This is a genomic window from Paracoccus chinensis (assembly GCF_900102885.1).
Classification (GTDB): domain Bacteria; phylum Pseudomonadota; class Alphaproteobacteria; order Rhodobacterales; family Rhodobacteraceae; genus Paracoccus; species Paracoccus chinensis.
Map to the genome: position 1 here is coordinate 109,549 of NZ_FNGE01000007.1, position 55,721 is coordinate 165,269.

General features: G+C 70.2%; 50 protein-coding genes, 1 tRNA gene and 1 riboswitch (2 of these 52 only partly in view). Of the genes, 16 read left to right on the forward strand and 35 right to left on the reverse strand.

Features of this window, described 5'->3' with window-relative positions:
• Nucleotides 1–459, reverse strand: the beginning of a protein-coding gene (locus BLQ03_RS09090; protein WP_090755071.1) for an NAD(P)H-dependent glycerol-3-phosphate dehydrogenase. Its footprint begins 474 nt before the window's first position; only the first 459 of its 933 coding nucleotides appear in the window; the start codon lies at nt 457–459; its stop codon lies beyond the left edge, outside the window.
• The gene (tsaD, locus tag BLQ03_RS09095) at nt 456–1,520 is read right to left on the reverse strand and encodes a tRNA (adenosine(37)-N6)-threonylcarbamoyltransferase complex transferase subunit TsaD (RefSeq protein ID WP_090755073.1); all 1,065 of its coding nucleotides are present in this window, start codon (nt 1,518–1,520) and stop codon (nt 456–458) included. Before tsaD ends, BLQ03_RS09090 begins: the two co-directional genes overlap by 4 nt.
• A gap of 61 nt (nt 1,521–1,581) precedes the next feature.
• Between tsaD and BLQ03_RS09100 the strand changes: the two genes are divergently transcribed.
• The 4 genes from BLQ03_RS09100 to BLQ03_RS09115 all read left to right on the forward strand — a co-directional run bounded on the left by BLQ03_RS09100 (nt 1,582) and on the right by BLQ03_RS09115 (nt 6,257).
• Nucleotides 1,582–2,286, forward strand: coding sequence for a uroporphyrinogen-III synthase (locus tag BLQ03_RS09100; RefSeq protein WP_090755075.1), 705 nt, complete (start codon nt 1,582–1,584; stop codon nt 2,284–2,286).
• Between the two features lie 124 nt (nt 2,287–2,410).
• On the forward strand, nt 2,411–4,315 hold the full coding sequence (locus tag BLQ03_RS09105) for a COG4223 family protein (protein WP_090755077.1): 1,905 nt from the start codon (nt 2,411–2,413) through the stop codon (nt 4,313–4,315).
• An 11-nt stretch (nt 4,316–4,326) separates the two neighbouring features.
• Nucleotides 4,327–6,138, forward strand: coding sequence for a heme biosynthesis protein HemY (locus tag BLQ03_RS09110; RefSeq protein ID WP_090755078.1), 1,812 nt, complete (start codon nt 4,327–4,329; stop codon nt 6,136–6,138).
• 43 nt (nt 6,139–6,181) lie between these two features.
• Nucleotides 6,182–6,257, forward strand: a tRNA-Thr gene (locus BLQ03_RS09115).
• A gap of 64 nt (nt 6,258–6,321) precedes the next feature.
• Here the strand turns inward: BLQ03_RS09115 and BLQ03_RS09120 are convergent.
• A complete protein-coding gene (locus BLQ03_RS09120; RefSeq protein ID WP_090755080.1) occupies nt 6,322–6,837 on the reverse strand; it encodes a CAP domain-containing protein in 516 nt (171 codons plus the stop codon).
• Between the two features lie 208 nt (nt 6,838–7,045).
• Here BLQ03_RS09120 and BLQ03_RS09125 point away from each other — a divergent pair, with 208 nt between their 5' ends.
• Nucleotides 7,046–8,926, forward strand: a complete 1,881-nt coding sequence (locus BLQ03_RS09125) for an acyl-CoA synthetase (RefSeq protein ID WP_090755082.1) — start codon at nt 7,046–7,048, stop codon at nt 8,924–8,926.
• 38 nt (nt 8,927–8,964) lie between these two features.
• On the opposite strand, the gene BLQ03_RS18575 is transcribed toward BLQ03_RS09125, so the two are convergent.
• Nucleotides 8,965–9,147: a hypothetical protein gene (locus BLQ03_RS18575; RefSeq protein WP_217629689.1), complete on the reverse strand. Its 183-nt coding sequence runs from the start codon at nt 9,145–9,147 to the stop codon at nt 8,965–8,967.
• Between the two features lie 237 nt (nt 9,148–9,384).
• Nucleotides 9,385–9,579: riboswitch (cobalamin riboswitch) on the forward strand.
• A 125-nt stretch (nt 9,580–9,704) separates the two neighbouring features.
• Here BLQ03_RS18575 and BLQ03_RS09135 point away from each other — a divergent pair.
• From BLQ03_RS09135 to BLQ03_RS09150, 4 genes are read left to right on the forward strand one after another with little or no spacing between them, the layout of a single operon-like run.
• Nucleotides 9,705–11,573 carry a TonB-dependent receptor plug domain-containing protein gene (locus BLQ03_RS09135; RefSeq protein WP_090755085.1) on the forward strand — a complete coding sequence of 623 codons (1,869 nt, stop codon included), beginning with the start codon at nt 9,705–9,707 and terminating at the stop codon, nt 11,571–11,573.
• Nucleotides 11,567–12,388 carry an ABC transporter substrate-binding protein gene (locus BLQ03_RS09140; protein ID WP_245688784.1) on the forward strand — a complete coding sequence of 274 codons (822 nt, stop codon included), beginning with the start codon at nt 11,567–11,569 and terminating at the stop codon, nt 12,386–12,388. Before BLQ03_RS09135 ends, BLQ03_RS09140 begins: the two co-directional genes overlap by 7 nt.
• The gene (locus BLQ03_RS09145; protein WP_090755087.1) at nt 12,385–13,368 is read left to right on the forward strand and encodes a FecCD family ABC transporter permease; all 984 of its coding nucleotides are present in this window, start codon (nt 12,385–12,387) and stop codon (nt 13,366–13,368) included. Before BLQ03_RS09140 ends, BLQ03_RS09145 begins: the two co-directional genes overlap by 4 nt.
• Entirely contained in the window at nt 13,365–14,135 is a 771-nt protein-coding gene (locus BLQ03_RS09150; protein WP_090755089.1) for an ABC transporter ATP-binding protein, read from the forward strand. Before BLQ03_RS09145 ends, BLQ03_RS09150 begins: the two co-directional genes overlap by 4 nt.
• Here BLQ03_RS09150 and BLQ03_RS09155 read toward each other — a convergent pair.
• Nucleotides 14,083–14,715 (reverse strand): DsbA family protein, encoded by a 633-nt coding sequence (locus tag BLQ03_RS09155; protein WP_090755091.1) that lies wholly within the window; start codon nt 14,713–14,715, stop codon nt 14,083–14,085. The two genes, BLQ03_RS09150 and BLQ03_RS09155, sit on opposite strands and share 53 nt — an antisense overlap.
• A gap of 96 nt (nt 14,716–14,811) precedes the next feature.
• Here BLQ03_RS09155 and BLQ03_RS09160 point away from each other — a divergent pair, with 96 nt between their 5' ends.
• Together BLQ03_RS09160 and BLQ03_RS09165 are read left to right on the forward strand one after the other, a co-directional pair.
• Nucleotides 14,812–15,126: an HNH endonuclease family protein gene (locus BLQ03_RS09160; protein ID WP_090755094.1), complete on the forward strand. Its 315-nt coding sequence runs from the start codon at nt 14,812–14,814 to the stop codon at nt 15,124–15,126.
• A gap of 229 nt (nt 15,127–15,355) precedes the next feature.
• Nucleotides 15,356–15,547 (forward strand): hypothetical protein, encoded by a 192-nt coding sequence (locus tag BLQ03_RS09165; RefSeq protein WP_090755096.1) that lies wholly within the window; start codon nt 15,356–15,358, stop codon nt 15,545–15,547.
• A 94-nt stretch (nt 15,548–15,641) separates the two neighbouring features.
• Here the strand turns inward: BLQ03_RS09165 and BLQ03_RS09170 are convergent, their stop codons facing one another.
• The 4 genes from BLQ03_RS09170 to rimO form a co-directional block, all read right to left on the reverse strand.
• On the reverse strand, nt 15,642–16,871 hold the full coding sequence (locus BLQ03_RS09170; RefSeq protein WP_090755098.1) for a DUF2254 domain-containing protein: 1,230 nt from the start codon (nt 16,869–16,871) through the stop codon (nt 15,642–15,644).
• A 10-nt stretch (nt 16,872–16,881) separates the two neighbouring features.
• Entirely contained in the window at nt 16,882–18,537 is a 1,656-nt protein-coding gene (gene ettA / locus BLQ03_RS09175; protein WP_090755100.1) for an energy-dependent translational throttle protein EttA, read from the reverse strand.
• A gap of 72 nt (nt 18,538–18,609) precedes the next feature.
• Entirely contained in the window at nt 18,610–19,479 is an 870-nt protein-coding gene (locus BLQ03_RS09180) for a sulfotransferase family protein (RefSeq protein WP_245688786.1), read from the reverse strand.
• Nucleotides 19,476–20,876: a 30S ribosomal protein S12 methylthiotransferase RimO gene (gene rimO, locus BLQ03_RS09185; RefSeq protein ID WP_090755102.1), complete on the reverse strand. Its 1,401-nt coding sequence runs from the start codon at nt 20,874–20,876 to the stop codon at nt 19,476–19,478. Before rimO ends, BLQ03_RS09180 begins: the two co-directional genes overlap by 4 nt.
• A gap of 193 nt (nt 20,877–21,069) precedes the next feature.
• On the opposite strand from rimO, the gene BLQ03_RS09190 reads away from it, so the two are divergent.
• On the forward strand, nt 21,070–21,549 hold the full coding sequence (locus BLQ03_RS09190) for a hypothetical protein (protein WP_090755104.1): 480 nt from the start codon (nt 21,070–21,072) through the stop codon (nt 21,547–21,549).
• 3 nt (nt 21,550–21,552) lie between these two features.
• Here BLQ03_RS09190 and BLQ03_RS09195 read toward each other — a convergent pair whose 3' ends face one another.
• The 6 genes from BLQ03_RS09195 to BLQ03_RS09220 form a co-directional block, all read right to left on the reverse strand.
• The gene (locus BLQ03_RS09195; RefSeq protein ID WP_090755106.1) at nt 21,553–22,638 is read right to left on the reverse strand and encodes a Hint domain-containing protein; all 1,086 of its coding nucleotides are present in this window, start codon (nt 22,636–22,638) and stop codon (nt 21,553–21,555) included.
• 74 nt (nt 22,639–22,712) lie between these two features.
• A complete protein-coding gene (locus tag BLQ03_RS09200; protein ID WP_090755109.1) occupies nt 22,713–23,474 on the reverse strand; it encodes an ABC transporter permease in 762 nt (253 codons plus the stop codon).
• Nucleotides 23,471–24,409 carry an ABC transporter ATP-binding protein gene (locus tag BLQ03_RS09205; RefSeq protein WP_090755111.1) on the reverse strand — a complete coding sequence of 313 codons (939 nt, stop codon included), beginning with the start codon at nt 24,407–24,409 and terminating at the stop codon, nt 23,471–23,473. The genes BLQ03_RS09200 and BLQ03_RS09205 overlap by 4 nt, the downstream gene beginning before the upstream one ends.
• Before the next feature lie 66 nt (nt 24,410–24,475).
• Nucleotides 24,476–25,372, reverse strand: a complete 897-nt coding sequence (locus tag BLQ03_RS09210; protein ID WP_245688788.1) for a lysophospholipid acyltransferase family protein — start codon at nt 25,370–25,372, stop codon at nt 24,476–24,478.
• Complete coding sequence (locus tag BLQ03_RS09215) at nt 25,372–26,325, reverse strand: cell division protein FtsX (RefSeq protein ID WP_090755114.1); 954 nt, start codon at nt 26,323–26,325, stop codon at nt 25,372–25,374. Before BLQ03_RS09215 ends, BLQ03_RS09210 begins: the two co-directional genes overlap by 1 nt.
• A gap of 35 nt (nt 26,326–26,360) precedes the next feature.
• Complete coding sequence (locus BLQ03_RS09220; protein WP_090755117.1) at nt 26,361–27,035, reverse strand: cell division ATP-binding protein FtsE; 675 nt, start codon at nt 27,033–27,035, stop codon at nt 26,361–26,363.
• Nucleotides 27,036–27,140: 105 nt separating this feature from the next.
• Between BLQ03_RS09220 and BLQ03_RS09225 the strand changes: the two genes are divergently transcribed.
• Nucleotides 27,141–27,962 carry a zinc-ribbon domain-containing protein gene (locus BLQ03_RS09225; protein WP_175558820.1) on the forward strand — a complete coding sequence of 274 codons (822 nt, stop codon included), beginning with the start codon at nt 27,141–27,143 and terminating at the stop codon, nt 27,960–27,962.
• A gap of 134 nt (nt 27,963–28,096) precedes the next feature.
• Here the strand turns inward: BLQ03_RS09225 and BLQ03_RS09230 are convergent, their stop codons facing one another.
• The 5 genes from BLQ03_RS09230 to argH all read right to left on the reverse strand — a co-directional run bounded on the left by BLQ03_RS09230 (nt 28,097) and on the right by argH (nt 33,972).
• The gene (locus tag BLQ03_RS09230) at nt 28,097–30,715 is read right to left on the reverse strand and encodes a DUF4175 domain-containing protein (protein WP_245688789.1); all 2,619 of its coding nucleotides are present in this window, start codon (nt 30,713–30,715) and stop codon (nt 28,097–28,099) included.
• Nucleotides 30,712–31,980, reverse strand: coding sequence for a diaminopimelate decarboxylase (gene lysA, locus BLQ03_RS09235; RefSeq protein WP_090755120.1), 1,269 nt, complete (start codon nt 31,978–31,980; stop codon nt 30,712–30,714). Before lysA ends, BLQ03_RS09230 begins: the two co-directional genes overlap by 4 nt.
• A 128-nt stretch (nt 31,981–32,108) precedes the next feature.
• Nucleotides 32,109–32,300, reverse strand: coding sequence for a hypothetical protein (locus BLQ03_RS17915; RefSeq protein WP_139166677.1), 192 nt, complete (start codon nt 32,298–32,300; stop codon nt 32,109–32,111).
• A 125-nt stretch (nt 32,301–32,425) separates the two neighbouring features.
• The gene (locus tag BLQ03_RS18295; RefSeq protein ID WP_217629690.1) at nt 32,426–32,569 is read right to left on the reverse strand and encodes a hypothetical protein; all 144 of its coding nucleotides are present in this window, start codon (nt 32,567–32,569) and stop codon (nt 32,426–32,428) included.
• A complete protein-coding gene (gene argH, locus BLQ03_RS09240) occupies nt 32,563–33,972 on the reverse strand; it encodes an argininosuccinate lyase (protein WP_090755122.1) in 1,410 nt (469 codons plus the stop codon). Before argH ends, BLQ03_RS18295 begins: the two co-directional genes overlap by 7 nt.
• 24 nt (nt 33,973–33,996) lie before the next feature.
• Between argH and BLQ03_RS09245 the strand changes: the two genes are divergently transcribed.
• From BLQ03_RS09245 to phbB, 3 genes are all read left to right on the forward strand, one after another.
• A complete protein-coding gene (locus BLQ03_RS09245) occupies nt 33,997–34,542 on the forward strand; it encodes a TlpA disulfide reductase family protein (RefSeq protein WP_090755124.1) in 546 nt (181 codons plus the stop codon).
• Between the two features lie 89 nt (nt 34,543–34,631).
• Nucleotides 34,632–35,459, forward strand: a complete 828-nt coding sequence (locus BLQ03_RS09250; protein ID WP_090755126.1) for an EAL domain-containing protein — start codon at nt 34,632–34,634, stop codon at nt 35,457–35,459.
• 102 nt (nt 35,460–35,561) lie between these two features.
• Complete coding sequence (phbB, locus tag BLQ03_RS09255) at nt 35,562–36,287, forward strand: acetoacetyl-CoA reductase (RefSeq protein ID WP_090755240.1); 726 nt, start codon at nt 35,562–35,564, stop codon at nt 36,285–36,287.
• Nucleotides 36,288–36,709: 422 nt separating this feature from the next.
• Here the strand turns inward: phbB and BLQ03_RS09260 are convergent, their stop codons facing one another.
• From BLQ03_RS09260 to BLQ03_RS09330, 15 genes are all read right to left on the reverse strand, one after another.
• Entirely contained in the window at nt 36,710–37,000 is a 291-nt protein-coding gene (locus BLQ03_RS09260) for a DUF2218 domain-containing protein (protein ID WP_090755128.1), read from the reverse strand.
• 8 nt (nt 37,001–37,008) lie between these two features.
• Nucleotides 37,009–37,830 (reverse strand): iron ABC transporter ATP-binding protein, encoded by an 822-nt coding sequence (locus BLQ03_RS09265; RefSeq protein ID WP_090755130.1) that lies wholly within the window; start codon nt 37,828–37,830, stop codon nt 37,009–37,011.
• The gene (locus tag BLQ03_RS09270; protein ID WP_175558821.1) at nt 37,827–38,783 is read right to left on the reverse strand and encodes an iron chelate uptake ABC transporter family permease subunit; all 957 of its coding nucleotides are present in this window, start codon (nt 38,781–38,783) and stop codon (nt 37,827–37,829) included. Before BLQ03_RS09270 ends, BLQ03_RS09265 begins: the two co-directional genes overlap by 4 nt.
• Nucleotides 38,776–39,732: an ABC transporter permease gene (locus BLQ03_RS09275; protein WP_090755132.1), complete on the reverse strand. Its 957-nt coding sequence runs from the start codon at nt 39,730–39,732 to the stop codon at nt 38,776–38,778. The genes BLQ03_RS09270 and BLQ03_RS09275 overlap by 8 nt, the downstream gene beginning before the upstream one ends.
• A complete protein-coding gene (locus tag BLQ03_RS09280; RefSeq protein WP_090755134.1) occupies nt 39,729–40,622 on the reverse strand; it encodes a siderophore ABC transporter substrate-binding protein in 894 nt (297 codons plus the stop codon). The genes BLQ03_RS09275 and BLQ03_RS09280 overlap by 4 nt, the downstream gene beginning before the upstream one ends.
• A 136-nt stretch (nt 40,623–40,758) precedes the next feature.
• Entirely contained in the window at nt 40,759–41,496 is a 738-nt protein-coding gene (locus BLQ03_RS09285; RefSeq protein ID WP_090755136.1) for a DUF4336 domain-containing protein, read from the reverse strand.
• The gene (locus tag BLQ03_RS09290) at nt 41,493–42,497 is read right to left on the reverse strand and encodes an SDR family oxidoreductase (RefSeq protein WP_090755138.1); all 1,005 of its coding nucleotides are present in this window, start codon (nt 42,495–42,497) and stop codon (nt 41,493–41,495) included. Before BLQ03_RS09290 ends, BLQ03_RS09285 begins: the two co-directional genes overlap by 4 nt.
• Before the next feature lie 119 nt (nt 42,498–42,616).
• Nucleotides 42,617–43,990 (reverse strand): erythromycin esterase family protein, encoded by a 1,374-nt coding sequence (locus tag BLQ03_RS09295; protein WP_090755140.1) that lies wholly within the window; start codon nt 43,988–43,990, stop codon nt 42,617–42,619.
• Between the two features lie 255 nt (nt 43,991–44,245).
• Complete coding sequence (locus BLQ03_RS09300) at nt 44,246–44,518, reverse strand: hypothetical protein (RefSeq protein WP_090755142.1); 273 nt, start codon at nt 44,516–44,518, stop codon at nt 44,246–44,248.
• Nucleotides 44,519–44,541: 23 nt separating this feature from the next.
• The gene (locus tag BLQ03_RS09305; protein ID WP_090755144.1) at nt 44,542–47,901 is read right to left on the reverse strand and encodes a right-handed parallel beta-helix repeat-containing protein; all 3,360 of its coding nucleotides are present in this window, start codon (nt 47,899–47,901) and stop codon (nt 44,542–44,544) included.
• 21 nt (nt 47,902–47,922) lie between these two features.
• Nucleotides 47,923–49,932, reverse strand: coding sequence for a hypothetical protein (locus BLQ03_RS09310; protein ID WP_090755146.1), 2,010 nt, complete (start codon nt 49,930–49,932; stop codon nt 47,923–47,925).
• Entirely contained in the window at nt 49,929–52,649 is a 2,721-nt protein-coding gene (locus tag BLQ03_RS09315) for a putative baseplate assembly protein (protein ID WP_090755148.1), read from the reverse strand. The genes BLQ03_RS09310 and BLQ03_RS09315 overlap by 4 nt, the downstream gene beginning before the upstream one ends.
• A 7-nt stretch (nt 52,650–52,656) precedes the next feature.
• Nucleotides 52,657–55,140, reverse strand: a complete 2,484-nt coding sequence (locus BLQ03_RS09320) for a putative baseplate assembly protein (protein ID WP_090755150.1) — start codon at nt 55,138–55,140, stop codon at nt 52,657–52,659.
• On the reverse strand, nt 55,137–55,499 hold the full coding sequence (locus BLQ03_RS09325; RefSeq protein ID WP_090755153.1) for a GPW/gp25 family protein: 363 nt from the start codon (nt 55,497–55,499) through the stop codon (nt 55,137–55,139). The genes BLQ03_RS09320 and BLQ03_RS09325 overlap by 4 nt, the downstream gene beginning before the upstream one ends.
• A gap of 3 nt (nt 55,500–55,502) precedes the next feature.
• Nucleotides 55,503–55,721: the 3' portion of a hypothetical protein gene (locus BLQ03_RS09330; RefSeq protein ID WP_217629691.1), read on the reverse strand. The gene runs 108 nt beyond the window's last position; only the last 219 of its 327 coding nucleotides appear in the window; the start codon falls outside the window, past its right edge; it ends in the stop codon at nt 55,503–55,505.

Genomic DNA, 55,721 nt, shown 5'->3' on the forward strand with positions numbered 1-55,721 from the left:
GGAGAGCGCGTGCTGCAGCCGGTGCCCCGCCTCCGCATCCGCGCAGGCGAGCGTCAGCGCGGTGGGCAGCCCCCGCGCAATATCAGCGGCGAAGCTGGGGCCGGTCAGGACCGCCACGGTTGCGTTGGGGCACGCCTCGGCCAGCATCCGCGCGGGCGAGCGGCCGGTGGCGAGGTCGATGCCCTTGGCGCAGCTGACCAGCGCGCGCTGGTCGAGGGCCGGCGCGTGGTCCGAGAGGAAACCGCCCATGGCCTGCGCCGGGACGGCGACCAGCAGGATGTCGGCGTCGGGTAGGTTTTCGGTCACGCTCACGCCCCCGGGCAGTACGACGCCCGGCAGCAGAGGGTTCTGCCCCTGCCACTCGATCCGCCGCCCCCACAGCGTCACCGGCCCCTTGGCCGACAGCGCCACGGCCAGGGCCGTGCCGAAGGCCCCTGCCCCAAGAACGGCGACGCTCATGCCTTGGCCCCGCGCTTGCCCGCGCCCAGCATGGGCGCGGCGCTCTGGTCCAGGGGCCAGCGCGGGCGGGCGGCGAGGTCCATGCCGTCGCGATGGCCCAAGCGGAACCGCTCGATCCCCGCCCAGGCGATCATCGCCGCGTTGTCCGTGCAGAGCGCGAGCGGCGGGGCGAGAAAGCGCGCGCCTGCGTCCGAGGCCACCCGCTCCAGCGCCGCACGGATGGTGCGGTTGGCCGCGACCCCTCCGGCAACGGCGACCACCGGCACATCGGCCTGCGCCAGGGCACGGCGGGTCTTCTCGGCCAGCACCTCGGCCACGGCCGCCTGGAAGGACGCGCAGATGTCGGCGCGCAGGCTTTCGCGCAGGCCGCCCTCGGCCGCGACTGCCTGATCGCGGACGCGCAGCACGGCGGTCTTGAGGCCCGAAAAGCTCATGTCGCAGCCAGGGCGGTCCAGCAGAGGGCGCGGCAGGGAAACGGCGTCAGGGTCACCCTTCGCCGCCTCGGCTTCCACCGCAGGACCGCCCGGCTGGGGCAGGCCCAGCAGCTTCGCCACCTTGTCGAAGGCCTCGCCCGGCGCGTCGTCGATGGTGCCGCCCAGGCGCGTGAACGCTTCGGGGCCCGAGACGCGCAGGAACTGGCAATGCCCGCCCGAGACGAGCAGCATCAGATAGGGGAAGCCGATCCCGTCCGTCAGGCGGGGCGTCAGCGCGTGCCCGGCAAGATGGTTGACCCCGACCAGCGGCAGCCCCGTTCCGGCGGCCAGCCCCTTGGCCAGCATCACCCCTGCCATGACGCCCCCGATCAGACCCGGCCCTGCCGTCACGGCGATGGCGTCGAGGTCGCGCAGGGTGACGCCTGCCTGTTCCAGCGCCGCCTCGACGCAGAGGTCCAGCCGCTCGGCATGGGCGCGCGCGGCGATCTCTGGGACCACGCCGCCGAAATCCGCGTGCAGCGCCGTCTGCCCCGAGACGACCGAGGACAGCACGCGCCCGTCGTCGGTCACCACGGCGGCGGCGGTGTCGTCGCAACTGCTTTCAATGCCAAGGACGGTCAGGGGCATGGTTGAATTCGCGGGAAGGCTGCGGCTTATCGGGGGTTAGCACCGGCCCGAAGGAAACGCCATGCGAGAGCCCGCCCCCCTGCCGCCCGCGGTCCTGATCACGCGGCCCGAACCTGCCGGACGCCGCTTTGCCGCGCAGATCGCCGGGCTGGGCCTGCGCTGCGTCGTCGCACCCCTGCAGCGGATCGTGCCCGTGCCCCATGACGCGCAGGCTCTGGACCGGGCGAAGGGGCTGGTCTTCACCTCGGAAAACGCGGTGCCCTTTGCCGGTCCCGGCGCGGGACGCCCCGCCTTCTGCGTGGGCCCCCGGACGGCCGAGCGCGCGCGGGCGGCGGGATTCGACGTGACCGAGGGGCCGGGCGACGCGGCCGGGCTGATGCCGATGCTGCAGGACCTCGGGCCGGGCTGGGTGCATCCGCATGGCGCGCATCTGGCGGCGCGGCTGCCGATGCCGGGCGTCGTCGTCTATGACCAGCAGGCCCTGCCCCTGCCACCCGAGGGCGCGGCCCTGCTGCAGGGGGCCGCGCCGGTCATCCTGCCGCTGTTCTCGCCCCGCTCGGCCAAGCTGGCGGCAGAGGCGGCGCGGGACGCAACCGCGCCGCTGTGGATCGTGCCGATCAGCCCCGCGGCCGAGGCCGCCTGGGCCGGGGCCTGGATGCGCGGCCCCCTGCGGTCCGAGGTCGCGGACAAGCCTGACGCGGAAGGGATTGTTCATGCCATTCACCGCCTGCTGGATGCGGAACGCGCGCCCCTCGGCGCGGGTTGAGCAGGCCGGCGCGCCCGTCTAGGGTTGGCGCCACCGCGCCGCCTTCAGCGGCGTGTCTTCTGCCAGGGTTTTCGACGCACCGGGGGCTGGGTTGCCACCGGGAACTTCAAGGGATCGCCGCGCCATGACCGACCGCCCCGACGACGCCGCACCGCACCGCCGCCCCGAGCCGGCGGCCCCCGGCACGGCCCTGCCCTCGCACGAGGCGTCGGCACCCGATTCCGCAAGCGCCGAGGTGCCGCCCGCGCCGCCCATCGAGTCGGCGCTGGTGGGCGAGAACGGCGACCGTCCGGCCATGTCCCGGCGGCCCATGGACGAGGACAGTCCCGAACGGCCGGTCACGATCGACATGCCTGATGGCGGCAAGGTGGATGCGGGTGCGGGGTCGGAGGCCCGGATCGAGGCGACGGAAACCCGCTCGGCCATTCCGGCAGTGACGCGGCCCGCTCCCCCGAGCACGGCGTCCAACGACGCCGGCAGCACCCGGACGCCTGCCCCCAGGCGTCGGGGCGGCTTCATGCCCCTGTTCCTCGGCGGCGTCATCGCGGCAGCGCTGGGCGCCGGGGCGGCGTGGTGGGCCGTCCCGCGCCTGCCCCCCGCATGGCAGCCTGCCCCCGTCGCGAACAGCGCCGGCACCGAGGCCCTGCGCGCCGAGATGGAGCGGCAGGCGGCCGAGATTGAGGCTCGCGCCGTCGAAGCCGCCCGGCAGGCCGCCTCGGAGGCCGCGACCCAGGCCGCAGGTGCCAGCCTTGCGGACCAGGGCGGCCCCCTGGTCGAACAGGCCCGCCAGGCGGGTGCCGATGCCGCCGCCAAGCTGCTGGCCGAGGCACCCGCCGCGCCGGGTGCAGACCCCTCGGTCGCGACCACGCTCGCCGCCCAGGCACAGCAACTTGCCACGCTGGACGAGGCCGTGACCGCCCTGCGGAGCGCGCCCGCCGAGACCGTGGACCTTGCCCCTCTGCAGTCGGCAACCGAGGAACAGGCCGCGCGGCTCACCGCGCTGGAGCAGACAGTCGCCACCCTGCGCGACACGCCCCCGGTTGATCTGGCCCCTCTCCAGCAGCAGTTCGAAGCCCAAGCGGCCCAGATTGACGAACTGGCGCAGCGCCCCGTGGTCGATGCCGCGGCAGTCGAGCGGCTGAACGCGCTCGCCGCCGAGGCCGACACCCTGTCCCAGCGCCTCTCCACCGCCGCCGACGAGGCTCAGGCGCGGCTGGCCGAGGCGGAATCGCGCGCCACCGCGCTGGCGCAGTCGGCCGAGGACGCTGCCCGCCGCGCCCAGGCCGCCTCGGCCGCGCTGGCGATCGGCGAGGCGCTGCAGACCGGCGACTCGCCCTCGGCCGCGCTGGCGCAGCTTGAGGACGCTGGCGTGACGCCGCCCCCTGCCCTGACAGCCCAGGTGCCGACGCTGGACGCGCTTGTCGCCGCCTTCCCGCCTGCCGCGCGCGCCGCTGTGCGCGCCTCGCTGCAGGCCGAGGCGGCCGAGGGACAGGGCAGCATCATCGGGAACTTCCTGCGCGCCCAGACCGGCGCCCGCTCGGTCGCGCCGCGCGAGGGCTCGGACGCCGATGCGGTCCTGTCGCGCGCAGGCGCGGCGGTCGAGCGCGGCCAGATCCAGGCGGCTCTGGACGAACTGGACGCCCTGCCCGAAGCCGCACGCCCTGCCATGGCCGACTGGACCGCGCAGGCGCAGGCCTATGTCGCGGCGCAATCCGCCCTGGGCGCGCTGGTCGCCCCGGCAGCCCCCGCAACGGAAGACGCGGCCCCTGACGCAACCGCCACGCCGTCCGAGGCGGCCGCCCAGCCTGCCTCGGCCGCCGATGCCGCGGCCGCCGAAGCGCCCCCTGAACCCGAGCCCGAGGCGGGGACCGCCGAAGCGCCCGCCACCTCCGAACCTTCCGCCCCGGCCGCCGAACCGGCACCCACGGGCGCGGCACTCCGCCCCACGCCGCCGGTCATCACGGCCACCGTGCCCCTGCACCAACCCGACACGCCGCCGGCCGACGCCGCCGCAGCCCCGTCCAACTGAGGTTCCCGCCGATGCTGCTTACGCTTCTCAAGGTCACCTTCTTCTTCGCCGTCGTGCTGGCGGCGGCGCTGGGGGCGATGTACCTGGCCGAACATGGCGAGCCTCTGCTGGTCCAGTTCAACGGGGTCGAATACACGCTGGGACCCGTGCAGGCCGCAATCGCCGCCGTCGTGGCGCTGTTCCTCGCCTGGCTGGCCGTGCAGGTCCTGCGGCTGGTCTTGGCCTTCCTGCGCTTCCTCGCGGGCGACCGCACCGCGATCCACCGTTACTTCGACCGCACCCGTGAACGCCGCGGCTACCAGGCGCTGGCCGAGGGGATGCTGGCCGTCGCCTCGGGCGAGGGCCGGCTGGCGCAGGACCATGCCAAGCGCGCCGCCAAGTACCTTGATCAGCCGCACCTGACCAACCTGCTGGCCGCCCAGGCCGCCGAGACGGCGGGCGACGCCACCCATGCCGAGCAGGTCTACCGCGCGATGCTGGCCGACAACCGTACCCGCTTTGTTGGCATCCGCGGTCTGATGCAGCAGCGCCTGGTGATGGGCGACACAGAAACCGCGCTGCGGCTGGCCGAAAAGGCCTATGCGATCAAGCCCACCAACGCAGGGCTTCAGGACACGCTGCTGACGCTGCAGACCCGCGCCCATGACTGGAAGGGCGCGCGCTCGACGCTGAAGGACAAGCGGAAGCAGGGCGCGCTGCCCAAGGACGTGGCGATCCGCCGCGACGCCGTGCTGGCCCTGCAGGAGGCCTCCGAGGTGCTGGCCCACGGCAATTCCATCAGCGCGCGCGAGGCCGCGATCAGCGCCAACAAGGCCTCGCCCGACCTGGTGCCGGCCGCCGTGCTGGCGGCGCGCAGCTATCTGGCGCAGAAGGACACCCGCAACGCCAGCCGCCTGCTGCAGAAGGCCTGGGGGGCGCAGCCCCATCCCTCGCTGGCAGCCGCCTATGCTGAGATCGTACCCGACGAGACGCCTGCCCAGCGGATGCGCCGCTTCGAGGACCTGATCCGCCAGAACCCCGACCACGAGGAATCGCGCCTGCTGCGGGCCGAGTTGGCGCTGGCGGCCGAAGACTTCCCTGCCGCGCGCCGCGCGTTGGGCGACATCGCGGATACCCATCCGACCGTGCGGTCCATCGCGATCATGGCAGCGGTGGAACGCGGCTCGGGCGCGGATGACAGCGTGGTGCGCGGCTGGCTCGCGCGCGCGATGAACGCGAGCCGCGGCCCGCAGTGGGTCTGCGACAACTGCCACAACATCATGGCCGAATGGTCGCCCGTCTGCGACAGCTGCCACGGCTTCGACACGCTGACCTGGCGCGAGCCACCGGTGGATTCGCGCATGGCGATGGCGGGCAACGGGGTCGAGATGCTGCCCCTGATCGTCGGCCGTCCCCGGCACGCGCCGGACACTGCCGGAGCCCACGAGGACCAGACCCTGGCCGAGGTTTCGCCGTCCCTGCCCGCGCCCAAGCCGCAGCGCCCCGCACCCCGCCCCGTCCGGCCCGGCATGGTCGAGCGTGATTCGGACTACGAGCCTTCCTCGACCGTGACCCACCGCGAGAAGCCTGCGGACAGGAAACCGCGGCGCGAGGTGGCACGGGCCGAGCCCTCGGCCCCCGGGATGACCGGCCCAGAACGGCAGGCACCGGACGCCCAGGCAGCCGCGGCAGGGGCAGTTCCGCAGCCCTCCGTTGACCCGGCGCCCGCGGCGGCCGAGGCGCCGACCGTTGTCACCGTCGAGGTGATCAATCCGGCTGCGGGCGAGCCCCCGGTGCGGCCCGATGTCGAGCCTTTGACGTCACCGGGGCAGGAAATGCGCTGACCCCCTTTTCCTGCGCGCGGGATGGTGCTAATCCGCCCCGCACGCCGCAGTAGCTCAGCTGGTAGAGCACGTCATTCGTAATGATGGGGTCGGGGGTTCGAGTCCCTTCTGCGGCACCAGTTCCCATTCACTCGCCTGCCACGCCGCCCCTGCCGGGCGGCGCTGCCTTTTCGGGGATGCGCCTCAGCCCCGGGGGGCGGCGTAGACGGCGGCCCAGAAGACGGTCTTGCCGTCCGACCCGACCGCCCGGCCGATGCCGAAGTCGGCCACGGGCGGCAGCATGATGTTCTGCGCGTGACCCGAGGACCGGCTCCATGCCGTCAGCACCTGTCCGAGGTCGAAGGGACCGGCGGCAATGTTCTCGGCCGTCACGGTGGGGCGATAGCCCACGCCCTTGACCCGCTGCGCAGGACCCTGCGTGCGGCTGCCCTGATGGGCCATGACCCCGCGGCGGGCCATGTCGCAGGCGTGCTTTGCCGCCGCTTGGGCAAGGCGCGCATTGGCGCGGACCGGGGGCAGGTTGGCGGCCGCGCGCTGCTGGCTGGTCACGCGGGCAGCGGCTTCGTTCTCGCCCCGGCTGGTCGCCAGGCAACTTGCGGCGCCGGGTGCGGATGCCTGCACGCGCAGCGGCTCGGACAGAACCGCTCCCGGCAGGATCAGGGTAAGAGCCGCGGCGGCGAGCGAAAGCTTTGTTTTCATCTTGGCCTCTGATCTGGCTGGCAATCCGCCCTCTGGCGCACACGCGTCAGCTGATACGATGCCCGTTTACGATCAACCAAAGATTGTGTTGCATTCGCCTGATCCAAGGCTTGACGCCGCGTTCCGGCGGCTGTCCGTCGTCGGCAACTTGCCCCTTCGGCAGGTTTCGGCCCATCTTCCCCTTGCGGGAATTGCGGAGGGGGAGCCGATGTCGCGCTTTGTCAGCATCGCGGATCGTGACCGGATCGAGGCCGAGATGCCTTATGCCGACCGGCCGCTGCCCAGGACGATCTATGGCTTCCTGTCGGCTGCCCGCGACCGATCTCCGCAGCGCCCGGCACTGGCCTTCCAGCTGTTGGCCGACCCGCGCAGCCGTGCCTGCACGATGAACTGGACGGAGTTCCACGAGCGGGTGACCGAAACGGCGAACCTGTTCCGCAGCCTCGGCGTGGGCCCGACGGATACCGTGGCCTACCTGCTGCCGAACTGCCTGGAAACGCCGGTCGTGCTGCTGGGAGGAGCGACGGCGGGGATCGTAAACCCGATCAACCCCCTGCTTGAGCCGGAGCAGATCGCCAGCATCCTGCGCGAAACCAACGCCAAGGTGCTGGTCACGCTGAAATCCATGCCCAAGTCGGACGTGGCGCAGAAGGCCGCCGCCGCGCTGGAACTGGCGCCCAACGTCGAGACCCTGCTGGAGGTTGACCTGGCGCGGTACCTCAGCCGCTTCAAGCGGCTGGTCGTGCGCTTCCTGCGCCCGCGCGTCGTGGCCAGGCACAAGGCGCGGGTGCTGGACTTCGAGGCCGCGGCCTCGGCCCAGCCCCATGACCGGCTGGCCTTCGAGGACGTGCAGGCCGACCGTGTCGCCGCCTATTTCCACACGGGCGGCACCACGGGGATGCCCAAGATCGCCCAGCACAAGTATTCGGGGATGATCTACAACGGTTTCCTGGGCGGCTCGCTGCTGTTTCAGGAAAACGACGTGCTGATGTGCCCGCTGCCCTTGTTCCACGTCTTCGCGGCCTATCCGATCCTGATGTCCTGCATCCAGTCGGGCGCGATGATGGTGATGCCGACGCCGGCCGGATACCGGGGCGAGGGCGTGATGGACAATTTCTGGAAGCTGGTGGAGCGCTGGCAGGCGAGTTTCCTGATCACCGTGCCGACCGCCATCGCCGCGCTGATGCAGCGTCCGGTCAACGCTGACGTCTCCAGCCTGCGCACGGCGATTTCAGGTTCGGCCGCACTGCCGGTCGAGCTTTACAACCGCTTCAAGCAGGCGACCGGCGTCGAGATCGCCGAGGGCTACGGCCTGACCGAGGCGACCTGCCTTGTCAGCTGCAACCCGGTGGACGGGCTGAAGAAGGTGGGCTCGGTCGGCATCCCCCTGCCCTATACCCATGTCCGCATCCTGCGGCGCACGCCCGAGGGCTTCAAGGACTGCGGCACCGACGAGGTGGGCGAGATCTGCGTGGCCAATCCCGGCGTCTTCGAGGGCTCGACCTACACCGAGACGGACAAGAACCACGACCTGTTCGCCGAGGACCGCTTCCTGCGGACGGGCGACCTCGGGCGGATCGACGCGGACGGTTACCTGTGGATCACGGGCCGGGCCAAGGACCTGATCATCCGGGGCGGCCACAACATCGACCCGGCCGAGATCGAGGAAGGGATGCTGTCGCATCCCGATGTGGTCGGCGCCGCTGCGATCGGCCAGCCCGACAGCTTCGCGGGCGAACTCCCCTGCGTTTATGTCCAGCTGCGCGACGGGGCCTCGGTGCCGACCGAGGCACTGGCCGGACATGCCCGCGCGCATATCCATGAACGCGCGGCCGTCCCCAAGCACATCGAGATCATGCCCGAGCTGCCGACGACCGCCGTGGGCAAGGTCTTCAAGCCCGCCCTGCGCAAGCTGGCCATTGCTCGTGTCCTGTCGGCGGCGCTGGAGGGCACGGGCGCCTCGGTCGCCGAGGTGGTCGAGCATCGCCGGAACGGCCTGACCGCCCGCGTCACCCGGGCTCCGGGCACGGACGAGGCCGAGGTGACCCGCCGGCTGGGCGAGTTCACTGTCCCTTGGGAATGGGCCTGAGGAGCTGAGTCCCCGCGCCCCGGCCCAGCCCCTTGGGATCAGCCCTGCCCGGCAAGGGCCATGACTGATCCCGCGACGGCGCCCAGCAGGACGATGATCCAGGGCGGCGCCCTCCACACCGCCAGCGCGACGAACAGCACTGCCGCCAGCGCGAAATCCGCGCGGCCGTGGATGGCGCTGGTGAAGACGGGATCGTGAAGCGCAGCAGCGAGGATACCCACACGGCTGCATTGGCGCCTTGCATGGCCGACTGCGCCCATGGCCGGCTGCGCAGCAGGTTCCAGAAGGGAAGCGCCGCGACCCGCAGCAGGAAGCCCGGCAGGAACAGCGCCCCAAGGGCGAGGGCCGCGTCATGGGCTGGCCTTTCGCGGCATCTGGCGGGCCGGGCATGGCACGCGCGGGCGGGACAGGCAACGACGGGGCCCGCCCGGCCATTGACGCGGCCCCGACCCTGCGCGTATCTGCCGCTGTCCGAGTTCCGGCCCTGCCGGATTGAAAGGGAACACGGGACGGCCCCAAAGGGCTGAGGCCGTGGCTGCCCCCGCAACTGTGCGCGGAGAGCGGCGCCGACATGCCACTGGGGCTTGCCCCGGGAAGGCCGGCCGCCGTGATGACCCGCAAGCCAGGAGACCTGCTCGGCGACACCCTTTCGATGGTGCGGGGCGCGCCAGCGAAGCGGCATGCCGCAGCGGTGATCCGTCAACCGTCTGCGGGGCCGATCTGTCCCCCGGACCCACGCCAACCTTGCGGGCGCTGCCCCGCCATCCCGGGACCGATCATGTCCATCCGCACCCTTCGCCTGACCACCGCACCCCTTGCCGTCACGCTGATCCTTTCCGCCCCTGCCCTGGCGCAGGAGCGTGTGACGCTCGACCCCGTGATCCTGTCGGCCGGCTTCTCGCCCGTCGAGGCCGGCGCCTATGGCCGGGCGGCGACCGTCCTGGACGCCGAGGACCTGCGCCGCCGCGGCGTGTCCAGCCTGCAGGACGCGCTGCGCGCCCTGCCGGGCGTCTCGGTCGGCAGCACCGGCACCTCGAACACTGCCGTCCGCATCCGGGGCGGCGAAACGCGGCACACGCTTGTCCTGATCGACGGCGTCAGCGCGGCGGCGGGCGACCAGCCCTATTTCCTGTCCGGCCTCGACCTGGCCGATGTCGAACGCATCGAGGTGCTGCGCGGCCCGCAGACGGTCTATTACGGGTCCAACGCCGCCTCGGGCGTGGTCAACATCATCACCCGCAGGGCCGAGGCGACGGGGGGCTATGCGCGCGCCGAGATCGGCAACGGCGAGGCGCTTGCGCTGGGACAATCGCTGGTGGGCGACCGCTGGCGCCTGCAGGGCGACTGGTCCTGGCGCGACGACAAGGGCCATGACGTGTCGGCCGGCGACGGGGGCGACGACGACGGCATTCGCCGCGGCACGCTGGCGCTGTCGGGCGAATACGAGGCGACCGAGACGCTGCGCTTCGGCTTCTCGGCGCGCCGCTCGGACGAACGCTACGAGTTCGACGGCACCAACTGGTTTGCCTCGGACAAGGACAACTACCTGATCGACAGCGACGACGAAGCCAGGCGCGACGAGCGGATCGGCACGGTCTGGGCCAGCAGGACCTCGCTGGACGGGCGGCTCGAACAGCGGCTCGCCTGGCAAGACACCCGCCACCGGCTGGAACAGGACGACGGCGCGACCTCGCGCGCGCGGACACGGGCGCTGAAATACCGCGCCACCTTCGGTTTGGACGGGTCCGTCGCCGAAGCGGACCAGACCCTTGCGCTGGCGCAGGACTGGATCACCGACGAGGCCACGGGCGTGGCCGACAACCGGCGCGAGACGCGTTCGACGGCACTGGAATACCGGGGCGCCCATGCCAACGGACTCGATCTGCAGCTGGGCCTGCGCCACGACGACAGCTCGGACTTCGAGTCCAAGACCACCTGGAACGCGGGCCTGTCCTGGCGGATCGAGGGCACGCCCCTGCGCCTGCACGCCTCGGCCGGGACGGGCGTCAGTAACCCGCAGTATTTCGAGATCCTCGGCGGCTATGGCTATGTCGGCAACCCGAACCTCAAGCCCGAGGAGAACCGCAGCATCGATCTCGGGGTCGAATACGGCCTGCCGGACGGGCGGGGCGTCATCGACGTGACCTGGTTCAAGGAGCGGCTGGAGGACGAGATCACCTTCAGCGGCCTGCTGCTGCCGAATGGCACAAACTACTACAACCAGAACGGCACCAGCCGCCGCGAGGGGATTGAGCTCACCTACCGTCAGGACGTCACCGATACGCTGACGATCGGCGCGGCCTATACCTATCTGGACGCAAGGAACTCGGACGGCGCAGTCGAGATCCGCCGCCCCCGGCACGAACTGACCGTGAACGCAAGCCTGCAGACCTTCGGCGGGCGCGGCTGGGTGGCGGCCGACCTGCGTCATGTCCGCGACCTGCCCGACACGCAGTATTGGGGCAGCTACGCGACCGAGGACCTGCCGGATTTCACCACCGTCAACCTCGCCGCCAGCTATGACCTGACCGACCAGGCCCGCCTGTCCGCCCGCGTCACCAACCTGTTCGACGAGGATTATTCCGAAACCTGGGGCTATGCCGCGCCCGGCCGCGCAGCCTGGCTGGGGATCGAAACGCGGTGGTAAGCCTGCGCGCCCTGGCGGTGCTGGCGCTGGCGGCGGGTCTTGCGGCACCCGCCGGGGCCGAGCCGCCCAAGCGGGTCGTGTCGATGAACCTCTGCACCGACCAGCTGGCGATGGCGCTGGCCGCTCCGGGGCAGCTTGTCTCGGTGTCCTATCTTGCCCTCGATCCCCGTTCCTCGGCCATGGTGGAAGAGGCCATGGCCTATCCCACCAACCGGGGCCGGGCCGAGGAGATCTATCTGCTGAAGCCCGACCTGGTGCTGGCGGGCAGCTTCGGCGGCCCCGCCGTCGCCATGCTGCACCGGCTGGGCGTTCCGGTGGTCGAGGTCGCACCGCCCACCTCGCTGGCCGAGGCGCGGGACGCCATCGCCCAGGTCGGCGCGGCCCTGGGCCGCAGCGAGACGGCCGAGGCGATGATCGCCGACTTCGACCGCGAGGTGGCAAGGCTTGCACGCCCCGCAGGGCCGGATGCGCCGACCGCCGCGACCTGGGGCGCGAACGGCTATTCGATCGCGGGGGACACGCTGGCCGGGGACATCCTGCGCCGGGCAGGATTCGCGCTGGTGACGGACCGGCTGGGCATGGAGACCTCGGGCTATGTCCCGCTCGAGGTGCTGGTCATGGCCCAGCCCGACCTGATCGTGACCGGCAGCCCCTATCCCGGCGCCTCGCGCGCCGAGGAGGTGCTGGACCATCCCGCGCTGGAGAGGCTGGAGGGCCATGTCCTGCGCGTGCCGGATGCGCTGTGGACCTGCGCCCTGCCCCGCTCGCTGGAAGCCTTGGCCATGCTCTCGGCCGAAGCCGAGGCGCTGCGGTGAGACGGGACGCGCGCCTTCTGGGCAGCCTCGCCGCGCTGGTGGCGGCGCTGGCGCTCGCCTCGCTGCTGACCGGACCCGCGGATGCCGGGCTCCGCGCAGGGATTGAGGCGCTGTGGACCGGCGAGGGGCCGCTGGGCATCGTCTTGCGCGAGATCCGGGCCCCGCGCACCGTGCTGGCCATCATGGTCGGCGCGAGCCTCGGGCTGTCCGGTGCGGCGCTGCAGGGCTACCTGCGCAATCCCCTGGCTGAGCCGGGGCTGATCGGCATCTCCGCCTCGGCCGCGCTGGGGGCGGTGGTCGCGATCCAGGCGGGGGTTTCGGCACTGGCGCTGGGCGTGCCCTTCGCGGCCCTGGGCGGCGCGCTGGGGGGCGTCGCGCTGATCCTGGGACTGGCGGGACGCCGGGCCGGGGGCCTGGGCCTGATCCTCGGCGGCATCGCCGTTTCGGCACTGGCGGGGGCGCTGACAGCGCTGGTGCTGAACCTCTCGCCCAATCCCTTCGCCGCCTACGACATCATGTTCTGGACCATGGGCTCGCTTGCGGACCGCAGCTGGGGCCATGTGCTGACCGCAGCCCCGCTGATGCTGGCGGGATGGGTCGCGCTGGCGCGGGCGGGCCGTGACCTCGACGCGCTGTCGCTGGGCGAGGAAGCCGCAGCCTCCATGGGCGTGAACCTTGCGCGGCTGCGGCTGCTTGTGGTGCTGGGCGCCGCCGCCGCCGTCGGGGCCGCGACGGCCGTTGCCGGGGCGATTGGCTTCGTCGGGCTGGTCGTGCCGCATCTGCTGCGAGGCGCCGTCGGGGCGATGCCCTCGCGCCTGCTGCCCGCCGCAGCCCTGGGGGGCGCGGCGCTGGTGCTGGCGGCGGATGTGGCGGTGCGGCTGATCCTGCCGGAACGCGACCTCAAGCTGGGGGTGATGATGGCGCTGGTGGGGGCCCCAGTTTTCCTGCACCTCATCTGGCGCACGCAGGCTGGACGATGAGCCTGTCCCTGCAGGACCTGACGGTGCGGCGCGACGGATGCCCGACCGTCGATCATGTGACGCTGGAGGTGCCGGCGGGTAGCTTCGTCGGCCTGATCGGCCCCAATGGCGCGGGCAAGACCACGCTGATGCAGGCCGCGCTGGGGCTGATCCCGGCCGAGGGGCAGTCGGACCTTACAGCCCTCTCCCCTGCCCGCCGCGCCCGCCGTGCCGCCTGGCTGCCGCAGGCGCGCGAGATCGCCTGGCCCATCCCGGTCGAGGCGCTGGTGCGCCTGGGCCGCCGCGCCGATCCCGACCGTCGCGCCGACGCGGCCGCCGTGGCCGAGGCGATGGCGGCGCTGGACGTCACCCATCTGGCAAGCCGTCGCGCGACCGAGCTTTCCGGCGGAGAGTTGGCCCGCGTCCTGATCGCCCGGCTGCTTGCTCAACGCACGCCGCTGATCCTGGCCGACGAGCCGGTGGCGGGGCTCGACCCCTCGCACCAGTTCGCGGTGATGGAGCTGTTCGCCCGCTTCGCGCGGCAGGGGCGCACGGTGATCGCCTCGATCCACGACCTCGCGCTGGCCGCGCGCTTCTGCCATCGGCTGGTGCTGATGGACCGGGGGCGCCTTGTCGCCGACGGCCGCCCGTCCGAGGTTCTGACGCCTGCGCGGCTGGAACAGGTCTTCGGCGTCTCGGGCGCCTTCGTGCCGACGCCCGCGGGGCCGGTCTTCGTCACCCTGCCGCCACCCCCAGGGTCTTCCGTGCCCGTGCCACCAGAGCCGTGAGATCGTCGAAGCTCTGCTCGCCGAACAGGGCTTCGTCGCCGGCGATGAAGGTGGGGGTGCCGATCAGGCTCATGTGCTCGGCCAGCATGAAGGAGCGGGCGATGTGATCCTCGACCGGGTCGGACTGCATCGCCGCGCGCAGCTTCGCCTCGTCCAGCCCCAGCCGGCGGATGACGCGCATCACGGACGGCTCGGCGGCGCGGTCCTTCATCGCCATCAGTCCCGCGTGGACCTGCCAGTATTTCCCCTGCTCGCGCGCGGCCAGTGCCGCCCGCGCCGCGAAGTCCGAGCCCTCGCCGAAGACCGGCCATTCGCGGAAGACGACGCGCAGTTGCGGATCCGCGCCGATCAGGCGCTGCACCGCGGGCACCAGCTTCTTGCAGAAGGGGCAGTTGTAATCGAAGAACTCGGTCAGCGTGACATTGCCGTCCGGGTTGCCCAGCACGATGCCGTTGCGGTCCCGTTCCAATGCCTCGCGCAGTTCCCCGGGCATCGGGTTCGGCCGGTCGGCCGTCTGGCCTAGCGCGGGCGAGGCCGCCGCGGCGGCGAGAAGGGCAAGCGTGGCGCGGCGGCTGGGCATGGGCGTCCTTTCGGTGATCCGGGGGCAGGCTAGAAACGTTGGGGGCCAGAGGGAAATCACGAAGCCTCCAGCCGGGGGCCCCGCCCCGGAGGACAGATGCCGCGCCGATCCGCCGCCCCGCCGATCCGGGAACCCGAGACGGAACCCACCTGCCCCCTCTGTCTGCGCCCGATCCCGCCGGGCGTGCCGCAGAGCCGCCATCACCTTGTGCCGAAACTGCGCGGCGGCAAGGGCGGCGAGACGGTGCTGCTGCACCAGGTCTGCCATTCCACGATCCACCGCACCCTGAGCGAGACGGAACTGGCGCGGAACTACGCGACGGTCGAAGCCCTGCGCGGGCATCCCGAGTTGCGGCGCTTCTTCGACTGGGTGGCGAAGCGCCCGCCCGGGTGGAAGGGGAAGGTGCGGTGAAAAGGTGCGTGTTCGCAGGCACCATCCCGCCCTTGCCGGATGCCTTCTTGTCTGGCGCGTGATCACACGACACCGTGGCCATCAGCCCGCACCTGATGCGGCCCAATCATCAGCACGCCCCGTCCGCCTCATCACAGCCTCGTCATCTGGCCGGTCTGCGTAGCTCAGCGTTTGGAGAATGCGTGATTCGGGTACACCATCGGACCTCTCCTCCCGGAAAGGAACCGCCATGCCCCGCCTGACGATCATCAGCCTCGCCTCGGCCTGCGTCCTCGCCACCTCGCCAGTCCTGGCCCAATCCGCCGCAACCACGACGCCCGCGCCCCAGCCGGTGGTGACAACCCCGGATCAAGGGGCGACGCCCGCGAAGCCTGCTGGCGGCCACAATTGCGGGGGAAAAGCGCGGCAGGTCATGTCGTGATGCCTTCCCCGGGAAGGCGCTGCCTTCCCCTCGACAGGATACACTCTGCTCTCAGCCACGAAGGCGAGAGCAGTTTGGATCCACACGGCCCGCGTTATTGAAGCATCCGGCGCTCCCAGTTGCGCTTCAGGACATCAACGGCGCGGACACGGACCTCGTGGGCAATACGGCGCGTCAGCGCCTTGTCGCCATCACCCTGACCCAAGGCCTCGACGCTGTCGAGCAGCGCCTGAATGACCTCGGGCTCTGCTGCGCCATGCCGGACGATGGGGCTGAAGAACTCACGATACAGTTCCCGCACCTCGAGTTCCGGAACGTGGATGCGGTCATGGCGGACCGCCTGATGCGTCTCGTCGGCGGGCCGATGGTACTCGGCCAGAACGCGGCCGCCCGCGCGGATCACGTCGATCGCGGTCCCGGGATCGTTGATCGCAGCCGACAGGGCCCGGCTTGCGACCTCGCTCAGCACGATCATGCCATAGCGGATATCCTGATCGAAGCTGCGGCGAAGACCAAGGGTGAAAGCATCACGCAGCCGGTCAGCCCCGGCTTGATCAAGGTCGCGCGACACGGCCATAAGGGGTTCGTGCCGATGAACGTACTTCCCGGGCATGCGGAGGACTTCAACCCGGATGTCCAGCTTCTCGGCGGCGTCCTGCAAGGCTGGAATGTCGATGAAGCGGACAAAGCCCGCGTCTTTCGGAAGAACATGGCAGGCATCCCCCGCCAGCCCCGACGGCAACGGCCGGGCACCCAGCCGCGGATTGTCGCGGTAAAGGCAAGCGGCATTCGTCGCCGCCGTCTCGATCCGGCCGATGATGTCGGTCATGCGGCCGAACCGGTTCAGATGATCGACCCACCGCAGCAGCGTCCAGACGATCAGAAGAATGTTCAGAAGCGTCGCCGCAAACAGCAGCACCCGCCCCTGCGCCGCGTAGAAACCGGCCGAAAGCCCGATGATGCCGACGATGCTGAACAGGAACGAGCCGATGAACACCGACACGGCGTTCTGCGCGACCGTGTCCATCGCCAGCAGTTCGGTCGCCCTTGGCGTCGCGCTGTTCGTGGCGCTGCCATAGGCGCCGATTATGATCGACATCGAGAAGGTCGTCACCGCCAGCATCGACGACGCGATGATATTCAGCAGCGAGCTGACCGAGCCCGAGGCAAGCTCGATTTCAGGGATATAGGGCAGATAGGGCCCGATCCACTGGGCCAGCAGCGCCAGGGCGACGCCGCCCAGGCTGAACAGCGTGACCCTGAACCACATCTGCCGCGAGATTTCCCGCAGCCGCTGGATCCAGGCGCTGTCCTGCCAGCCCATCCCCGCCGCCTTACCGCGCGAACTTCTTGTACTTCACCCGCTTCGGCTCGATCGAATCCGGCCCCAGCCGCCGCACCTTGTCTTCCTCATAGGCCTCGAAGTTCCCCTCGAACCATTCCACATGCGCGTCGCCTTCAAAGGCGAGGATATGCGTGCAGAGGCGGTCCAGGAAGAAGCGGTCGTGCGAGATGATGACTGCGCAGCCGGCGAAGTCTTCCAGCGCCGCTTCCAGCGCCTGCAGGGTCTCGACATCCAGGTCGTTGGTCGGCTCGTCCAGCAGCAGGACGTTGCCGCCGGATTTCAGCAGCTTCGCCATGTGGACGCGGTTGCGCTCGCCGCCCGAGAGCAGGCCCACCTTCTTCTGCTGGTCGCCGCCCTTGAAGTTGAAGGCGGAAGCATAGGCGCGGCTGTTCATCTGCGCGTCGCCCAGGTCGATCTGCTCGGCGCCGCCCGAGATTTCCTCCCACACGGTCTTGTTGGGGTCCAGCGCGTCGCGGCTCTGGTCCACGTAGGACAGCTGCACGGTGTCGCCGAAGGTGATCTCGCCCGCGTCGGGCTGCTCCTGCCCGGTCAGCATGCGGAACAGGGTGGATTTCCCCGCGCCGTTCGGGCCGATCACGCCGACGATGCCGCCCGGCGGCAGGCTGAAGTCGAGGTTCTCGATCAGGAGCTTGTCGCCGAAGGCCTTGGACAGGCCCTTCACCTCGATCACGCGGCCGCCAAGGCGCGGGCCGTTCGGGACGATGATCTGGGCGTTGGCAATCTTCTCGCGCTCGGATTTCGACGCCATCTCGTTATAGGCGTTGATCCGCGCCTTCTGCTTGGCCTGCCGCGCCTTTGCGCCGGCGCGGATCCAGTCAAGCTCGCGTTCCAGCTGCTTCTGCTTGGCCTTGTCCTCGCGGGCCTCCTGCTCCAGCCGCTTGGCCTTCTGTTCCAGCCAGGCGGAATAGTTGCCCTCGTAGGGGATGCCCCGGCCGCGGTCGAGTTCCAGGATCCAGCTCGTGATGTCGTCCAGGAAATAGCGGTCGTGGGTGACGGTCAGGATCGTGCCGGGATATTCGATCAGGTGCTTCTGCAGCCAGGCGATGGTCTCGGCGTCCAAGTGGTTGGTCGGTTCGTCCAGCAGCAGCATGTCGGGCGCCTCAAGCAGCAGCTTGCACAGCGCCACGCGGCGGCGCTCGCCCCCGGAAAGCGTTTCCACGTCGGCGTCGTCAGGCGGGCAGCGCAGGGCTTCCATCGCGACGTCCACCTGGGAATCCAGGTCCCACAGGTTCTCGGCGTCGATCTCGTCCTGCAGCTTGGCCATCTCCTCGGCGGTTTCGTCCGAGTAGTTCATGGCAAGCTCGTTGTAGCGGTCGAGCTTGGCCTGCTTGGCCTTGACGCCCTCCATCACGTTGCCGCGCACGTTGAGCTGGGGGTCCAACTGGGGCTCCTGCGGCAGGTAGCCCACGGTCGCGCCCTTGGCGGCCCAGGCCTCGCCGGAAAAGTCCTTGTCGATCCCGGCCATGATCCGCAGCAGCGTGGATTTCCCTGCGCCGTTGACGCCGACGACGCCGATCTTGACGCCCGGCAGGAAGTTCAGGCGGATGTTCTCGAAGGTCTTCTTGCCGCCGGGATAGGTCTTGGACACGCCGTCCATGTGATAGACATACTGATACGAGGCCATGATCCGCTCCTGTCGATTTGACAGGTCATGTAGGCCATCGCCTGCCCGAGGTGAAGCAGCGTATCGGGAAGGTCACCTGATCAGGCGGTTGAACTCGGCGTCAAAGGTGGCTTCCAGAAAGGCGAACTGCGGCTCGAGCCGTTCGCGGATCTTCGCGCGAGCTTCAGGGGGCACGGACAGCTCGGCATTGGCGGCGAAGACCTTGGCGTTCAGGCCGCGATAGGCGTGCGGGGTCAGGCCGCAGAAGGCTTCCACCCGGCGCATGACGCCCGCAGGGTCCTTGGCGATCATGCCGAAGGGCAGGATCAGCAGCCGGTCCGCAGGCAGGCGCGAGGTCCAGCGCGGCACATAGGTCGCGTAGTCGCCCCGGTCGTACAGCACCGGGTCGTCGATCTCGGCCAGCCAGGCCTCGACTCCGCGCGGGGCCTTCTTCTTGCGCGTCAGGTTCATCTTGAGCTGGCTGATCGCGCGGTCGACCGGGTGGCGGATGATGTAGATGAAGCGCGCCTGCGGCAGGAAGTCCGTGACGAACTCGACCCCCTCGTCCGGCAGGGTCGAGTATTCCGGGGTGATGTCGCAGGGCATGGTGCCCTCGGGGGCGGGGGCGAAGACCTGCTTGTACCAGTGGTTGGTGAACATCTCGCCCCGGGTGATCCGGTCGAGCCAGGCGTCCAGCGCGGGCGGCATCGCCTCGCCCTTCGCGGCATAGCGCTTTTCCTGGGTCTGGCGAGCGCGCTTGAAATGCCAGGGCAGCCATTGCCGGTGTTCCGGCAGGAAGCGGTGGTTGAAGAACTGCACTTCCTTGAAGGGCGGCAGCCAGACCTGCGGGTGCTGCGAGATCATCTGCCCCAGCCAGGTGGTCCCGGCCTTCTGCGCCCCGATGCCGACGATCTGCGGCTTCTTCGGCGCGCCCTCGGGGTCCCACTTGGGCAGGTCGGTCACAGCGTTCCCCACAGGTCGTAGTCCGAGGCCTCGTCCACCGTGACCGTCACGATGTCGCCGGGCGTCAGGGCCTCGAAGCCCTCGTCGATGAACAGGTTGCCGTCGATCTCGGGCGCGTCGGCCATCGTGCGGCAGGTGGCGCCATCCGCGTCGATGCTGTCCACGATGACCTTCTGGCGGGTGCCGACCCTGGCAGCGAGCTTGGCGGCGGAAATCGCCTGTGCCTTCTGCATGAAGCGGTCCCAGCGGTCCTGCTTGATCTCGTCGGGCAGGTGGTCGGGCAGGTCGTTGGCCCGCGCCCCGCGCACGTTTTCATACTGGAAGCAGCCGACGCGATCCAGTTGCGCCTCGTCCAGCCAGTCGAGCAGGTACTGGAACTCGGCCTCGGTCTCGCCGGGATAGCCGACGATGAAGGTGGAACGCAGCGTGATCCCCGGCGCGGCGGCGCGCCAGGCGACGATCTCGTCCAAGGTCTTCGCGCTCGCCGCGGGCCGGGCCATGCGCTTCAGCACGTCGGGGTGGGCGTGCTGGAAGGGAATGTCGAGGTAGGGCAGCACGCCCGTTCCCGTCGCCGCCGTCTCGGCCATCAGCGGGATCAGGTTGCGGACATGGGGATAGGGATAGACATAGTGCAGCCGCACCCATGCCCCCAGCGAGCCGAGGTCGCGGGCAAGATCCGTGATATGGGCGCGGTGGCCCCGCTCCTCGGCATAGCGCAGGTCGAGGCCGTAGGCCGAGGTGTCCTGCGAAATGACGAGCAGTTCGCGCACGCCGCTGGCGACCAGCTTTTCCGCCTCGCGCACGACAGCATGGGCCGGGCGGCTGACGAGGCGACCGCGCAGGTCGGGGATGATGCAGAACTTGCAGGCGTGGTTGCAGCCCTCGGAAATCTTCAGATAGGCGTAGTGACGCGGGGTCAGCCGCACCTCGGACGCGGGCAGCAGGTCGATGAACGGGTCCGGCGCGGGCGGCACGGCCAGGTGCACGGCATCCAGCACCTGTTCGTACTGGTGCGGGCCCGTGACGGCCAGCACACGTGGATGGACGCCGGTGATGTATTCGGGCTCGGCCCCGAGGCAGCCCGTGACGATCACCCGGCCATTTTCCGACAGGGCCTCGCCGATGGCTTCCAGGCTTTCGGCCTTGGCGCTGTCGAGGAAGCCGCAGGTGTTCACGATCACCGCGTCGGCGCCCTGGTACTGCGGGCTGATCGCATAGCCCTCGGCCCGCAGGCGGGTCAGGATTCGCTCGCTGTCCACCAGCGCCTTGGGGCAGCCTAGGGACACCATGCCGATGGTGGGCTGTGCGCCGCGACCCGCAGCCGCACGCGCAGGCGCGTCGTCAAGGCGAAGGGCGGGGGCGAGATCCGGGCGAAGGCTGGGAGGGTTCAGGCTCATGGCCCGGCATATAGCGACGGGCGGGCCGAAGGCAAAGCGCGCGACGTGGCGTTTATGGCACGATGATGCGCGAAGGCCGCGCCTTTCGCGGGATCGCGACCCCCCATCGGCTGGCGCGGTCGTGATGGGCGCGCAGGCCCAAGGCGGCGGGCGGCGGATTTCCATTCCGGTCGCAGGCCGCCATGATGCGCCCATGCACATTCTTGCCCATCTTGCCCGCCGCGCCGCGCTTCTGGCGCTGATCGCCCTGCCCGCCTGCGCCGCGCCCCCGTCGGGCGGCATCGCCGCGACCCAGGTGGCCGCCGGACCCGAGCCCATCGTCATCCATGACAACCGGGGCGGCAACGTCCTGCAGATGATCCAGCGGCGCAACGAGCTCGAGGCCTCGGGCCGGCCCGTCCGCATCAGCGGGGTCTGCAACTCGGCCTGCACGATGCTGATCACACTGCCGAATGCCTGCCTTGCGCCCGACGCCTCGGTCGGCTTCCACGCGCCGCGCCTGCCGGGGACCAAGGTCATCCCGCCCATCGTGGACCAGTTGATGGCCCTGCACTACCGGAACGGCATCCTGGAACGCTGGAATGCCGAATGGCGCCATTCGCTGAAGATCCGGAAGATCAGCGCGCAGGAATACGTCAGGCTGGACCCCCAGACGCGGCTCTGCTCACGCTGAGGCTCAGGCCGCCATCACCAGCGGCTTGAGGTTCCGAAGCTGCCGCTCGATCAGCCGGGCCACGGGCTTGCCGCGCATGACGGGACGCGCCGTCGGCTGCGGCTCGGCCGTGCCACCCGCCGAAACCAGTTCGGGAAACAGCGCATGCAGTTCCTCGACCGCGTCCTTCGTCATCGCCGCCAGGGCCATCGGCCCGAGATAGAGCGATTCCGCCTCGGCCCCTTCGGCGAAGACGATCTCGTGCCGATCGAACATGAGGTGCCAGTAGCCGACGCCGCCCTCCGCCTCGATCCGCTCGATCCCCGGATGCCCCAGCAGGTGGACGGCCGCGATCAGTACCTCGGCCGAGCCTGTCATGCGTTCCGCGATCACGGAACGGACCAGCATCCGGTGCTGGGGCGAGACGACCAGGTCTCGCGCAGGCAGGCCCGGCCCCAGGGCGCCCGCCATAATGCGGATCGGGTGCAGCCTGGGATTGGCGCACAGGTCGGTGCCCGACACCTGTCGCCCGCCCAGCCAGCGCAGCGGCTGCAGCCCATGGTCGCGGGTGCGGATCAGATCGCCCACCCGCAGGCGCTGGACAGGGCGAAGCCCGCGCTCTGTCTCGATCAGCGTCCCGGTCGTGAAGCAGGTGACGTCGATCCTGAAATCGTCGTCGCGCGAAATCTCGGCCCAAGGGTAGCGTTGCAGGGGCTCGACGTAGCTGACGTGCATGGTCGAGATCGCCACGCCCGAACTGCCGTCGTACGGAGTGGTCTGCCCGTCCAGCGGCACCAGCAGCCGCCGTTCGTCGGAAGGGTCCGCGACTCCCGTCAGGGACAGGACAATGGCGTTGGTATCCCCGGACTTGCCCTCGGCATATTCGACGTAGCTTCTGAGGAACCGGACGGCGCCGACCCGGTACTCGACCCCGGCCAGAACAACGATGTCGCCGTTCGACAGCATCGCGGAACTGGACTGGGACAGCTCCAGCGGTTCGAGAACGGCCGAGATCCTGTGGGTGCCGCCAAGCCTGCCCTCGGGCCTGATGACCGCGCCCTCAAGCGACTCGGGCCCCATCAGAATGCTGGCGTCGTAAAGATTGACCATCGTTAACCCCGCATTTTTACAAGGGGTTAACGATGATTGGTTAACGCAAGGTTAAGCGCCCGGAAAAATGCGCCTCAGTCGCGCAGCCGCCAGCCCGTCACGAAGATGCGCCGGATCACCGCCAGCAGCACGACGATCATCAGCCCCACCGCGACCAGCGACACGCCCACCGGCACGTCGGCCAGCCCGAAGAAGGACCAGCGGAAGCCCGAAACGAGGTAAAGCACGGGGTTCAGCTTGGCCACCTGTTCCCAGAAGGGCGGCAGCATCGAGGCCGAGTAGAAGGCGCCCCCCAGGAAAACCAAGGGTGTGATGACCATCATCGGGACGATCTGCAACTGCTCGAAGTTCTTGGCCCACAGGCCGATGACGAAGCCCAGCAGCGCGAAGGCCGTCGCCGTCAGGGTCAGGAAGGCCAGCATCCACAGCGGGTGGACGATATGGACCCCCACGAAGAAGAAGCTGGTCACGAGAATGATCGCCGCGATCAGGATCGCCTTGGAGGCAGCGGCGCCCACGAAGCCCAGCGTCACCTCGGCCCAGCCGGTCGGGGCGACGAGGTATTCGTAGATCGTGCCCGAGAACTTGGGAAAGTAGATCCCGAAGCTCGCGTTCGAGACGGACTGCTGCAGCACCGTCAGCATCATCAGCCCCGGCACGATGAAGGCCGCGTAGGAAATTCCCTCGACCGATTCGATCCGCCCGCCGATGGCGGCGCCGAAGACGACGAAATACAGAACCGTGGACAGGACGGGCGAGGCGAGCGACTGCCAGATCGTGCGGAAGAAGCGCGCCATCTCGTGGCGATAGATCATGCTGACGGACTGCCAGTTCATCGCCGCGCCTCCCCCCCGTTTTCCAGCAGCGACATGAACACTTCCTCCAGCGAGGACTGCTGGGTGGCGACGTCGCGCACGCCGATGCCCTGCGCGTTCAGGTCGGCCAGCAGGCGGCCGATGCCGGTGCGTTCGGCCCGCGCGTCATAGTCATAGTCCAGCCTGCGGCCGTCGGGCGACAGCGTGATCCCCCGGTCGGCCCAGCCCTGCGGCAGCGCGTCCAGCGGCGCGTCCAGTTCCACGGTCAGCTGCTTGCGGCCGAACTCGCCCATCAGCTCGGCCGTGGGGCGGACCAGCATCAGGTGGCCCTTGTCGATGACGCCGATGCGGTCGGCCATCTCCTCGGCCTCTTCCAGGTAATGCGTGGTCAGGATGATCGTCACGCCCGAGGCGCGCAGCTCGCTCACGACGGTCCACATCTCGCGCCGCAGGTGGACGTCCACCCCGGCGGTGGGCTCGTCGAGGAACAGGACCTTGGGGCGGTGCGACAGCGCCTTGGCGATCAGCACCCGCCGCTTCATGCCGCCCGACAGCGCGCGGGTCGGCGCGTCGCGCTTGTCCCACAGCGCCAAGCTGCGCAGAAGCTGTTCCAGGTAGGCCTCGTCCGGTCCCTCGCCGTAAAGGCCGCGGGTGAATCGGACCGAGTTCGCAACCGTTTCAAAGGGTTCCAGCGCGATTTCCTGCGGCACGAGGCCGATCAGCTTGCGCGCGGCACGCCAGTCGGTGCGGATGTCATGCCCGCCTACGCGCACGGTCCCGCCCGTGGGCACCACCAGCCCGCAGATGATGGAAATGAGCGTCGTCTTGCCGGCGCCGTTCGGGCCCAGCAAGGCGAGGATCTCGCCCTGCTCGATCGACAGGCTGACATTGTCGAGCGCCCGCGTGCCGCCCGCATACTGCTTCGACAGGTGGTCGATCTCGATGATCGGGGGCACGGCACTCTCCTTGCGAACTGACGAGAGCTATGCCTGCAAGCCGCGCTTGTCCAGACGCGCGGTCCTTCAGCGTGCCGAGGCCTCGGTCATCAGCGCCTCCGACGCGCCCTCGACCACGGCTTCCAGCCGCTCGACCGTCTCGCCTGCCGAGCCCCCGGGCGGAAGTGGATCGAGAAACTCGATCACCGCGCGGCCCGGGCGCATCCGCAGCCCGTCCCGGGGCCAGAACATGCCGCAGTTGACGGCAACGGGATGGATCGGCAGCCCGGTCGCGGCCTGGATCGTGCCGACGCCGTGCTTGTACTTGCGCCGCTCGCCGGGCCGGGTGCGGGTGCCCTCGGGGTAGATGATGAGCTGGCCGAGCCCGTCGCTCGAGGCGCGGGCGGCTTGGACTCCGGCGATGATCTGGCGCATCGCCTCGGACCCGCGGGCGCGGTCGATGGGGATGCAGCCCGCAAGCCGCGCGTAATGGCCCATGACCGGCACCCGCAGCACCTCGCGCTTCATGATGAAGCCGCATTGCGGAACGGCATGGGCGATGGCGAGGATGTCGAGAAAGCTCTGGTGCTTGGCGGCGATGATGCAGTCGCGGGTGGGCGGCGTGCCCCGCACCTCGACCGAAATCCCCAGGATCGCGCGGGCGGCGGCCAGCAGCCGGCCCGTCCAGACGACCGGCAGGACATGGGCCTGCGAGGGGTCACGGCGGATCCTGGGCCACCAGGCCAGTCCCATGACCAGCGTGACAAGCGCGATCCACACATAGAAGACGGCTGTGCGCAGCGGCCACAGCAGCGGCAGGCGGCCGGGCTGGTAGCGGGGATCGCGGGCAGGATTTGCGACGGCTGACCGGGGCTCTGCCCCGGACCCCGGGATATTTCCAGACAGAAGATACCCCTGCTGCCGCATTCCTTCGGGTGCAGGGCTGAGCGCCCAGCCGGGCTGTTCAAGGCGGCGCAGAGCCATCAGCGGACCTCGCGCAGCATCCGCAGCGCGGCGGCGCGGGTGGCGGCAAAGCCCACCAGCGCGCCCACGGGCGGGATCAGCAGCGGCCACAGCCAGCCCCAGCCGGTGAAGCCGAGGCCCGTCAGGAAGCCCCCCGCCGCCTGCATGTCGGGCAACGCGAAGACGGCGAGCATCCCCAGCAGGGTGCCCCCGGCCGCGCCCAGCGCCGTGCGGCGGGTCAGGCGGCGGACGAAGGCCTGGGCGATGGTCAGGTCGCGCGCGCCGATCAGCCGCATGACGCGGATCACAGGCCCGTTCGCGGCCAGCGCGGCCTGCGCGGCCAGCGTCACCATTGCGGCGCCCGCCGCCCCGATCAGCAGAAGCGACAGCCAGCCGAGCCAGCGCAGCCGCGAGGCGGCCGAGACCAGCGGCTGGCGCCAGCGGGTGTGGTCGTCCAGCACCGCGCCCGGCGCCTCGGCCTCGAGCCGCAGGCGCAGGCCCTCGGCATCGAAGCCGCGTTCGGTCGTGACCTCGACCAGCCGCGGCACCGGCAGCGCGTCCACGGGGACGTTCGGGCCGAACCAGGGCTCGAGCAGCGCCTCGACCTCCTCGCCCCCCAGCAGGCGGCTTTCGGCGACGCCCGGCGTCGTTGCAAGCGCCTGCTGGACGGCGGCCGTTTGCGCCTCGATCTCGGATGCAGGGGCCGAGACACGGATCGTCACGGTCTGCGCCAGCCCCTCGGCCCAGCGGTCGGCCAGACGGCCGGTCGCCAGCGCCAGCGCCAGTGCGAAGACCGCGAGGAAGGCCATGACCCCGGCCGCGAAGACCGTCAGCTTCGCCGTGACGCCCGAGGGCGGCACGATCCGGTCGGCCAGCCCTGCCTCGCGCCCGACCAGGCTGCGCCAGAGGGTGCGGACATCCAGCGCATCCAGCCCCGTCCGTGCGCGGGGTGCGGAGGGCGCGCGGCGGACCATGGCGCGCCAGTCGGAGCGTTTCTTCGGACCCGCGCTCACAGCTCGGTCCCCGCGGCCTGCACGCGGCCGCCGGCGATGCGCAGCACGCGCACCGGGACCTGCTGCCTGGCAGCCCGGATCAGGTTCATGTCATGGGTGGCGATCAGCACGGTCTTGCCCGACTTGTTCAGTTCGATCAGCAGTTGCAGCAGGCGCAGGGACATGTCCCAGTCGAGATTGCCCGTGGGCTCGTCCGCCAGGATCACGTCCGGCGACAGGATCACCGCGCGGGCCAAGGCGGCGCGCTGGCGTTCACCCCCGGACAGCGCCGGCGGCAACTCGCGCGCGGCCTGCGTCATCTGCACCCAGGCCAGAAGGTCGCGGATGGCGGCCATGTCCACCGGCTCGCCCGCGACGATCATCGGCAGGGCGATGTTTTCGGCAACCGGCAGGTGATCGAGGAACTGCGTGTCCTGCTGCACGAGGCCGATCCGGCGGCGCAGGGTCGCGATCTCGTCCCGGCCCAGCGCGGCCGCGTCCTGCCCGAAAACCGTCAGGGTGCCGGAACTGGGCAGGAGGTCCGCGATGCAGAGCCGCAGGAAGGTCGTCTTGCCCGATCCCGACGGGCCGGTCAGGAACTGGAAGGAGCCGCGCGGCAGCTCCAGCGTGATGCCCCCAAACAGCGCGCCGCCCCGAGGATAGGCGAAGCCCACATCCCGCATCTCGATCACGTCCGCCCTCCTTGACCCGGCGCGCTTGGCGGCCGATGGCGGCGTTGATAGAACGTCGGCGCGGCGATGAAAACCACGCGGCTTGGGCGAAACGGAGGCGATGCGATGCGGCTGGTCTGCCCGCGCTGCGGCGCGCAGTATGAAATCGACGGCGCCGCGATCCCGTCCGCAGGGCGCGACGTGGAATGCTCGGCCTGCGACCACGTCTGGCGCGCCCTTCCCCCGCCCGAATCCTTCGATCCCGCCGCCCGCCCGCAGCTGAGCCGCCCCCTGAGCGACTCGGTGATCGAGATCCTGCGCGAGGAAGCCGCCCGCGAGCTCGAGGTCCGCGCTGCCGAGCGGCGCTCCCTTCGCGCGGCGGAAAGGGCGTCTGCCGCACTGGCCGGAATCGGGGATCAGGACGGCCAGGCGCTGGTGGACGACGTTTCGCCCGCGCCGGCCCTTGTGGCCGGGGCAGGCAGCGGCCCCGGTATAGGCGCACAGGGTGGGGTGGCCGACGCGGGCACCGGCCCGGAAGGCCCTGACCCTCTCGCCCGCAAGACGGACACCTTTCCGGCACCGGCAGCCGCCGCGCGGTCCGCACCGGGTGCGGACCTTAGGGCAACCGAGCGCGTCATTGCAGCCGCGCCTGCACCTGCGACCGAGCCGTCGCGCCCGTCGGCCCCCGACATCCCCGCCGCCCCGCCCCTGCCAATCTCCTCGGCCACAAGTCACCGGCGCGGCTATGGCGCGGGCTTCGGGCTTGCAGTGATCGTCGCGGTAGTCGCGGTCGCCCTTTATGCGCTGGCCCCGCGCTTGAGCGGCATGGGTCCGCTCGGCGCGACACTGGCGGAATGGCGCAGGGGGGTGGACGAGGGTCGGGAGTGGCTTGCCGTGAAGGGCGAGGCTCTCACCGGTCGTATGGATGGGGAACAGGGCGGCGAATAAAGACCCCAAGGCACCCGGCTTTGGCGGGGCCTGATCTCTGCCTAAGGGTCTCTTCCCGGTTGCGACCCGGCCGCACAAGTGCGGTCTGGCGGCACCTGATCGCTGCGGGGGTTCCGGCGGCGACAGACCGACCCTCAGAACCGATCCAGCAGCCGTCCCAGATAGTCGCGCTCGGCGCGGGGGCGCTCGGGTTCGCCGCTGCGGCGGCGGATCTCGTCCTGCAGCTCGCGGGCGCGGTTCTGGCGGGCCTCTCCCTCGGCCAGCGGCTCGCCCGTGGTGACATTGCCGCCCTGCCCGCTGCTCTGGCGGCCCAAGGGATCGAGCGTCGTGCGCCCGTCGCTGGCCCCTTCTCCGCCATCCGCCTGCGACTGGCCCTGCTGGCCGGGCTGCTCGCCCTGGCCCTGCCCCTGCTGGCCCTGCTGCGATCGGGCAAGATCGCCCAGCGCGCGCATTCCCTCGCGCAGCGCCTCGATGGCGTCGGCCTGGCCTTGCATCGCGCCCGCCGGATCGCCCTGGCGCAGCGCGCGCTCGGCCTCTTCCATGGCGCGGCCCGCCTCGCCCAGACGCTGGCGCGCCGCATCGCCTTCCGGCGTGCCCTGACCGGGCAGAAGGCCCTGCTGGCGGTCCAGTTCCTCGCGCAGCGCCTGCTGGCGGTCGGCAAGCGAGCCCTCGCCTGGCGCGCCGCCCTGCCCGCCGCGTCCCTGGCCGCCCTGCCCGCCGCCGCCCTGGTTCGACTGGGAGCCCTGCTGCCCTGGCTGCTGGCCCTGCCCCGGCTGCTGCCCTTCGCCCGGCTGCTGGCCCTCGCCGGGCTGTTCCCCCTGGCCGGGCTGCTGGCCCTGCTGGCCGAAGGGGTCGCGCTGGGCCTCGCGCATGGCCTCGTCCGCCAGCCGCTGCTGCTCGCGCAGGGTGTCCTCCAGCCGCTCCATCTGGCGCGAACCCTCGCCGCCCTGACCGCCCTCGCGCACCTGGAGGTTCTCCATCATGCGGTTGAACTGCTCGAGCAGTTCCTGCGCCTCGGCCATGCGGCCCTCGTTCATCAGGCGCTGGATCTCGTCCATCATCGCCTGGATCTGGTCGCCGGTGACCTGCTGGCCCTGCTGTTCGGACCGGTCGAAGCGGGCGGCCGGGTCCTCGCCGCGCTCGGCCAGCATCCGGGTGTAGTCGTCGGTCGCAGCCTTGAGCTCATCCATAAGCTTCTGGATCTCGTCGCGGCTAGCGCCGTTGCGGATTGCCTCGGACAGGCGCTCCTGCGCCTGGCGCATCCGTTCCAGCGCGTCGCCCAAGCCCCCGTCCTCGATCAGCACGGCGGCGTCCCACAGGGCATCGGCCAGCCGGTCGCGCTCCTCAGGTGACAAGGGTCCGGATTCGAGCGTCCGGACAGCATCGGTGATGGCGGCCCCGGCCTCGGGCGGGATCGCGCGTTCGGGCTGCCAGACCATGGCGCGCAGCAGCCGGGCCGAGCGGGCGGCGTTCTCGCGCGACCACAGCAGGTCGCGGCGCATCTCGACCAGTCCGGCGGCGAGGGGGTCGAAGAAGCGCCGGCCGGGCAGGATCATCGCGGCAGGCTGCGTCTCGGCCGACTGGCCGATCCCGTCCTGCACCGACAGGGTGACGCGCACGGGCAGGTTGGCCCAAGGGTGGCGAGCGAGGTCGGCCGCCAGCGTCCCCGCGACCTGCCGCCGCTGGCCCGCCGCCGGAAGGGGCAGGTCCAGCACCAGCGCCTCGCGCGACTCGGGCTCGGGCGTCAGGCCGAAGCGGCGGTCGATCGCGGGCAGGTCCAGCCGGATCGTGGCATTGCCGCCTTCGACCCCGTGATCGTCTTCGGCCGAGAAGCCCTGCGCCATGCGGCCGTCGGCGCGGCGCTCGGCCAGTGCGGCCAACTGCACCGTGGGTGCGTCGTCGGGGTTCACGGTTAGCGCGAAACTGCGACCGCCCACCTCGACAAGGCCGCTGTTCTGGGCAGCGAACTGCGGAGCGTCCGCAGGGCTTTCGAGGGCCGGGCCGACATCCTGCGCAACCTCCAGCCCCTCGCCATACAGGCGGAAGCTCAGCACCGTGCCCTCGGGGACGGTCAGCGCGTCCCCCTTCAGCGCATTGAGATAGATCGTCGGGCGACGGGTGTGGCGCGGCGGCTCGGCCCAGCCCTCCCAGGCGGGGCCGGTCGCCATGGGCTCGTCCGGCGCGCGGGGTGTGGGCGCCCAACTGGCCGCCAGTGCGCCCAAGCCCTGCCCCACCGGCCCCGCACCGCCGAACAGCAGCGCCATTGCCAGCGCCGTCAGCCCCACAAGGCGCAGGGCGAAGGGATCGCGGATGGCAAGGCCGGCACGGGGGCCGACGGGCCGTGCCCCTGCGGCGGCGCGGCGGGCGGCTTCGACATGGGCGCGCCACAGGCCCTCGGCCTCGGGTCCGCCCAGCGCCATGCGGTCGCCCAAGGCAGACAGAGGCCGGCCGCGCAGGCGGGCATCGACACGGACCAGCGCCTCGTCCCGAGAGGGGCGGCGGAACCGCCGCCAGCCCGCAAGGGCCGAGGCCAAGAAGGCCAGCGCCCAGGCCAGCGTCCCCCAGACCAGCAGCGCGGGCGGCAGCGCCGCGACCAGCCCCAAGGCCAGCGCGGCCGCAATCAGCATCGCCAGCGTGACCGGCACCCAGAAGGCGCGGGCCAGCCGTTCCCACCACATCCCCGCCAGCGTCAGGCCGACCGCACGCCGGGCGGCGGGTGGCAGGCCTTGGGGCTGGCGGGAAGCGCCTGTCATGTCAGCCAGTCCGGGATTCGGTCGCGGGCCAGCATCTCCTCGATCGTGGGACGCGGGCGGATGACGTCGAAGCGGTCGCCCGCGACCAGCACCTCGGGCACCAGCGGGCGCGAGTTGTATTCGGACGCCATCACCGCGCCATAGGCCCCGGCCGAACGGAAGGCGACCAGCTCGCCGTCCTCCAGCCGCGGCAGCGGCACGCCGCGCGCGAAGGTGTCGCCCGTCTCACAGACCGGGCCCACCACGTCGACGGGAGCGGGGTCGGTCCCCGGCGCGCGTTCCCGCACCGGCAGGATGTCGTGATGCGCATCATACATGGCCGGGCGGATCAGGTCGTTCATGGCGGCATCGACGATCAGGAAGTCGCGCCCCTCGCCCTGCTTCGTCCAGATGACCGAGGCGAGCAGCACCCCCGCGTTGCCCGCGATGTTGCGCCCCGGCTCGATCTCGATCTCGCAGCCGAGGTCGCCCACCGTCTCGCGCACCACCTGCCCGTATTCAATGGGCAGGGGCGGTGCGGCGTTGTCGCGGCGATAGGGGATGCCGAGGCCCCCGCCGAGGTCCAGCCGCATGATCGGGTGCCCGTCCGCCCGCAGCGCCAGGCACAGGTCGGCCATACGGGTATAGGCCTGCCGGAATGGCTCGAGGTCGGTCAGCTGGCTGCCGATATGCATGTCGATGCCCACGACCTGAAGGCCGGGCAAGGCAGCCGCATGGGCATAGACCTCGCGCGCCCGCGCGATGGGGATGCCGAACTTGTTTTCCGACTTGCCGGTGGCGATCTTGGCGTGGGTCTTGGCATCCACGTCCGGATTCACCCGCACGGCGATGGGCACCGTCGCGCCCAGGGACTGTGCGACCTGCGACAGCGCAGCCAGTTCGGGCTCGCTTTCCACGTTGAACTGGCGGATGCCCCCGCGGATGGCCTGCGCCATCTCCTCGCGCGTCTTGCCGACTCCGGAAAAGACGATCCGCTCGCCCGGCACGCCCGCCGCACGGGCGCGTGCGTATTCGCCGCCCGAGACGACATCCATGCCCGCGCCCAAGTCACCCAGCAGCTTCAGCACGGCAAGGTTCGAGTTCGCCTTGACCGCGAAGCAGACCAGGTGGTCGGTCCAGTCCAGCGCCTGCCGGAACAGGTTGAAATGCCGCGTGAGCGTCGCGGTCGAATAGACATAAACCGGTGTGCCGACCGCCCGCGCGATCTCGGCCAGCGCGACGTCCTCGGCGTGAAGCGCGCCGCCCTTGTAGTTGAAGTGATCCATGCCGTTCCGTATCGCGCCAGTCAGGCGACGATATTGCGCCAGCGCCGGCGGCTTTGCAAAGGGCGCTGCTGCGCCCCTTGCCGCCGGTCAGGCGATCGCACGCAATCGTGCGGACGGATGCGGCTGGATCAGCGGGGTTCGAGCCCGACGAGGTCCGCGCCCGACAGCGACACCGGGGCGTGGCGCTTGTTCGGGTCATAGACATAGGTGCCCTTCTGGATCAGCACCTGTTCCGAATCGCTGACCGTGCCCGATGCGCCTCCGCCACAGGCGGACAGCGCCGCCAGAGCCACGGCGATCAAAGTGAAACGTCCAATCATCTTGTGCCTCGTCTGCTCGTGATGGGCGGGTCTTCTGCCCGCTTCTGCCTGGGTCCGCGCCGCCGTTCCGGCGTGTCGCGGCGGGTGCGGCGGGGCAAGGGTCCTTCCCCTGCCCGGCCGCGCAGTCAGGGCGTGAAGACCACGCCCATGCGGGCATCGCCCGTGACGGTCACGCCCGGCTGGTCTGCCGCGCGCGGCACCTCGGGCGGGCCATCCACGCCGCAGCCCGACAGGACCACGGCCAAGGCGAAGGCCAGTCGTCTCACCATTCCTTCATCGCCTTGCGCCAGCGGGCGACCTGCGACCGCACCTGATCGGGCGCGGTTCCCCCGTATGATTGCCGCGAGGCAACCGAGTTGTGAACGCCCAAAACGTCGAACACGGCAGATGTTATCGCCGGGTTGACGGCCTGCATCTCCTCCAGCGTCAGTTCGGGCAGGTCGACACCGCGCGCCTCGGCGCGGGCGACCAGCGCGCCGGTCGCGTGATGGGCGTCGCGGAAGGGCAGCCCGGCCTCGCGCACCAGCCAGTCGGCAAGGTCAGTCGCCGTCGAGAAGCCCGAGGAGGCCGCCGCCTCCAGCCGCTCGCGGTTCACGGTCAGGTCGGACATCATCCCGGTCATCGCGGCCAAGGCCAGCATCAGCGTGTCGGCGGCGTCGAAGACCTGCTCCTTGTCTTCTTGCATGTCCTTGGAATAGGCGAGCGGCAGGCCCTTCATCACCGTGAACAGCGCGACCGCCGCCCCCAGGATGCGGCCGATCTTGGCGCGGATAAGTTCCGCCGCGTCCGGATTGCGCTTCTGCGGCATGATGCTGGAGCCCGTGGACCAGCGGTCGGACATGGCCACGAAGCGGAACTGGGCCGAGGACCAGATCACCAGTTCCTCGGCCAGCCGCGACAGGTGCGTGGCGCAGATCGCGGCGGCGCTCAGGAACTCCAGCGCGAAGTCGCGGTCGCTGACAGCGTCGAGGCTGTTCGCCGTCGGCCTGTCGAAGCCCAGCGCCTCGGCGGTCGCATGGCGGTCGATGAGAAAGCCCGTGCCGGCCAGCGCGGCCGAGCCCAGAGGCGATTCGTTCATCCGGGCGCGAGCATCGGTGAAGCGCCCGATGTCGCGGCCCAGCATCTCGACATAGGCCATCATGTGATGGCCCCAGGTAACCGGCTGCGCTGTCTGCAGATGGGTGAAGCCCGGCATCACCCAGTCCGCTCCTGCTTCCGCCTGATCGACAAGCACCCGGATCAAGGCGCGCAGGGATTCCACCGCCGCGTCGCACTGGTCGCGCACCCACAGGCGGAAGTCGGTCGCAACCTGGTCGTTGCGCGACCGCGCCGTGTGCAGCCGGCCTGCCGGCTCTCCGATCAGTTCCTTCAGCCGCGCTTCCACGTTCATGTGGATGTCTTCCAGCGCCGTCTGGAACCGGAACTGCCCGCCCTCGATCTCTGACAAGACGGTGAGCAGCCCTTCCCCGATTGCTTCCGCATCGCTAGGGCTGATGATGCCTTGGGCGGCCAGCATCGCCGCATGGGCCCGGCTGCCCCGGATGTCCTGGGCGTAGAGCCGCTGGTCGAAGCCGATCGAGGCGTTGATCGCCTCCATGATGGCGTCGGGACCCGCGGCGAAGCGCCCGCCCCACATGGTGTTGGCCGTGGGTCTTTCGGGCGTGTCGGTCATCGGATCGGTCCTGTCGGAGGTCACATGTTGCGTTCCCTCGCCCTTTATACGTCGCTGCTTATCGCTGCAAACGCAGCCGTGGCGGGGCCGGTGGACTGGCAGGCCGCGCGCGACGCGGGCCTGCCGAAGCTGATCGAATCCGAGGCGGTCCCGGTGCCGGAAATCGAGTTCACCGATCTGGACGGCGGCACGCACCGGCTGGCCGACTGGAAGGGCAAGGTCGTCCTGCTGAACTTCTGGGCCACCTGGTGCGCGCCCTGCCGCGAGGAGATGCCCTCGCTCGACGCGCTGCAGAAGGCGAAGGGGGGCGAGGATTTCGAGGTGCTGACCGTCGCCTCGGGCCGCAACACCGAGGCCGCGATCAACCGCTTCTTTCAGGAATCGGGCGTGACCGACCTGCCCACGCTGACAGACCCGCAGATGGCCCTGGCGCGCGCCTTCGGGGTCATGGCGATGCCGGTCACGATCCTGATTGACGCCGAAGGGCGCGAGGTCGCCCGGATGACGGGGGACGCCGACTGGTCCTCGCCCGCCGCGCTGGCGCTGGTGGACCAGATGCTGGCGGAATGACCTGTTAATCCTGTTCCCAGATCACGTCTGGCATTTACGGATTCTTTGCCGATCCTTGCCAGAGTCTCGTTCAGAACAAGGGGACAGCGATGCGATTCGAAGATGGACAGGCGCCCGCCGGGCAAGGCTCTCCGCTGGATTTCGCGGTCGACCACCAGACGCGGCTGACAATGGCGACCGTGCGCCGCGCGGTCGAACGGGGCGACGGCGTGCTGGCCTTCCAGCCCATCGTCCAGGCCAGCCGCACCGACCGCCCCGCCTTCCACGAGGGGCTGATCCGCATCATTGACGAGACCGGTCGCATCATCCCCTTGCGCGACTTCATGCCCGTGGCGGAACTGGGCGAACTGGGGCGGCAGATCGACTGCCTCGCGCTGGCGCTGGGCCTGCGGGCGCTGGCCGAGGAACCGGGGCTGCGGCTGTCGATCAACATGTCGGCCCGTTCCATCGGCTATCCCGACTGGCTGCGGACGCTGCGCCGCGGTGTGGCCGAGGACAAGACGGTGGCCGAGCGGCTGATCTTGGAAATCACCGAAAGTTCGGCCATGGGGCTGCCCGAGCAGGTCCGCCAGTTCATGCGCGAATTGCAGCAGGCGGGCGTCAGCTTCGCGCTGGACGACTTCGGTGCGGGCTACACCTCGTTCCGCTACCTGCGGGATTTCTCCTTTGACCTCATCAAGATCGACGGGCAGTTCATCCGCGAGATTGCCGAGCATCCCGACAACCAAGTGCTGACCCGCGCGCTGATGTCCATTGCCAGCCATTTCGACATGTTCACGGTCGCCGAGCAGGTGGAAACCGCCGATGACGCCGCCTTCCTGATCCAATTGGGAATTGATTGCCTGCAGGGCTTCTATTTCGGCGCGCCCACGATCTCTCCGCCATGGCAGGCACCGAATGCCGCCGCCCAGCGCTGAGGACAGGGCACGAGCCGAAAGTGAAAACGGCCTCTTGCGCAACATTCTTTCTCCCCCTACCCCTTAGAAGAAAGACGATTTCACGCCAAGTTGGAGGGGATGATGGCGAGAGTTGCTTTGGTGACCGGCGGTTCGCGTGGAATCGGTGCGGCGATTTCAAGGGCTCTGAAAGACGCAGGCTATGAAGTCGCGGCCAATTACGCGGGCAATGACGATGCCGCAAAGGCCTTTACCCAGGAAACCGGCATCCGGACGTTCAAGTGGTCGGTCGCCGATTATGACGCCTGCGCCGAAGGCATCCGTCAGGTCGAGGCCGAGGTTGGCCCCGTCGATGTTCTGGTGAACAACGCCGGGATCACCCGTGACGCGATGTTCCACAAGATGACGCCCCAGCAATGGAAAGAGGTCATCGACACGAACCTGACCGGCCTGTTCAACATGACGCATGGGGTCTGGAACGGGATGCGGGACCGCAAGTTCGGACGCATCATCAACATCAGCTCTGTGAACGGGCAGAAGGGCCAGGCGGGCCAGGCCAACTACTCGGCCGCCAAGGCAGGCGACATCGGCTTCACCCGCGCGCTGGCGCAGGAAGGCGCGCGCGCCGGCATCACGGTCAACGCGATCGCGCCCGGCTATATCGGGACCGAGATGGTGCGCGCCATCGACGAGAAGGTGCTGAACGAGCGCATCATCCCGCAGATCCCCGTCGGCCGCCTGGGCGAGCCCGAGGAAATCGCCCGCTGCGTCGTCTTCCTTGCCTCGGACGATGCCGGCTTCATCTCGGGCTCGACGATCAGCGCCAACGGGGCCCAGTTCTTCGCCTGACGCGAAACTGCTTATCTCTGGACCGGCCCTGCTGTCGGTCCAGGGCTGACTGTCGCCACAGGGACATGTGCCGCGAACATGTCTGGCACCATTGCGCCTTGGCGGATGGGAGCGCCTGTCTCAGATGCAATTGCCGCAAGACGATACTTGTCGCTGTGCACCGAGTTCATCCTGTGCAGGTCGGCGCCGCACCGGTTGGAGCTGCGGATACAGGAAGTATCGCGGTTATGGCCAAGCAGGTCGCATTCCGGCAGTCGGCTGATCCCGTCCAGGACCTTTACCGATCGGCTGGCCCATGTCCGGCACCCCCAAGCCGCGCAGGGTGATTTCCCCCCGTCCCGCCCATGCCCTAGGCGGCAACGGGCGGTGGCAGCGCCCTTTCGGCTGCGCGGGCATAATCGGCAACGGTGGGCAGCAGTGCCTCAGTCGTCCGCCATGCGCCATTCCAGCCCGGTGAAGCCGTCGCGGAAGGCGAAGATCACCAGATGCTTGTCGATGACATAGCGCAGGTTGATGATGCCCTTGGCGTCCTCGGCCTCGACCCGGGCAACGAAGGTGCCATCCTCGGCGCGAAGCCGGACGCTGCCCGCCTCCATCTCGAAAGCCGCGGAGTCCGCCTCGGCGCGGACCTCGATCTTGTGGGCGAAGTGCTTGGCGAGTTGCTGAACGTATTTCGAGGCGTTCGGCGTGGGATAGCGGGCGGTCGAGATCATGGCGGTCCTCAATGCAGGGTGGGTCGGTCGGTGTCAGTCCGGACCGGAAGCGGCGTGCCAAGCTGGTCGTGCCAGTGGTGATGCAGGACCAGCGGGCGGTCGTCGTGGCGCATGACCTCGACAGGGGTGTCATACAGCGCGGACAGAACCGGCTCGGTCAGCACCGTCTCGGGTGGGCCCTCGGCCACGACCCGGCCGCCCTTCATGGCGACAACATGGTCGGCCCAGGCGGCGGCATAGTTGACCTCGTGCACGACCGTCACGACGCTGCGGGCGCTGCCGCGCACCAGATCCGCCAGCCGTGCCATCAGCGCGCGGGAATGGGCCATGTCGAGATTGTTCAGCGGCTCATCCAGCAGCAACCAGTCGGTGCCCTGCGCGAAGGTCATCGCCAGATGCGCGCGCTGCGCCTGCCCGCCCGAGATCTCGTCCAGAAAGCGGTCCTTGAGGAGGGTCAGCCCGAAAGCCTCCAGCGCCTGCCGCACGGCCTCGCGGTCGGCGGCTTTGGGGCGGCCGTGGTGATGGGGCCAGCGGCCGAAACCCACCAGTTCGGCCACCCGCAACCGGCTGGCGATATGGGTCTGCTGGCCCATGACGGCCATGGTCAGGGCCAGCCGCTCGGTCGGCGTGGTGGCAAGGTCCAGCCCGTCGATCTCGATACGGCCCGCCTGCAGGGGCTCCAGCCGGGCGATCAGCCGAAGCAGCGTGGACTTGCCCGCCCCGTTCGGCCCGATCAGCGCAATCAGCTTGCCGCGCGGCAGGGTCAGGTCGATGTCATGCAGGATCGGCGCGGCGCCGATGCGATGGGTCACGCCCTCAATGCGGATCATCGGACACGTCCTTTCAGAAGGAGGAACAGGAAGAACAAGCCGCCCGCGAACTCGACGACGACCGACAGGGTCGCGGCCTGTCCCATCAGGCGCTCGAACAGGGCCTGGCCGGTCACAAGAATCGCCGCGCCGATCAGGGCGGCGGCGGGCAGCAGCACCGCGTGGCGGGCGGATGGCGCGAGCCCATGCGCCAGCCCCGCGACCAGCAGGCCGAAGAAGGCCACCGGCCCCACCAGTGCGGTCGAGACGGCGACCAGCATCCCCACCAGCCCCAGCGTTACCAGCACCAGCCGGTCGAAGCGCAGCCCCAGCGAGATCGCGGGCTCGCGCCCCAGCGCCACAACGTCGAGACGCGGCGCGAGCCACAGCGCCGCCGCAACGCAAAGTCCGGCGATGATGCCCGCGACGGGCAGAAGCGCCGCGTCGAGGCTGCCGAAGCTTGCGAAGCTCGCCGCCTGCACGGTGGCGAAGGCATTGGGGTCCATGACGCGGGCCAGGAAGCTGGACAGCGAGCGGAACATCACCCCCAGGATCACGCCCGTCAGGATCGTGCGCGGGATGTCCCGTGCGCCCCGGCCCAGAAGCGTGCCGAACAGTGCCGCCGCCAGCAGCGACATCGCCGCGACCTCGGCCAGGAACTTCGCCCCCGCGGGCAGCGCGGCAAAGCCCGCGACGCCCAGGGCGGCGATCATCGCCGTCTGCAGCAGCACGTAAAGCGCGTCAAAGCCCATGATCGAGGGCGTCAGCACCCGGTTCGCCGCGACCGTCTGGAACAGCACCGTGGCGATCCCGGTGGCCGCGCCCACGACCACCAGCCCGGCCAGCTTGGTCCCGCGCAGCTGCAGGATAAAGGCACGGTTGCCCCCGCCGATCCCCTGGAACATCCAGACCAGCGACGCGGCTGCCAGCAGCGCCAGCAGCGCGGCGATCAGGGTGGCCGCCGCCCTATCCACGGACAGCCGGCCGGTAGAGCAGCCACAGGAAGATCACCGAGCCCACTACGCCCAGGATCGTGCCGACCGGGATCTCGTAGGGGTGGCGGACGATCCTTCCCACCAGGTCGCAGGCCAGCAAGAGGCCCGCGCCGCCGGCGGCGACCACGGGGATCGAGGCGCGCAGGTTGTCTCCCATGACCCGCGCGACGATGTTCGGCACCACCAGCCCGACAAAGGGGATCATGCCCACGGTCGTCACCACCATGGCCGAGACGACCGAAACGACCACCATACCCAGCCGCATCACCCCCCGTGTGGAGAGCCCCAGCCCCGTCGCGACCTGGTCTCCCAGCGACAGGATGGCGAAGCGGTCAGCCGCGAACCAAGCCAGCCCCGCTGCCGCGCCGGCGATCCAGAGCAGTTCATAGCGACCTGCGATGACGCCCGAGAACTCGCCCGACATCAGCCAGGTGCCCACGAATTGCAGCAGGTCCGCCTCCCAAGCGATCCAGGTCACGACCGCGCCGATGATGCCCGACAGGACGAGCCCCGCGATGGGAACCAGCATCACCTCGCGCACCGGCAGGCGGCGGACGATCTGCAGGAACAGGGCCGTGCCCGCCATGGCCGACAGGCTCGCCACCACCATCTTGACCCAGATGGGCGCCCCCGGCGCCAGCAGCGTGATCGCCAGCAGTCCTAAGGCCGCGCTTTCGCCCGTGCCCGCCGTGTCGGGGCCGACGAAGCGGTTTCGCACGAGGCTCTGGATCACGACGCCCGCGACGGCCAGCGCCGCGCCGGTCAGCAGCACCGCCAACGTGCGCGGCAGGCGCGATTCCATCAGCACCAGCGTCGTCCAGCCCTCGCCTGCCGCAGCGCCCGGGCCGATCTGCGCGGCTCCGAGGCCGAGGCTCGCCAGCACCAGCAGCGCCAGGACCAGCCCCGCGGCAAGCGGGCGGGCGGTCATTCCGACAGGGCCGCCGTCAGCGCGTCCAGCGTCTCGGTCAGCGCGGTATAGCCGCCGGGCGCGAGATAAACGTTGTCGGCCAGCAGATAGACCACGTGCCCGTTCTTCCAGGCATCGGTCCGGCGCACCAGCTCGTTGTCCAGCGTGGCCTGGGCCGAGGGCTCGTCCGCGCCGATGGCCGCGCCGCGGTCCAGAACGAACAGCCATTCGGGGTTCGCCTGGGCGATGAATTCATGGCTGATGGCATCGCCGTGATTGGCTTCGGACTTCAGCGTTGCGTCCACCTGCGGCAGACCGGTGACCTCGTAGATCCAGCCGAAGCGCGATCCCTCGCCATAGGCCGACATCTTCGGCCCGTTGGTCAGCACGACCAGCGCGCTGCCCTTGTCCTTGCCGGCCTCGGCCAGCGCGGCGAGCTTGCCGTCCAGCGTTGCGGCCAGTGCCTCGCCTTCGGCCTGCTTGCCGAACAGCGCGGCCAGCCCGGCCAGCCGCGCCTTGGCGTCGGCGATCAGGTCGGCGCCGTCCACGGTCATGTCGATGGCGGGGGCGACCTGCGCCACCGCGTCCTTCTTCACGGCCGAGCGGTTGGCGACCACGATCAGGTCGGGGCCAATCGCGGCGAGCTTTTCCAGGTCCGGCTCTTGCAGGGTCCCAGCGGGGGCCGCCGACTGCGCCAAGGGCTGCAGGTGATCGAGGTAAAGCTTGTCCGGCACCGCCACCGGCGTCACGCCCAGCGCCATCATCGAGTCGGCCACGCCGAGATCGAGCGCCGCCACCTTTTCGGGCGTGCCGGGCAGGGCCACGGGTCCCTGAGCGGTCTCGACCGTGACTTCGGCAAGAGCGGCAGAGGCCATCAGCGCCGCCACGGCGGCCGACAAGATCATGCGCATGAACGCGTCCTTTCCTGGGCATGGGTGCGCGGCATCCGCCGTCGCGCCTGCCGCGGATTATGAAGCAAGGCCGCCGGAGTCAACAATGCCGACTAATTCCCTCAACGACTGTTGACCCGCAGGGAAGCCGCCCGCCCTACCGGGTCAGCCAGCGCAGCGAGCGTTCCAGCCGGGCACCCGCATCGCGGTCGAACCACTTGCCGTGCGCGAAGATCACCCGCTCGGGGTTCGTGGCCAGCAGCCGGCGCCCGGCCTCGCACGCCCGGCTTCCGCCCATCCTGACGACCGCGCGCAGATAGGCGGGAGCCTTGCCGTCCGGGGCGGTGATGCCCATCGCCCGCGCGAAGGGGCGCAGGGGAAACGGCAGCTTCTCGGGCTCGAAATTCAGCACGAGGTCCACGAGGATCAGGGACCGGCTGGGGCGGTGGAACAGCGCGATCTCGCGGAAACCGCCGCCGCCGGGCACGATGATGCGGTCGAGTTCCTCGGGCCAGTCGGGCAGCGGACCTTCGTGCAGATCACGATCAAGGCGCACGCCCGAGCGCTTCACTGTCCCCCGCTGCCGCAGGCCCGGCGCGGCCCAGGTGAGGGCCCCGGGAAGCTGGGTCTGCCATTCCTTGAGAAAGGTCCAGTGAACGATATTGGGCGCGACCAGGTGCCGGATCGGGCCAAGGCTTTCCAGCGCGGCCTGCAACTGCGGCAGGTGGCGCGTCGGGGAATGCAGCAGGATCTCGCCGCTAGCCAGACGCACGACGGTCATGCGGACGGGGATGGGGATTACGCCCATCGCCCGCATCGGGCCGCTGTCCACGACCCACAGGTCCTGCGCCACGGGCTTGGGGATGTCGAGCGGCGGATATGTCGCCTCGGTCATCGCCGATCCCTCCTGCGCGACCGGCGGCCCGGGCGGCTGAGCGCCAGCGCGAGTCCCCCGGCAAGGGCAAGCCCGGCCAGCGCCGCCACGGCGCCCGCGCGCTGCCCGGGCGACCTGAACCCGCCGTCGATGCCACCCCGATCGGCCGGTGGCTCGAACAGGTTGCCGCTGGTGCGCGGCGCAGGCGGCGCGTCGGAAAGGTACGATCGCATGAAGCGGGCCATCAGCCGCGTGCTCGCCTCGGGCGAGATCGCATGGCCCAGCCGCACCAGCGCGGTCGGCATCCCGATCATCGTCGTGGGCCGGGGGCGGTCGGCAAGGCCCAGGATCACCCGGGCCACCCGCCGCGGGTTTATCAGCGGCGGCGGGGCGGACAGCTCGCGCCCCGTGTAGTTGGCGCCATGCGCAATGCCGGGCGCATCCACGAAGGCCGGGTAGACATCGCAGACATGGATATGCGGATGGGGCGCCAGCTCGCCCCGCAGCGCCTCGGCGAATCCCCGCAGGCCGAACTTGCTGGCGCTGTAGGCGGCGGCGAAGGGCGCGGCGGCAAAGCCCCCCAGCGAGATCATGTTCACGAAGATCCCATGGCCCTGCCGCAGGAAAATCGGAATCGCCGCATAGGCGTCGTTCATGTGGCCGATCAGGTTGGCGCGGATGATCTGCTCATGCGCGTCCAGCGGCACCTCGTGGAAGGCGCCGACCGCCCCCACGCCGACATTGCTGACCCAGACGTCGATGCCGCCCGCGAAATCGAGGGCGCGGCGGGCAAGCTCGGCGACCTCGTCGGCCTGCGTCACGTCGGTGGGCACGACCAGGGCTTCGGCGCCAAGCTGGCGGCAGCGACCGGCGACTTCCTCCAGCGCGGGGGCGTCGCGCGCGGCGATGACCAGCCGCGCGCCGTCCCGCGCGAAGGCCTCGGCCGTCGCCTGGCCGATCCCGCTGGAGGCCCCGGTGATCACGACGCTGCGGGGTTGCGATGCGGCTGCGCTGTCGGGCATGGGCGGCTCCTCTGCCGGGGCGGCTCCCGCCGGTCGCGGCAGGCGCCTGCACGAGACTCAACCGTTCCACCGCCCCTGCGTTCCACCGCGCATCCATCTTTGCCGCGGGGGCGGCCTTGTCACAGGCCCGAGGGAAACATCTCCGCATCCCCGGGGTCGGCCTGCGCGGCAGGGTCGGCGTCGCCGCCGTGAGGCGTGGGCGTCAGTGCCGTGCTGCGGTCGAACCAGACCCAGGCGTCGAACTGGCGCGGCAGATCGGCCTCCATGTAATGGCTCTGGCGCTCGGTTCCGGGGCGATAGATCACGCCGATGAAGCGTTCGAGCAGGCGGTCGGGAAGGCCCGCTGGCGCACCGCCGAAATCGGCCAGGAAGCGCGGGATGCCGGTCGCGTGGCACAGCGCCTCCCAGCTGCCGGGCAGCGGCGGGCGGACCTTCATCACTTCCATCTCGTCGCCCCAGTCGTCAGCCGCGGCGACGGTGCCGGTGGCGGTGCCGAAGCCGATCAGCGCGGCGTCCTTCCCGAAGCGCTCGCGGCAGAGCTGGCCCAGGTTCAGCTCGCCCATGCCGCGTCCCATCGCCGTGGCCCGCGCGTCTCCGATATGCGAATTATGCGCCCAGACGACGGCCCGCGCCTGCGGCCCGCGCGCCTCCATGATCTGTTCCAACGTTTCGAACATGTGCCGGTCGCGCAGGTTCCACGAGGCGGCGCCCCCCTGGTACATGGCGCGGTAATAGCGTTCCGCCGCGCTGACGAGCCGGGCGTTCTGCGCCGCATCGAGATAGCTTTCAGGGTCGCCCTCGATCCCGCGCTGCAGGATCTCGCGGCATTGGGCGACCACGGCCTCCTCGCAACTGCCATAGCGGCGGCGCAGCACCGCGCTGCCGTAATGCTCGGGTTCCTCGGCCCAGGGCGTCAGGCAGCCATAGCGCCGCCGCGCGATCCCGGCCGCCTCCGGGTCATGGCGGTCCAGATAGCCCAGCACTGCCTCGATCGAGGCGCCGAGGCTGTAAAGGTCGAGCCCGTAGAGCCCCGCGCGGTCTTCCGGCGCGCGGCCCGCGTTCTCGCCCTTCAGCCAGTCCACCAGCGCGGCGAACTCGGTGTTCCGCCACATCCAGCGGGGAAAGCGCTGGAACGGCTCGGAGGGCGCAGGTCCGGGACGGTCGCGCGCCCGGCGGTCCAGCACGGCCATGTCGGGCCAGTCGGCCTCGCAGGCGATGATCCCGAAGCCGTGACGGCTGACCAGCCGCCGGGTGATCGCCGCGCGGGCACGATAGAATTCGGCCGTGCCGTGACTCGCCTCGCCCAGAAGGATGACGCGGCGATCGGCGAAGCGGTCGAAGAGCGCGGCAAGATCGTCATCGATATCGTCGAAGGGTTCGGCAAGGCCGGCAATCAGGGCGGCGGGGCCTGAGGGTGTCTCGCCAGCGTCCTTGTGCGTTCCTGCCATGCTGTGCGGATCGCCACCCCCCTGCCCCCTGGCGGGCGCCGGCATGTTGTCAGGTTCCTTCCGGGAGTCTGCCACGGCGCTTTCCGTTTCAGGGCTGCATCACCCCTACCAACCGGCAAAGCGTCAGGCTGTTCCCGACGCGCCGGAACGACTCGGCCATCTTCTGCCAGGCAGGCCGGAGAACGGCTCGAAGGCGCAGCATCGGCCGACCTGAATGACAGCATTTCCATGAAACGGGCGCGCCCAAGCGCGAAACAGTCCCGGCCCGGAGCCTTGCCACGATCTTTTCGGGCCTGCAGCCTAGCGCGGCGGCTGGTCGGACCAGTTCTTCGCCTCGCGTTCCAGACGGTCGCGCAGTTCGGTTTGCTCGGCGATCGCGGCCTCCAGGCGTTTCACCGTCTCGTCGCGTTGCGCCTGCAAACGCTCGATCCGCCCGTTGATCCGGGCGATGCGCGCTTCGAGGGTCTTCGCCGGAAGGGCGAGATCCTCGGCGGTGCGGGTGGCCCGCTGCGCGTCGCGCATGGTCGTCTGGATGTCCTTGAGCTGGGTTTCGATCAGTTCGGCAAGGGTCATCGGGGTCACTCCGCGATCCTGGTTCAGGTATCCAGGTTGAAGCTGTTGGTCGGGGTGGGGACGAAGCCGCCCTGCACGGGAACGTTTTCGGCGACGTTGCCCACATAGGTGGCATCCATGAAGTTCAGGTTGACCGGGAAGTATTCCCCCACCAGCGACTTGATCTGATTGCCGACCACCGCAGCGTGCCGCCCGGTCAGCGAGACGGTGGCGCGGTTGTCGCTGGGCGGCAGCGAGAAATGCATGCAGTAGTTGTCCGAGAAGGTGACCCGCTCGAACCGGATGTTCGCGGTGTCGGTCAGCTGCTGCGACAGGATCTCGACCAAGGCGGTCGCGCCGCTGCCGGTGAAGCTGTTGCCGAGGATCTTGATCGGGAACCCCAGCACGATCCGCCGGTCGGCAAGGACCACGCTCGCCTCCAGCAGCCCGCGATAGCGCAGGGCCCGGTCCTCGTTGGCCACGTCGCGGGTCTGCCCGCCCGCGTAGGTGACGAGGTTTCCGGCAACCAGGGCCTCGAGCACGAGGTCGCCGAAGATGCCCCAGGCGATATTCGACGCCTGCCCGTCCGGACCCTGGCCGGTGTCCATCACCTCGTTGCCGGTGACCGCGGTCTCGCCCAGAACCAGATAGCAGCCGATGCCCGTGCCGATCGGCGCCGCGAAGCCTGCGTTCAGCACGCGATTGCCGCCGATGACCGCGCGCGCGGTGGCGGCGGCGACAAGGATGCCGCCGCGCGAAGGCTGGCGCAGGCGGTTTCCGGTCACGGTCGGGGCGTCCTGGTTCATCACCACGACCCCGAAGCCGCCGCGCTCGATCCGGTTGTCCGCGATCCGGCAGCGGCCGCCCTGCACGATGCCGATGCCGACGCTGGAATCGCCGATGTCATTGCCGGCAATGTCCAGCCCCGTGCAATCCTGCGCGAAGATGCCAGGCGCGGCCGCCTCGCCCCCGCCACCCCCGACGTGGTTGCCCGTTATCCGGCATTCCTGCGTGTTCAGCGCCACGATGCCGCTCTGCGGACCTTCGACGACATTGCCCGACACCTCGACGTCCTCGACCTGCGGCGGGATGTCGAGGTTCGGGTCGCTGGCACCCACGACGATGCCGATGGTCGCGGCACCGGGAACCCGCCCGACATGGAGGCAGCGATTCCCGCTGGCGCTGCTGCGGGCGGCGGCCAGCCGGATGCCGACATGGCCCTGGCCCGGATACCGGACGAGGTTGCCCCGCACCTCGGCCATCCCGGCGGCCATGTCGATGCCGATGGCGACACCGGGCGGGATGCCTTCGGGCGCTTCCGCACATTCGACGGTGCAGTCGGTGACGCGGGAACGGAAGGCCAGCGAAAAGGGCGTGCCGCCGGGGTCGTCATTGACCACGATCCCCGCGATGCCGTTGCGGATCGTGCAGCCCGAGACCTCGATCGGCCCTGTCGCCCGGTCCATGCCGATGCCGACCAGCCCGGGCCCGCCGTCCACTCGGCCGGTCTCGATCCCGCAATCCCGCACAACAATGTCGCCCGAGGAATCGGTGACGTAGATGCCCGTCACGGCGCTGTCGATGCGGCAATCCCGGACGGTCACCTCATCCGAGGCCGCGATGCGGATGGCGATGCCCACGGGCTCGGGGGCGGCCGAGAAGCGGCAGTCGGACACCACCAGATCGTCGGCGCCGCTGACGTCGAGCAGCCCGCCGTTGCCTGCCAGCACATCGTCGCCGACGAAGGTGATGGTCGCGATGCGGTTGCGGGCGGCGGGCTCGCGGGCTGTTCCGGTGATCCGAAGCGCCGGATCGCCCCTTGGCGCCTGCACGACGACGCCCTTCGCCTCGCCATGCAGGGTGACGCCCGACCGCCCGAGAACCAGCGTCTGCTGCGGCGCATGGGTGCCGGGCTTCAGGCAGATGCAGCCGCCCGAGGGCGGCAACTGATCGATGGCCTGCTGGATGGACTCGCCGGGCGCGACGACAAAGGTGCAGCAGCATTCCTCGTCGGTGTCGATCGGGTTGCGGCAATCTTCGATCGGCTCGATCCAGCCGCCTGCTCCGCCTTCCACCACCGCAAGCCGGGCATGGTGGTGATGCGTATCGACGGGCGGCGCCGTATTCAGGATCTCGATCGTGCCGGTTGCGGCGCGGGCGCGGAAAACCCAGTGATCGTCCACCCGGACCTTCTGCGGGCCGGGCGCAAAGGAGACCTCGACGGCGATCCCGGCCTCGAGCTCGACGAACTCGCCCGCGGGCGGGACCGGGAACACTCCGGGGCCGAGCGGATTGTCCAGATCTTCCAGCAGCGCGCCGCCCGAGGCGCGAACCTCTCCCTTCTGGTCCCAGCGGATGATGCGCAGGTTGCGGTCGGGATCGGGCACGCCATCGGCATTGGCGGGGAAGGTGCCGGCGGGGACCGGGCCCTGGAAGGTGATGAGCCCGGTCGCCGGATCGGCCGTCTCGACCATCCGCATCAGCCCCGGCATTCCGGCGAATTCCAGCCGGTCGTCGATCATCTCGAACCAGTCGCCGGGGGCGAAGCGGTGGACGTCGTCGCGCGCGACCTCGGCCACCGTGATCTGCGTGGCGCTGTCGAGGGTGGTGACGCGGGTCGCCACCGACCCGTTGGTGCGCGACCATTTCAGCAGTGGCCGGCCATCCGCGTGCAGGCCGTGGGTGGCCAGCCGGTAGGTGCGGTTCTCGGTCGTGCGCAGGCGCTGGCCGGGCGGGATGTCGCAGGGGTTGCCGGGATCGGCCACCGGAACCAGCAGGGTCGTCAACCGGATGGTGGAAGGCTGGATCTCGGCCTGCCACGCGTCGATCTCGTCGTCCGGCGTAGCGCAGGTGACGCCTTCGGGGACGCCCAGCGCCCTGACCTGCCAGACCGTCTGGATGCGGCCGGCGGTATCGACGCCGACCGCGGGCTCGACCAGCGAGGGGTCCTTGAGGTGATCGACCTCGCGGCGCCAGACGTCGAGATAGACGAGCACGTCGCCCGCGGTCGGGTCGGGCGCGGAGCCGCCGGGAAGGTAGGGCTGTCGGTCGAAGGGCACGGCCGTGGACGAGCGCAGCTCGGCATGGGGGGCGTCGAAATCCTCGGTCCCGCCTTCGGCGGCGGGAAGCCCGTGGTTCTCGGCCAGAAAGCCGTCCACATACATGCGGCCGACCCCGATCTGAAGCCCGCCGCCCGCGCCGATGGTGATCCGGAAGCTGTCGGGCAGCCATGCCGGATAGCCGGCGCGGCCGACCAGATCCATGGTCTCGACCCGCCAGCGCCGGTCGCGCGCAAGGGCGGCCTCGTTCTGCTCGCTGTCGAGCGTGAGCTTGCCCTGTGCAAGGAGGAGTTCGTTGTGGTTGTCGCGCGGGTCGAATGTCCTGCCGGAAATGTCCAATGTCATGTCAGAACTCCTTTCCGACTGTCAGTTTTCGAAGAACGACCCGGCCTCCATGCCGACCGGCAGGTATTCGTCCAGCCTGAGTTTCAGGTTCGCCATCCGCTGCGGGGCGAACAGCCCGTGATGGGCGCCCATCTCGCCGCCATCGTCCGCGCCGGTCGCGATGCCGGGATGAATGCCGCGCGACAGCTGCATATACGCCGGGCGGCCATAGCGGCGGTCGGTGAACATCGGCTGCGCCCAGGCCCTTTCGGCCGGCCGCGCGCCTTCGGGAAGGCAGCGATGGCGGCGCGGCGTGCGGGTCTCCGGGGGCGTGACCGAGAAGCGGATGCAGCCGACCTGCACCCGTTCGGCCCGCACCGGAAGGGTCCAGCCGTCGCCGGCGGCCAGGTGCGCGTCGAGGATGCTGTCGGAAACCAGCGGCATCTGCCGGGCGTGGACCTTGCCGATCAGCGTGCAGGCCACCGCCTGCAGCGTTCCGCCCGCCGAAAGCCCGTCGGGCGCCGAGAAGGCCACGTTGCCGGGCGCGCCCGCGTCCACTATCGTGTCGGCCAGAGCGACTTCGGAATCGGCCACGCAGCGGATGCCGCCGAGGATCGAGGACGTGATCTCGACCGCCACGTTCGGCGCCTCGACAACCAGCGACGGCGTGCCGGGCGAGACGGCGTCGCCATTGGCGTCCAGCGTCAGGCCGGGGACCAGCGTGACGTGACTGAGGATCAGCCGCCGGATCCCCGCGCCCGCCGGCACCCGGATCGCGCCGCCCGCGATCAGCAGGCCGTTCAGCACCACCTCGGCCGAGGCGCCGCCGGTGACGAGGATGTCGCCGCCCGCGATGATCGTCGGCCGTTGCTCGTTGGCCGCCTGCACCCCCAGCCGGACGTCGGGGTCAGGGTTCAGCGAAATGGTTTCGGAAAAACGCCCGCTGTCGGCGATCTCGACACCGCCGCCGCCGGCGACGCTGTCGATGGCCGCCTGCAGCACGTCGCCATGGACCGCCTGCACGACCGGCGCCAGTCCGGCGTCGAGGCTGGCCGCGCGGTCGTAGCTGCCGCCGCCGATCAGATGCGGGACGGCATGGCTGAAGGACACCACCACCTCGGCCGGCGCCGGCTGCGCCGAGGGAAAGGCGATGCGCCCGCGCTCGGGGTCGATGTAGATGCCGCTGGGCGGGTCATGGGCCCAGCCCCCGCCCTCGTCGGCCAGATACGCGGCGCGGACCTCGCTGACCGGAATTTCCAGCCCATCGGCGGTCACGGCGATGTCGCGCGGATAGAAAGCGGAAAGGTGGTCCCGCAGGCCGAGGATCGGGATGGCGTCCGGCACGTCCAGCGGCGTGGCGAGATGGGCGATGTCGGTTTCGGTCCGCCCCTGCGCGAACAGCGGCTGGCTGGCCGCGAGCGGAGAGAAGAACCAGCGGTGCCCGTCCAGCGCGGCTGCCGGGGCGCTGCGGACGGGCACCGCCGCCAGCCGCCACAGGTGGATGCCGATGTTGCGGATGTTGTGCCGGCCCTCGCCGCTGGCGATGCGGCCCACGTCCACCGTCCGCGCCGAGGTGTCGAAGGCGCGATCGACCGGGCGCAGCGGATCGGGCGCGGTCAGCGCAGGCCACCCGAAGGACGATGCCCGGACATGGTTCATGTTCTGCGTCCACACCAGCCGTTGGAAATATTCGACGGCATGGGCGGGCCAGCCGGTGACGTCGCGCGACAGCGCTTCCAGCGCCACCACCGTTCCCTTGCGCTTGCGCCGCGCAATCTCGCCGGCAACCAGGGCGCGCGGGTTGGCGATCTGCGGGGTGACGCCGTGGATCGGCCGGAAGCCGATCAGGTCGCCGATATAGGCGGTCAGCCAGGGCGCACAGGTTTCGATGAACTGGTCGTCGTAGAGGCGGCGGACATCTTCCTCCAGGATCGCGGCCTGAAGCCCGAGAATGCCGATCAGGTCCTTCAGCGCGCCATCAGACTGGCCGTCGCGAAGGCGCAGGATCGCCGGCAGGCGGGCATGGATCTGTTCGGGCGAAAACAGGGTCATGGCAGGATCACCAGTCTGTCGAGGGCGCCGGGATGGAGGGTCAGCAGCTCGGCGCCCAGTGCCGAGCCGTCGGGCAGAAGCCTCATGCCCTCGGCCACCAGCCCGGGCAGGTTCGCTTCCGGCCGCGGCGTGCCGTCCGGGTCGAAATCCCGCCACAGCCCGGTCATGTCCACGGCGACCACGCCCGGGACCGCGTGGATCTCGGCCACGATTTCGGACATCCAGACCGCCTGCGAGAAGCTGCGCGCCGCGAAGCCGAACCGGTCGCGCAGGCGGTCGCGGACGGCGGCAAGAACATCCCCGGCGATGAAGTCGGGATCGTCCTTGACTCGCGCGCCCAGGTGGAAGGTGGCGGGGCGATAGCTCGATACCAGCACCCGGCGATAGGGGTCGGCATGGCTGGCGATGGCTGCCGAGAGCCCGTCGTGCAGCGCCGAGCCGGGCAGGATCTGCTCGCCCTCCTCCCCGGCCACGGTCAGGTGCACGGTCTGCGTGACGCCATTGGCCAGAAGCCGCGCCTCGGCCTTGGCGATGCCGGCATAGCCCTGTGCGAAGTCCTGGAAGTCGATTGCCGACACCGCCCGGTCCAGCGTCCGCACGGTCAGCGGCGCGTTCTGGCGAATCCCCTCGGCGGGCTCGGGATCGGCGCCGCCCGACGAGGGCAGGCTGTTGACGGCGCCGATCAGTCCCAGGGGGCGGCTCATCAGAACGTTCAGCTGCCCCGCCTTGACCCGACCGGCAAGGCCCAGTCCCTTGCGGTAGGTGGCGCGCAGGTTCTGCCGTCCGGTGGGTGGCCGCGCGCCGTTGATGCCATCGCCGAAGCGCACCGTGGTGCGCCCCGCGGCATCCGTCGAGGTCGTATAGACCCGGTCCTGCGGACCCGAGCCGAGCAGGTTGCCCACCCTGGTCCAGCGGATGTCGTTGACCCGCACCTCCAGCGTCGGCGCGGCGCCCGAGGCCGAGTTGTCGGTGACATGGGTCTGCGGCGCCTGCTTCAGCGTCACACTTAGGAACGGCACGGTGGCGTCGCCATCGCCAAGAAGCTCGGCGACGCTTTCGCCGTGGGTCGCCTTTGCGACATTGGCGTTGATCCTGACCGAGTCGCGCAGGAACGGGCCCGGCAGCGCCGGAGAGAACCGGATCGCCGTGCCGCCCCCGGCCGAGAAATCATGCGTCACCTCGTCCAGCGTCGCCATTGCCGTGGTTCCGGCCTCGCCGTCCCCGACCCGCCGACCGCTGAGGGCGATGCGCTGGCCGACCTGCAGGCCCGGCGCATAGCCGTGCAGCCGCATCGGCTCCGATGATCCATCGCTGACCGGGGCGGACAGGCGGGGGCGGCCGACGGTCACGGTTTCGGCGGCGAAATAGACGGTGGTGCCGCGGATCGTCATCCTGTCGAACCCGGTCCTGGACGACAGTTGCAGCCGCATCGCCTTGCCCGAGACGGTGAAGCGCGACAGCGAGGTCTCGGCCACCGCGCGGGCGGTATAGGCGCCCCAGTTGTCACCATCGCGCAGGATCACCGTCGAGCCGTTGGCCAGCAGCGGCTGCGCCCCTTCGACGAAGATCGTGCCGTCAGAGCCGGTGTCGAGCACCGCAAGCGCGCCATCGGCCCAGGCGGCCGACTGGCCCTTGAAGGGCCCGTCGATGACGCCGTTCGCCACGACGACGCCGTCCTTGACCTCGTAGTTCGGCACCGTGCCCGTCAGCGCCGGTGGCAGCGTCGAGAATGGCGGCGCGGTGTGACCGAAGACCGGGGCATGGGCCCTGAGCAGCGTGATCGTCGGCCGGGCCGCTTCAAGCGTTCCATAGACCTCGAACAGCCTGGCCTCGTCATGTCCGGCCGCCGTGACCTCTGCGGCGAACTCGGCGGCCGACAGGATGCGTCCGAGATAGCTCAGCGCGGGCTCGGGCGGCGTGATGCTGGCGGAATGGACGGGTCCGCTGTCGTCGATCAGGGGCGGGGTCAGGACCGGCTCGACCCACAGAAGGGTGAAGTCCCGGGCGTCGGGGTCCGCGGCGCGGTCGGCGGCAAGCCGTTCGATGCGCGTGACGACCGAAAGGAATGGCTCGCCGGCCGCGTCGAAGAACACCATGTCGCCGGCCGCGGCGGACAGGGCCGTGCCCTCGATCCAGATCCGCCGCATGGTCCGGGTCAGGACCTGCGGCGCCTCCAGTTGCGGGCGGATCGCGTTCCAGGCGGGGCGCGCCTCGATCCCCTCGATGGTCTCATAGGTGACCGGCGCCTGGTCCTGGGCGGGGGTGGACTGGACCTTGATGCCGGGCGTCAGGACCACCGAGGCCGGAGCGCCGGGGGTGCTGTCCATCGTGAAGGCGATATCGGCCGAGGCGGCCACGCCCGGCCCGGGCTGGTAGCCGATCAGCCGTGCGAGCTGATGCAGGGAATCCAGCTCCTCGGCGGTGCGCAGCAGGCCCTCGGACATCAGCCGTTCATTGTAGAACGTCAGGATGTCCCCGACCGCAGCCCAGGCGTCGATCAGGGCGATCGTCGGGTCGCGCGTGTCGCGGATGGTCAGCCCGGCAAGCGCCCCCGCATCGGCCGAGGACAGCCGCGCCAGCATGGTGTCGCGAAAGCTCTGCCAGTCACCCGAGCGGTAGGAGATGGCGGGCAGCAGCGGCGCGTTCCCGGGCTCGACCGGGGCACGGACGGCGATGCCGTCGCAGCAGCCGCAGGAGGTTTGGGTGCCATCGGCCATCTCAGCCTCACAATCCCCCCGAGATCTCCAGCCGAAGCTGGCCGCGCTCGGGGAAGTTCGGGTCGTTGTCCAGTTGGGCGATCTCCAGCCGCTCGAAGGTCAGGAACTCGTCCTCCAGCCCGCCGGAGGAGGTGTCGCCCAGCCGCCGGAAGACCTTGGCGCGGACGCTTCGGACGCCCGGCACGGACTGGACCGCGGCCAGAATGGGCGACAGCCAGACTGTCTGGCCGAAGCTCTGCCGGTCGGGATCGAAGAGGCCGGGCGTCCCGTCAGGCGCGGCACGGGCCCCGAGGACGGCAAGGATCCGGCGCTGCACGTCGCTGCGGAAGAAGCCCGGCAGCAGGCAGACGCCAAGCTCGACCTCCAGCGGCACGAAGATCGGGGGATCGACGTTCAGGTCATAGCCGGCCAGACGGAAGCGTTCCAGGAACCCGGCCAGCCGCCCGGCGAAGGCGTCATCCACCGGCCCGCCGCCGAAGCGGTCGGCCGAGACGAACACGGTCAGCCAGCTTCCCGTATGGATCCAGGTGGCGGCGGCGCGCTGGACCTCCGCCAGCCGCCGGCTGACCTCGGCATAGTCCTCGCGGGTGACGGCGCGTTCCTGGGTGCGGAAGGCATGGGGCGCGCGGGCGCGGACCGAGGCGGCGGTTTCGGGATCGACGCCGCCGGTCGATGGCAGCGGGTTGCGCACCCGGACGATCTGGGGCAGCGCCAGCGCGATGTGGCGCAGGGTATCGGCGCCGATCGCCCCGCCGGGCCCCGAACCGACGCGATAGGTTGCGGCGAAGGCGGTTCCCGGCTCGGGGCGATGGCCGTTGATGTCGTCGCCGAAGCGGATCTGCGCGGTGCCGTCGGCTTCGATCTCGGCAACGAACTCGTCGGCGAAGGGGCCCGAGGCGAGCAGGTCGCGCCGCGCCGCCCAAGGGTCGCCCCCGGGGCTGCTGGTCAGGGCGACCTGCGGCAGCGCCCGCGCCGGTTCCTGCCGCAGCGACAGGCCCGCTGGCAGGGTGGGATCAAGGGGCTCGGCCTGCGTGACCGGGCGCAGGCTCAGCCGGGGCTCGAAACGCGGCGGAGCGAAGCGCGGCGCTTCGCGGAGACAGGGGTCGCAGGCGGCGGGTGGGGCAAGGCGATATGCGGGTTCGGGCACCACGCCCAGCGGTTCGCCCACGACCGTGTGACCGTGGTCCGCAAGCACGATGTTTCCGTGCGCGACCGAGACGACGGGGATGAATGCCGCGCCGAACTCGGGGTCCGTCTCGGCCGAGAGGCAAAGGGGGAAGCCCAAGGCATCCTCGGGGGCCCATTCGATCCAGGTCACCTGCGCGTCGGTCACGGGGTCGGTCAGCGGTGCGCCCGCGTCGAACGCCTCGACCGCCGTGAGCCGCACCGCCTGCCGGTGGGCGGGATCGGCATCGGCCCGCCGGCCGGTGCGCGGCCCGACGATTTCTTCGAAGATCAGCGTCTCGCCGACACGCAGATCGGGGAAATGCCCGCCCAGAGGCGCCCGCGTCGCGCCCCTGGGCAGGCAGCAGCGGCGATCGCTCCAGCTGTAGAACGGCATCTCGTTGTGACGGGCGAAAAGCGCGGGAACGTTCTCCATCGTCTCGTAGACCGCATCCGCTTGGGCGAGCTCCTCGAAAACGTTGGGCACGGTGAATCCGGCATCGGGAAGGAAGGTGGCGACCGGTGTGCGGCGCGGCACGACCGGCGGGTCGCCCGGCAGCAGCGGCACGACGTCGGCCGAGACGGCAAGATGGACATGCACCCGCGCGTTGCAGCCCTCGCCGATGAAGTAATCGACCAGCCGGGCCAGCCGCCGCAGCGAGATGCGCGACCGGCAGCGGTCCAGGAACGCCTCGTTGTGGGCGGCGTCCTGCGCCCATGAGATCTGGTCGCCGATCCAGGCCAGCAGCTCCAGCACCGCGACCATCCCGTCGGCGGCGTTGCGTTCGGTCCAGTCCGGCGCCAGAAGCGCCATCCGGTCCCGCATGACCGACAGCAGGCTTTCGTAATCCTTGGCGAGGTAGTCGATCTGGGGCAGCGGTTCGCGCGCGTCGCTGCAGCCGCAGACGGGCTTGCAGTCGAAGGGCGACGGGCACTCGGCCTTGAACGAGAAGGTGGCCCGGGACAGCATCGGGTCGAAGTCCGCCGGCGGCCGATCATCGGTGGGTGAGCGGACCAGCCGCAGGGCATAGGGCGAAGCGTCGCCATAGCGGTCGACCTCGACCACCACCACGTTGGTCTGCGGGCCGAGGCCCATCGTCACCGCATCGACGCGGATGCCGCGGATGCGCTCGCCGCCCTCGCAGCGGATGTTGTCGCGGGTCAGAACCAGCGCGCCCGCGTCGTTCACCAGATGGACATGCAGGATGCGCTGGCGCATGTCCTCGGACGGCGCGTCACGGTCGACGACCTCGACGAAGTCGATCCCGTTCAGGGCGGTTCCCCGGATGGCGGCGCGGCGGAACTGGTCGCAGCAGAAATAGATCATGGCAGCGCCCGCCTGAAGCTGTCGGCGCGGGTCTCGCCGGTTTCGAGGATCGCGTAGACAACCGTGGCTTCCAGCGTCGATTCCTCGGCGCGGACGGTGACCTCCTGCACCTCGATGAGGTCGCGCAGGTGTTCCTGCAGGGCCGACTGGATCAGCGCAAGGGTTGCCGCGGCCTCCTCGGCCCCCGTCGGGGCGAAGACGCTGGCCAGCAGGTTGGCGCCGAATGTGGGCCGCATCACCCGCTCGCCCGGCGTGGTGAACAGCAGGATCTCGATCAGGTCGCGGATGTGCCCCGTCCGCGAGGTTTCGGCTGTCCGTCCGCGGGCGTCGATCCGGTAGGGGAAGGCGATCTCGGCCATGGCTCAGGTTCCGATCACGCGGGGCTGGACGACCGCAGGGATCAGCGGTGTCCCGGTGGGGGCGCAGATCGCCTGGCTGTCCATCAGAAGGACCGGCTGCCCCAGCGAAAGGACGCGCAGCGCCGAGGTGACGAACTGGGCGGTGACGCAGGGACCGTTCGCGGCGGGCGGCGGCGGCAGGGCGCAGCCCGCCACCATCCACGGCCCGGTCACGACGGCGAC

Coding starts and splice junctions, on each gene's coding strand:
- tsaD (WP_090755073.1), bottom strand. CDS start 1,520: ATGCCCCTGACCGTCCTTGGCATTGAAAGCAGTTGCGACGACACCGCC.
- BLQ03_RS09100 (WP_090755075.1), top strand. CDS start 1,582: ATGCGAGAGCCCGCCCCCCTGCCGCCCGCGGTCCTGATCACGCGGCCC.
- BLQ03_RS09105 (WP_090755077.1), top strand. CDS start 2,411: ATGACCGACCGCCCCGACGACGCCGCACCGCACCGCCGCCCCGAGCCG.
- BLQ03_RS09110 (WP_090755078.1), top strand. CDS start 4,327: ATGCTGCTTACGCTTCTCAAGGTCACCTTCTTCTTCGCCGTCGTGCTG.
- BLQ03_RS09120 (WP_090755080.1), bottom strand. CDS start 6,837: ATGAAAACAAAGCTTTCGCTCGCCGCCGCGGCTCTTACCCTGATCCTG.
- BLQ03_RS09125 (WP_090755082.1), top strand. CDS start 7,046: ATGTCGCGCTTTGTCAGCATCGCGGATCGTGACCGGATCGAGGCCGAG.
- BLQ03_RS09135 (WP_090755085.1), top strand. CDS start 9,705: ATGTCCATCCGCACCCTTCGCCTGACCACCGCACCCCTTGCCGTCACG.
- BLQ03_RS09150 (WP_090755089.1), top strand. CDS start 13,365: ATGAGCCTGTCCCTGCAGGACCTGACGGTGCGGCGCGACGGATGCCCG.
- BLQ03_RS09155 (WP_090755091.1), bottom strand. CDS start 14,715: ATGCCCAGCCGCCGCGCCACGCTTGCCCTTCTCGCCGCCGCGGCGGCC.
- BLQ03_RS09160 (WP_090755094.1), top strand. CDS start 14,812: ATGCCGCGCCGATCCGCCGCCCCGCCGATCCGGGAACCCGAGACGGAA.
- BLQ03_RS09165 (WP_090755096.1), top strand. CDS start 15,356: ATGCCCCGCCTGACGATCATCAGCCTCGCCTCGGCCTGCGTCCTCGCC.
- BLQ03_RS09170 (WP_090755098.1), bottom strand. CDS start 16,871: ATGGGCTGGCAGGACAGCGCCTGGATCCAGCGGCTGCGGGAAATCTCG.
- ettA (WP_090755100.1), bottom strand. CDS start 18,537: ATGGCCTCGTATCAGTATGTCTATCACATGGACGGCGTGTCCAAGACC.
- rimO (WP_090755102.1), bottom strand. CDS start 20,876: ATGAGCCTGAACCCTCCCAGCCTTCGCCCGGATCTCGCCCCCGCCCTT.
- BLQ03_RS09190 (WP_090755104.1), top strand. CDS start 21,070: ATGCACATTCTTGCCCATCTTGCCCGCCGCGCCGCGCTTCTGGCGCTG.
- BLQ03_RS09195 (WP_090755106.1), bottom strand. CDS start 22,638: ATGGTCAATCTTTACGACGCCAGCATTCTGATGGGGCCCGAGTCGCTT.
- BLQ03_RS09200 (WP_090755109.1), bottom strand. CDS start 23,474: ATGAACTGGCAGTCCGTCAGCATGATCTATCGCCACGAGATGGCGCGC.
- BLQ03_RS09210 (WP_245688788.1), bottom strand. CDS start 25,372: ATGGCTCTGCGCCGCCTTGAACAGCCCGGCTGGGCGCTCAGCCCTGCA.
- BLQ03_RS09215 (WP_090755114.1), bottom strand. CDS start 26,325: ATGGTCCGCCGCGCGCCCTCCGCACCCCGCGCACGGACGGGGCTGGAT.
- BLQ03_RS09225 (WP_175558820.1), top strand. CDS start 27,141: ATGCGGCTGGTCTGCCCGCGCTGCGGCGCGCAGTATGAAATCGACGGC.
- BLQ03_RS09230 (WP_245688789.1), bottom strand. CDS start 30,715: ATGACAGGCGCTTCCCGCCAGCCCCAAGGCCTGCCACCCGCCGCCCGG.
- lysA (WP_090755120.1), bottom strand. CDS start 31,980: ATGGATCACTTCAACTACAAGGGCGGCGCGCTTCACGCCGAGGACGTC.
- BLQ03_RS17915 (WP_139166677.1), bottom strand. CDS start 32,300: ATGATTGGACGTTTCACTTTGATCGCCGTGGCTCTGGCGGCGCTGTCC.
- BLQ03_RS18295 (WP_217629690.1), bottom strand. CDS start 32,569: ATGGTGAGACGACTGGCCTTCGCCTTGGCCGTGGTCCTGTCGGGCTGC.
- argH (WP_090755122.1), bottom strand. CDS start 33,972: ATGACCGACACGCCCGAAAGACCCACGGCCAACACCATGTGGGGCGGG.
- BLQ03_RS09245 (WP_090755124.1), top strand. CDS start 33,997: ATGTTGCGTTCCCTCGCCCTTTATACGTCGCTGCTTATCGCTGCAAAC.
- BLQ03_RS09250 (WP_090755126.1), top strand. CDS start 34,632: ATGCGATTCGAAGATGGACAGGCGCCCGCCGGGCAAGGCTCTCCGCTG.
- phbB (WP_090755240.1), top strand. CDS start 35,562: ATGGCGAGAGTTGCTTTGGTGACCGGCGGTTCGCGTGGAATCGGTGCG.
- BLQ03_RS09260 (WP_090755128.1), bottom strand. CDS start 37,000: ATGATCTCGACCGCCCGCTATCCCACGCCGAACGCCTCGAAATACGTT.
- BLQ03_RS09265 (WP_090755130.1), bottom strand. CDS start 37,830: ATGATCCGCATTGAGGGCGTGACCCATCGCATCGGCGCCGCGCCGATC.
- BLQ03_RS09275 (WP_090755132.1), bottom strand. CDS start 39,732: ATGACCGCCCGCCCGCTTGCCGCGGGGCTGGTCCTGGCGCTGCTGGTG.
- BLQ03_RS09280 (WP_090755134.1), bottom strand. CDS start 40,622: ATGCGCATGATCTTGTCGGCCGCCGTGGCGGCGCTGATGGCCTCTGCC.
- BLQ03_RS09285 (WP_090755136.1), bottom strand. CDS start 41,496: ATGACCGAGGCGACATATCCGCCGCTCGACATCCCCAAGCCCGTGGCG.
- BLQ03_RS09290 (WP_090755138.1), bottom strand. CDS start 42,497: ATGCCCGACAGCGCAGCCGCATCGCAACCCCGCAGCGTCGTGATCACC.
- BLQ03_RS09295 (WP_090755140.1), bottom strand. CDS start 43,990: ATGCCGGCGCCCGCCAGGGGGCAGGGGGGTGGCGATCCGCACAGCATG.
- BLQ03_RS09300 (WP_090755142.1), bottom strand. CDS start 44,518: ATGACCCTTGCCGAACTGATCGAAACCCAGCTCAAGGACATCCAGACG.
- BLQ03_RS09305 (WP_090755144.1), bottom strand. CDS start 47,901: ATGACATTGGACATTTCCGGCAGGACATTCGACCCGCGCGACAACCAC.
- BLQ03_RS09310 (WP_090755146.1), bottom strand. CDS start 49,932: ATGACCCTGTTTTCGCCCGAACAGATCCATGCCCGCCTGCCGGCGATC.
- BLQ03_RS09315 (WP_090755148.1), bottom strand. CDS start 52,649: ATGGCCGATGGCACCCAAACCTCCTGCGGCTGCTGCGACGGCATCGCC.
- BLQ03_RS09320 (WP_090755150.1), bottom strand. CDS start 55,140: ATGATCTATTTCTGCTGCGACCAGTTCCGCCGCGCCGCCATCCGGGGA.
- BLQ03_RS09325 (WP_090755153.1), bottom strand. CDS start 55,499: ATGGCCGAGATCGCCTTCCCCTACCGGATCGACGCCCGCGGACGGACA.